Origin of the sequence: Burkholderia guangdongensis, assembly GCF_013403875.1 — a bacterium.
GTDB classification, from domain to species: domain Bacteria; phylum Pseudomonadota; class Gammaproteobacteria; order Burkholderiales; family Burkholderiaceae; genus Burkholderia; species Burkholderia guangdongensis.
The window spans coordinates 54,403-109,159 of record NZ_JACBNX010000012.1 but is presented as its reverse complement, the minus strand read 5'-3'; the positions used below and the strand labels follow the sequence as shown (position 1 = coordinate 109,159).

The following is a 54,757-nucleotide window of genomic DNA, read 5'->3' as shown; positions in this document are numbered from 1 at the left end:
GCGCTCGCGTCATGACGCTTCTTCGCCTGCGCGAGCTCGAGCTGCTGCGTCCGGTGCTTGCGGGCCGCGTCGGCCTTCGCGCGGGCGGCGTCGGCTTTCGTCTCCGCCTTGCCGCGCGCGGCGAGCTTCGTGCCGCCCTTCGCCGTCTCGGCCTTCGCAACCGCGGCCGGCGCGGCTGCGGCAGGTGCGGCTGCGGCAGGTGCGGCTGCGGCGGGCGCCGAGCCCGGCTCGTCGACCGCGCCGCTCGCGAGTGCGCGCGACAGGCGATTCTCGTCCGCGCCCGATGCGCCGGCGGCCTTCGCCGCGCTCTCGTCGTTGACGATCGTCGCCGGTTGCGGCGCGGACGCCGCGGACGCCGCATTCTGCGCGACCTGCACGGCACCTCCGCTCACGGCGCCGGCCTTCGCGGCCGGCTGCGCGGACGCGGCGGCGACCGCCGCCGGATGCTCGTCCGCCTGCTGTTGCCACTGCCACACGCCCCAGCCGCCGGCGGCGACCGCGACGAGCGCGATCACGGCCGCAAGCGGCGCCTTCGACCGGCGCGGCGCTTCCGCGGGTGGCGTTACGCGCCCTTCGAGATTGGCGAGAATTCGCGCGGGTTGCGCACCGCCTGCCTGCTGTTTGACGTCGGACAACAGGCTTGGCGGAGTTTTCGAATTTGAATTTTCCGGCGCACTCATTCAGCTCTCATTGAATCCTGGTTTAATTCGCCGCGATAATATAGCCCGGCCCGCGAGCAGGCCTGATTCTAAGAGTAAGCATTGCAAAACACAATCGATTCCATATTCCGAGGTTTTCCTTGATTGCCGTTGCACTCGTCGCCTATTTCGCCGTCGCGGTCGCGGCAGCCGCGATGCTGCTATTACCGGGCGTGCGCGCAACGGTAATGGAGTCCGCCGCCCGGTTTCACGGCCGCCTTACGCGCCGCGCATCGAATCGCGCCGCGCGCACGCGCAGTCAGATTGTTAAATCGGCAACATTTTCCAGAAATGCGATAAGCGACGCGCAAGATTTACTGATCAGGCGACGCTTGCTGATTATGGTCTCCGCGGGTATTCTTGCGACGCCTCCATTGGTCGCGATTGCATTGCGCGGCAGGCAATTATTTCAATACGACGACACGGCCCGCGTGCCTGACGAGAAAATCGCCGCCCTGCTGCAGGGCGAGCAGCTCGTGCCGCCCGCGCCGCTGCCGCCGGAAGTCTTTGCCACCCGGGAAGTCGAGCAGGTGCGGCCCGCGCTGAAGGACGCGAGCCGCGACTGGAATCTGCTCGATCCGGATTTCCGCACGCGCCTGCTGCTCGTCTACAAGATCATGCATGAGCAGTACGGTTATGACATGGCGCTTCTGGAAGGTTATCGAAGCCCGGAACGGCAAAACCGTCTCGCGCAAATGGGCGGCAGCGTCACCAATGCGGCGGCGTTCCAGAGCTACCACCAATACGGGCTGGCGGCCGACAACGCGTTTTTGCGCGACGGCAAGCTGGTCATTAGCGAAAAAGATCCTTGGGCCATGCGGGGTTATCAGCTGTACGGGCAAGTCGCGGAACAGGTCGGGCTGACCTGGGGCGGCCGCTGGAAATTGAGAGACCTCGGTCACGTCGAATATCACAAACCCGGTTTCAAACTGGGACGTGGCGCAACCCCGACGGCCGAACAGTAAATAATGCAATGAGGGCGGCATGGGACTGACGAATATCCCGGCAGAAAACGACATCGGCAACGCATTCCGGCGCGGCGTATCCCCGCCGGGCGCTTTCACGCCGCGCGCATTTTCGGCCGGCCGGGCGCGTTTTAAATCTCACGACAGCCTTTCATTATTGCCATTGCGCGCGCCGCATTCGACGTCGCGGGCGCATTGATGCGCTCGCCGCTTTTCACCCGCTTGACGGCTCGACTGACCGCACGCCGACACATCGCGGCGTCACGCTTGCCGCTCGACGCGCACGCGCCGCTCCAACGACATCGCACCGGAACCTGACCGTCCTATGCAACGCCTCCTCAACGTGCTGACCCAGCCCCGCACGCTCTCGATCGTCGGGATCGTCGCGCTCGCGGCGATCCTCTTCATCGCGGCCGATGCGCTGCAGTTACCGTTCATCTGGGCCGTCGTCGCGTTCGCGGCGGTCCTCGTGCTGTGGCTCGGCGCCGCGCTGCTGCGGCGCTGGCACGTGAAGCGCGCGAACCGCCAGCTCGGCGAGGTGCTCGAGGAGCAGGCCGAGACCGGCAAGGTCGCGCCGGCCGCCGTGGCCGCCACTGTGCCCGCCGGCTCGACGAAGTCCGCCGACCTCGACCAGCTCCGCACGCGGCTCACCGATGCGGTGAAGACGATCAAGACGTCGAAGATCGGCCAGGTATCCGGCGGCTCCGCGCTGTACGAGCTGCCGTGGTACATCGTGATCGGCAACCCGGCGGCCGGCAAGAGCAGCGCGGTGCTCAATTCCGGCCTGCAGTTCCCGTTCGCGGAAAAGAACAACGCGGTGGTGCACGGGATCGGCGGCACGCGCAACTGCGACTGGTTCTTCACGACCGAGGGGATTCTGCTCGACACCGCCGGCCGCTACTCGGTGCACGAGGAGGACCGCTCCGAATGGCTCGGCTTCCTCGGCCTGCTGAAGCGCTACCGTCCGAAGGCGCCGATCAACGGGATCGTCGTGATCGCGAGCATCGCCGAGCTGACCGGCAACCGCCCCGAGTTCGCGATCAATCTCGCGAAGAACCTGCGCCAGCGCGTGCAGGAGCTCACCGAAAAGCTCGAGGTGTTCGCGCCCGTCTACGTGATGTTCACGAAGGCCGACCTGATCACCGGCTTCACCGAATTCTTCAGCAGCAGCGACAAGCACGAATACGACCGCGTGTGGGGCGCGACGCTGCCGTACGAGCCCGACGAGAAGCGCGACGTCGTCGCGCTGTTCGACGAGCGCTTCGAGGAGCTCTACGAAGGCCTGAAGGAAATCAGCGTCGCGCAGCTTTCGCTGTCGCGCGGCAACCTGCTGTCGCCGGGGCAGCTCAGCTTCCCGCTCGAGTTCTCGACGATCAAGCCCACGCTGCGCGCGTTCCTCGCGACGCTGTTCGAGACCAACCCGTTCCAGCACAAGCCGATCTTCCGCGGCTTCTACTTCACGAGCGCGCTGCAGGAAGGCGAGACGAACAGCACGGCCGCGCAGCGCATCGCGCACCGCTTCGGGCTGAACGCGAACGATCTGCCGAAGCCGGCGAGCACGTTCTCGAAGAACGGCTTCTTCCTGCGCGACCTGTTCTCGAAGGTGATCTTCGCGGATCGCCAGACCGTGCGCCAGTTCGCGAGCCCGACGAAGACGCGGCTGCGCTACGCGACGTTCTTCGGCTTCGTCGCCGCGCTCGCGCTCGCGCTCGGCGGCTGGACCTGGTCGACGATCGGCAACCAGCAGCTCGTGTCGAACGTGCAGGCCGACCTCGACAACATCACGCGCCTCGAGCAGAACCGCAACGATCTGCAGTCGCGGCTGCAGGCGATGGACATCCTGGAAGACCGCATCGAGCAGCTCGAGCAGTTCCGGCGCGACAAGCCGCTGTCCGTGTCGCTCGGGCTCTACCAGGGCAACCGCCTCGAGCAGCATCTGCTGACCGAGTACTACAACGGCGTGCGCCAGATCATGCTGGCCCCGGTCGCGGACAACCTCGCGTCGTTCCTGAAGGACGTGAACGCGCATCCGGACCAGCTCGCGCCGATGACGCACGCGCCCGAATCCGGCGCCGTGCAAGCGGGCGCCGCGCAGGCCGACGCCGCGCAGGCGGGCACGATCCCGGTCTCGACGAACGCCGCGCCGGGCGCGGCCGGCACGGTGGCCACGGCGGGCTCGCCGATCGCGGCGGCCGCCGCCGCGGCGCCGCAGGGCGGGCTCTACAGCGACGCGTCGCCGACCAACGTCCAGGATGCATACAACGCGCTGAAGACCTACCTGATGCTGTCCGACAAGCGACATGTCGAGCAGGCGCACCTGACCGACCAGATCGCGCGCTTCTGGCGTGGCTGGCTCGAGACGAATCGCGGCAACATGCCGCGCGACGAGATGATCAAGAGCGCCGAGCGGATGATCACGTTCTATCTGTCGCGCGTGTCGGACAACGACTGGCCGATGATCGACGCGAACCTCGCGCTCGTCGACCAGACCCGCGAGAACCTGCGCCACGTCGTGCGCGGGATGCCGGCGCGCCAGCGCGTCTATGAAGAGATCAAGGCGCGCGCGTCGACGCGCTTCGCGCCGATGACGGTCGCGCGCATCGTCGGCGACGGCAACGCGAGCCTGATCGCCGGCAGCTACGCGATTCCGGGCACGTTCACGCGCGACGCGTGGTTCCAGTACGTGCAGCCCGCGATCCGCGATGCCGCGACGAAGGAGCTGCAGGCGAAGGACTGGGTGCTGAACACGTCGACGCAGGACGACCTGACGCTCGAGGGCAGCCCCGAGCAGATCCAGAAGACGCTCGTCGCGATGTACAAGACCGACTACGCGCAGCACTGGCAGAAGTTCATGCAGGGCATCACCGTGCAAGGCTTCACGAGCTTCGGGCAGGCGGTCGACGGGATGAACCGCCTCGGCGATCCGCAGGATTCGCCGATCCGCAAAGTGCTCGAGACCGCGTACGACCAGACGTCGTGGGACAACCCGTCGCTCGCGAGCCAGACGCTGCAGAAGGCGCAGTCGGGGATCGTGAGCTGGGTCAAGGGCTGGTTCTCGCGCTCGCCGGCGGGCCAGGCCGCGAACATCGACATCAACGGCAATCCGGCGCCCGACGCGCCGATGGGCCCGATCGGCCAGGAGTTCGTCGGCCTCGCGCGGATCGTGTCGAAGCACGACGGCGGATCGCTGCTCAACGGCTACATGGATTCGCTGTCGAAGGTCCGCACGCGCTTCAACACGATCAAGAACCAGGGCGATCCGGGCCCCGGCGCGCGCCAGCTGATGCAGCAGACGCTCGACGGCAACGGCTCCGAGCTCGCCGATTCGCTCAAGTTCGTCGACGAGCAGATGCTGACCGGCCTCACCGATTCGCAACGCAAGGCGCTGCGCCCGCTGCTCGTGCGGCCGCTGATGCAGGCGTTCGCAGTCGTGATCCAGCCGGCGAGCGCCGAGGTGAACAAGGTGTGGAACGCGCAGGTCTACCAGCCGTTCCAGACGTCGCTCGCGAACAAGTATCCGTTCTCGCAGAGCGCGAAGGTCGAGGCCGGCGCGAGCGAGATCGCGCAGACGTTCGGCCCGGACGGCTCGATCGCGAAGTTCGTCGGCACGACGCTCGGGCCGCTCGCGGTGCGCCGCGGCGACACGCTGTCGGCCCGCACGTGGGGCGACATGGGCCTCGCGCTGACGCCGGACTTCACCGGCAGCTTCGGCCGCTGGGTCGCGCCGCTGTCGGGCGGCGCGGCGGCGGGCAGCGCGGGCGGCGGTGCGTCCGAGCCGCAGACCGTGTTCCAGATCCTGCCGCAGCCGAGCACCGGCACGACCGAGTACACGATCGCGATCGACGGCCAGCAACTGCGCTACCGCAACACGCCGCCGCAGTGGGCGAACTTCGTGTGGCCGAACCCGCAGGGCGCGCCGGGCGCGACGCTGACGGCGACGACCTTCGACGGCCGCACGCTCCAGCTCGTCAACGAGCCGGGCCGCTACGGCCTCGAGAAGCTGATCAACTCGGCGAAGCGCACGCGCCGCCCGGACGGCACGTTCGACCTGACGTGGACGCAGGGCAGCGTGAACGTGTCGGTGACGATGCGCATCGTCAGCACGTCGCAGCCGACGACCGCGAGCGGCAACGCGCCGCAGCAGCAGGGTCTGCTCGGGACGACGCTGCCGTCGTCGGTCGCCGACGTGAGCGCGGGCGCGGCGGCGGTCAACGCAACCGCCGCCCAGCCGGGCGCGGCCGCCGTCGCGGCCAACACCGCATCGAACGCACAGGGGATGCAATGACGCAAACGGTTCAGGCGCAAATCGCCTACTTCGGCAAGATTCCGTCGCGCGGCGACTTCGTGAAGAGCGCGCACAACCCGCAGCTACTGCAGACGCTCGACCGCTGGATCGCGCAGGCGCTCGAGCTGCTCGCCGAGGATCCGCGCTGGAAGATCGTCTACGAGGACGCGCGGCCAATGCACTTCGCGTTCCTCGGCTCGCGCAGCCGGCTCGCGATCGCCGGCCACATGGTGGCGAGCCGCGACGTGTCGCAGCGGCGCTTCCCGTTCCTCGCGGCGACCGCGCTCGAAGTCGAGCGCCCGCTCGCGTTCCTCGCGCGCAGCCCGCTCGCGTTCGCGCGGCTGTGGGGGCGCGTCGCCACGCAGATGCCGCCGCTGCTCGGCGAGACCGAGCCGCCCGGCGCGCTGCAGGCGCTCGGCGACACGCAGGTGCCGATCGACATCGGCGGCCCCGGCAACTCGCACGACGGCACGTTCGCCGATTTCGTCGAGCACCAGTCGCTGTACGGCCTCGAGCAGATGCTGCTCGCGAGCGGACATCCGGTGCGGCTCAAGGGCGCGATGCTCGCGCTCGGCTCGCTGCTGCGCCCGGTGATGCAGAGCGGCTCGTCGCACATCGAGCGCGGCCTCACGCTGCCGCTGCCGGTCGACCCGTTCTATCGCAGCCTCGTCGCCGCGTTCTGGCTCGAGCTGATCGCGCCGTTCGTCGCGCAGGCCGATTTCGAGCTCGCGATCTTCATCGGCGCGATCGCCGAACGCGAGCGGCTCATCATCGGCTTCAACGGCGCGTCGGCGAAGACGCTCCTGAGCGTCGTCGATCCGCAGACCTACGCCGCTCACAACATCGACATCGACGATCCGGAGTGGATCGACGCACATGCGCAAAACGATCATGGGATCAGCAAGCTCGTCAGCTACCTCGACCAACCGCAACTGTCGCTGCGCGTCGCGATCGACGCGTTCCGCGAAGCGTTCATCGGAGGCTGAGGCGATGCGTCGGGATTCGGATTTCGTGCGCCGGGCGGTGGCGGCCGCGCTCTTTGCCGCCGGCGTCGCCGCGTGCGGCGCGAGCTTTGCGGACAACGGCGGCGGCGCGACGGTGATGCCGGTCGACAACGGCGGCGCGACGATGCGCGCGGCGGCGCTGCCGGCTTCGGTCGGCACGTCGGCCGCGCCGGGTGCCGCCGTGCAGGGCACCGCGCGCGCCGCCGCGACGGACGTGCCGGCGCCCGCGAACGCGACGCCGGGACAGGTCGTCGCCGGCGGCAAGGTGCCCGACGAGGCGACCAAGGCCGCGGTGCTGCAGAAGCTGCGCGACACGTACGGCGCGACGAACGTGGTCGACCAGATCGAGGTCGGCGACGTCGCGACGCCGCCGAACTGGAGCACGAACGTGCAGAAGCTGATCGGGCCTTCGCTGAAGCAGATCAGCAAGGGGCAGTTGAAGATCGACGGCACGCAGATCGACATGAAGGGCGAAGTCGGCAACGAAGCGCAGCGTCAGCAGATCGCGAGCGACATGGCGAATGCGCTGAACCCGACCTATACGATTCGCAATGGGCTGCGGGTGTCGGCTTCGGAACAGGGGCTGCTCGACCAGACGCTCGCGAATCGCACGATCGAGTTCGAGACCGGGAGCGCGACGCTGGCGCCGCAGGGGAAGCTGATTCTCGATCAGATGGCGGCCGTGCTCGTGAAGATGCCGAACCGGACCGTCGACATCATCGGGCATACCGACAACTCGGGGAACCGGGCGTCGAACATCGCACTGAGCCAGGCGCGCGCGGATGCGGTGAAGGGGTATCTCGTGACGAAGGGGATCACGCCGCAGCAGATGACCACGACGGGCGTCGGGCCGGATCAGCCGATCGCGTCGAACGATACGACGGATGGCAGAGCGAGGAATCGGAGGATCGAGTTTCGGGTGGGGCAGTGAGGGGGCTTTACCGCGATCCCTGTCGCTTTCTTGAGCATCACGTTGCCCTGATTTAGACCTCGATATACGACACCGACTGCGACGCCACGAGTTTCGGTGGCGGTGAGCACTGGCAGATGCAAAGATCGTCGCTCAATGCGGCCTCGCGCCCATCGGGGCCGGTGCTCGAAATCCGGGCGCCGGCGCATTGGATCTTGCCCGTCGTTTTGCAGACTGGGCACCACACCGGGTCATGCTCGTACGCCTGCTCGCTGGCCCCGATGTGGTCGCTGCGATCACCGGCCCGCACGAGGCCGCCGGCTGTCGTCGTGTCACCCTTCACGATGTCATAGCGTCGCATGTCGTCCTCGCTTACACCGCGCCCGGCCGCAAGCGCAGGCTGTTCAGCAGCGTATCCCACGTTTGCAGCGCGCCCGCTTCATCGACGGGCGATGTTGCCTCCTCGGGCTTCAAATCGGGACTGCTCGCGCCGAGCACCATTTGAATGGCTGTATGTGGCTTCGCCAATGTGCTTGGGTCGCCCGGCGCGAGCAGATAGAAGCGATACGACGTGATCTCGCCTTCTTTCAGTGCGAACAGCACTTCCTCGGCGTCCATCCCGGCCACCGTGCGCTTGCCCTGCCGCAATATGCGGTAGCTGCCGCTCGACACTCGGTCCAGTTGCGCGCGCAGCTCGGGCAAGGTCTTGGTCAGCGGTGCTTTCTGGTCCGCGTCGACCGCATCGCGCATGTGGATCACCAGCAGCGCCGGCCGACCCGGCATCAGCGCAAAGGACTGACTAACCTCCTCGGTAGAAGTTGACGAGCCAGTGGCAATTCCTCCGTCGAAGCAGAATCCCGATTCGGTCGGCACCGACCAGTTGTCGCGTGCTTTGATCCGGCGATAGATGCCGTTATAAATATCTTCGACCTGACCAATTGCCGCCGATCCAATGCCGCCAGTTGTATGGAAGAGAGTATTGTTTTCGTAAATATATCCTTCCGTATCAAATGGTAATTTGACAGTTTTTGCCACGCCACTCTGATACACAAGGACTCTTGAGGTTTTTGTCGGGGAAAACGCTTTCTCAAGCCAAGCATGCCCCGTTTTTTCTTCCAAATTTACAGGATTAAAACGTTGTTTGGTACGATATTCTTTTTCCAGTCCATCAACCTTCGCTTGATAGACGGCAGGCGGTACGTTGTACTGTGTCTCCAGCTTCTCCCCTTGGAATTCATATCGCTGATTCGTGATTTCGCTCGCCGCAGGTCGATCGAACACGAAGCGGCCAATACACCACGGGCGCGACTTGGACAACAAAGGGTTCGTCATGGTAGGTTCCCCGGAAAACGTTATCGAACAAGCACCCACGCCTGCCACTAGAAACAGCAATCGGCCAATTCGTGTCAGCATTTCGGCTCCGGTGCATCCTGTGCAATTTGCACGATACTGTAGAGTAACGCCCAGCGTACCCATGGATGGTTATAGCTTTCCTGATGCACGTAGCCTCCTTGGTCAAACACCATTTGCACGCCTGGGGCTGCACCGCCATTGGCGCCACGCGCGGGCGCTTCGGCCGACCAGACTGGCACGGTGCTATCGCCTGGCACAATACCGTTCTTGTCAGGATCGGGGGCATCGCTACCAGGCGGTAGTATTGGCGTTTTCTGAACCTCGAATTCGATGCTAGTGTTGCGCGCGTCCAAGTGCACGCGCAGCGTCCCAGTATGCGTATCACCGTGCTTGTCGCTCAAAAACCGCGCGGCGCGCAGTTCTTCCTCCGTTACGTCCGCTGGCACGTTCCCCTTCCAGACTACCGTGCCCCACGCCAAAAGATCAGCCAGCTTCTTGCCTTTCTCGATCGTCGGTTTGCCGTGGCTGTCGCCCGACGTGGTTATCCCTCTGGGTTTCAAATCCCTACCCCCATAGGCAATATATGTTTTATCATGGTATGTATTTTTTATTTTACTTTGATTAAATACCACATTCTTCATTGTTTCCGCAAAATTATCAAACACCGTCTTCTTTCGCGGCATTTTATCCAGGCGATCCTTCACAATTCCGGCCGGATCGAGCAACGAAGCCGACTGCTCGGGTACTAACCCATACCACTTCGGATTAATATAAAGTTCGTTGTATACATCGCCTTGCTGCGGCAACTTCAGAACCGGTTGACCATTGAGCCGCGCAAAGATCCACCATGCCTCGCCGTTGTGGTAATCCGGCATCGGCAGCAATTCCAGCGTCCCCGGCGCATTCGCCGCTACCGCCACGAACTCACCCGCATCTCTCCCGAGCAGGGCTCCATTGACGAAACCGTTCAACCCGCCCTCGCTACCGCCGCCGGTACGGAACCGCTTCGCCGCGATCGGCGCGCCCGTGGCCGGCAAGACGTTATGAAACACCCCGTGCAATAGACCCGCTGCCCCGTGCATCGCGATCGCCATGCGCGCGACCAATCCACCCATCGAGTGCGTAAGGATGATCGCCTTGCCGCTATCGTTCTCCGCGATGATCTCCTTGATCCCCATCAATCGCATCGACTTGCCGGTTTTCTTATCCTCGAAATCCGCGCCCTCGATCACTTGTTGCGCCGACTTTTCATTCGATTGAAGCCAGTTGTATCCGATCGCATACACCCTGTACTGGTATTTCATGAAGTGCTGGAATACCTCCGAATCTTTCGTGAACGCCTGCCCCCGGCCTTGCGCACCAGCGTCGATCGCCCCATAGTCGGACGGCTCGGTGCCCAACACCGGCTTGAGCGTCCACTTCACGCCGTCGGGATCGGATTCGATCCACTTCCCCTTGGGCTCCCCCAGGTGCATCGGCTCGTTCAGTTGCTCCTGCAACCATGCCAGAACGGGTTGGTAGCTCGACCGGTACACAGAGCCCCAGCCCCGCCGACGCGCTTCCGCCTCGTCGACGTACTGGTCTTTCGTGGCGTCCTTGTCATGCTTGCCGGCACTGACCGGCCCGAAAGGCGTCACCACAGCCACTGTTGGGTCGAACTGCTTTTCTCGCGTGGACGCTCCCTTAAACCACATGCCAAGCAGCGTTGGCAGTGCACCCAGATCCCCCAACATGCCGTCCGTGTTCGGCGCGAAAAACATCTCGTCACCGGTTTCCGTATTCACCAACGGCGAACCCATCACTCCAGGTAAAAAAATGACCGGAATGATCGGACGCACGTCGCACAACAGTTCCTTGCGCCGCGTGTCGCTCGCCGGCGTCAACGTGAATGTCCCATAGGACGATCCGTCCGCATGCGTGCGTCCGGTCTGCCGTACGACCGCCTGTTCGGCATCGTCATCGAACGGTGAACTGCTTTGATGATCCGTCTGGTTATCACTCATCGTGGCTCGTGCAATGTCTGTGGATCGGTCAAGATGGTTCACGTCGATGCGTCGCCCGCGTTCGAACCCGGCCGCAACGCGCGCAGCATCACCGCCTCAACGTCCTCGCTCTTCTGCTCGGCCACGTGGCCCAACTCATTCGTCATCCCTTTAAGGCGAGTACCATCGGCGCGCACCACCTCATACGGATGGTTCTTCAGCACCTCGCCCGTGATGCGATCGCGCAGCACGTACGGGTCGTTGAATTTCGCCTGCGGCAGGCTGTTCATGTGCTGAGCAACCGAACCAGGCCCCTGACGACTGAACGATGCCGACCGGATCGTCCGCGGGCCTTGCGTGCCATCCTCAATGCCTGCTGCGACCCATCTCGTGTACGAACCGCCGGCCTTGACGATGATTTCATCGGCGTCGAGCACAATGCGCTTGGCCTTCACGGTGGCCGTTTTCCCCGCATGAATGGCCACATCACCGGTATTGGCCGATATTTTGATCGGGCCTTTCGCCGTGACGAAGAACGCACCGAGCTTCTGCGCGAAAAAGCTGACCTTCTCCGCCGCTGCCACGAACAATGATTTGCCGGTCGCGATGTGGGTGTGCTCGTGACTGACGATATTCGCGTGTCCGTCAGCCACGATATGTGCCGAACGGTCTGCGACCAGCGCAACGTCTTTCGGCGTCGAAACCAGAATGTTCGGTTGTGCGAATCCATTCGCACTGCCCGTACCACCACCCGCCGTCACGCCACCCGACGTTTCGCCCGATACCGGATGCCGGATGTCCGTTGATAGCCCATCTAGCGCGTCCTGCCCGGCTTGCAGCGATTCCGCCTGCGCCGTCGTGCTCGCACTCGACAACGACTCGACCAGCATCCCCGCCTGCTGCAATCTCGATCTCGCCTCGTCCACGCACATCTGCTCGTCGTCGCAGGCTTTCGGATGCGTGCTGATCGAAAGACCCTTGCCGGCACGCATTGCGCCGTATTCGTCCGCGTGCAACGTGAAGCCGGCGCCGAGATACCGGCCACGCGTGTTTCCGTTCTGTCGGATCAGATAACCCAGCGCGAGCGATGAATAGCATTTGCCGGTATAGCTGACGATACGCGTGCCGCCCTGATTCGTTGCGTCGTCGTGCACGAATGCATTGAATGCACCGGTCTTGCCGAAGCCGTTCGACTTGAAGCCCGATTGCAGCGCATTCGAATGGAACGGGGGCGGCGTCGTGCCTCCGTTGATGCGCCCTGCAATGAACGGCTTATCGCAATCCCCATTCCAGTAATCGACGACGACCCAATCCCCGGCCCTTGGCACATGGACTGAGCCATAGCCGTTACCCGTGTCGGACTGGAACGACGACAACCACGGTGAAGAATTGAATGCGCCGGACGGATTCTTGCGATCCCATGCGAACTGCACCCTCACCTGATTTCGCTCGTTCGTCCACGCTTGCGCGCCGTTCGGGGTCACAACGAGCGCATGCTCGGCTGACATCATCGGTTTCGGATGCTCGAACGGGCTGCGGTATTCCACCGTCGCGGACTGCGCCTCCACCTCCAGCACAAAATATCCGGCCGTACCATCTGCCGCATGCCCCGGCGTCTTGAATCGCTCGCGATGAATCGCCTGTTGCTCGGCAAGCGTCGCACGAAGGCTGTGCGGAAACTCGACCGTCTGCCGACCGATCGGCACGTTGTTCTCGATGAACCAGCGCGCCTCGACTGCGAGGAATTCCCGGTTTTTTGAATCGGTATCCGGATGGCGGGGATGATTGTTCAGCACGAACCTCAATCCCGCATCGAGCCACCGCACGCCGCCCACCCCGAAATGCCGGTTGGCCTGGGCGTCCCATGCCTGCACCCGGCGAATCGCGCGGGCCGCGCCGCTGTCCGAGTTCGGGTAGCCATAAGCAGTCGATTCGTACACCGTCATCGGTACGCCTGGAATACCTTGCTCGATCCTCTGCCGCCGATACGGTATCCAATAGGTGGTCGATTCAAGTGTGCTCTCGGCCGGGTGATCGTAGTAACCAGGACGCTTGTAATCAAAAGCGCGCGACATATAGCGCATGCTTTGCATCGTCTGCACGGTGGCCCAATGGGCCATCCCGTCCGGCTCGTCAGCGCCGTTCGCCCGCACATATTCAACCGGTTTCGCTTCCGGCAGCGAGGCCACCCGATCGACGATGACAAGCGTCGTCTGCGACGCTTCTCCATCGCCGGTATTCTCGTGAACCCAGTAAAAATACCAACCCTCGGCCTCGGCCAGGCGATTCACGAAGTGCAGATCGGATTCGCTCTGCCTGCGCCATGAGTGCGTCTCCGGTTCGGACGACAGAACGAAACGATACTGCCCGCGCAGTTGCGGATACCGGTTGAATATGTCGGAGACGATCTCGCATGATGTTTTCTCGAGCCAGCCTTCCTCGTTGTTCGTCTTGTCGAGAAAGACCAGCGCCGACGAAAATTCAATCTGGTACGTCGATAAACTGCCATCCCCGCCAAGGTAGGCAACCCGATGCACAAACCCGTGGATCGGGCCGTAGACCGGGATACCGAACGGAGCGGTAATCTGCTGAATCCAGAGCGAGACCGGCTGGTGCATCAGTGACAGCAGCGCCGTGTCGTCACATAGCGATGCAGCATCGATGGTCCACGTATAGTTGCGGCCGATTCGGGCCGAACCTCGCGCGCGCAGCGGAACCAATGCATTTTTTCCGAGTGGCGTGTCCAGCATCAACAGCCGATCATGCTGCAACAGCCCCCGTTGGATCGACTCATACAAATCTCGATATTTCAGTTCCCCGAATGATGGAGGGCTGAGTACCATTTTCGTTGTCCTATCTCTCAGGTTCGACCACCCAAGAGAAATCGACACGAAGGATGGTCAGCACGCTACGCCACGGCCGCGTTTGATCGAACGATTCTAGCGGCGCGCGCGACGGGCCGACTGATAAAAGTCAAAGCTTGTTCGTGATCCGAAATAGACCTAGCGGCACGGCGCACTCGGTCCCGCAAAATCAGACGTGCAGATACCCAAACGGCAGATTGCGCCCAAGCTCGCGATGGGGGATGGTTACACAACACGAACCCCTCAATGCAGCCCGCACATCAGGAGGAAATGCGCGAGGTAAACGAAGCGCGGGCCGCAGGTGTTAGAGCACCCACGGCCCGCTGACCACAACCAACTCTCCAGAGGAGTTAGTCATGGCTGACGCCAATCATAAGACACAACATCCCTTCCCGGATAGATTCGTGACCGTCCGGGAGTCTCAACGATATCGTCCCTACTGGGATACCCAGTTCCGCAAATACGCGCCGCCGAAGTATTACCCATGGATAAAGCTCTCGGGACGTTGGATCGAGCATGCCGGATTCGAACCGTGGCGAAAGGTCAAAATCACGGTCGAGTACGGCAGGCTGACGATCACCCCTAGTTAAACGACCGGAGGGCTGCTAACGCAGCCCTATGCCGAACCGGCGCACGCGATGCGTTCAAAGACATTCTCGGGCGACGGAGTACAGAGGTGGTGGCATGAGTAATAGCAGGACGCCTTCTACAACTGCGGCGGCGAGCAGTTGATTGTACGGCTGTCGGCCGACCTGACCGCCCAGTTCGGGCGCGGCTTCAGCGCGGACAACCTCGAGAACATGCGGCGTTTTTTTCTTCGCCTATCAGCGGCCCGAGATTTCCGAGACGCCGTCTCGAAAATCGGGTAGCGAGCTGTCCGCCGAGAAATTGGATTGCCCACCAAGGTCATGGCAGCCAACTACCGAACCGTGCTGCCCGATGCCGAGTTGTTGCAAAAAGAGCGCCAGAGAACGCGGCGGATGCTGGAGTCTCGTGTAGCGATGCGTCCCAAGGCTCGCCAACGATAGCAGTGCGCCCCCCGGCGTTCCGCCGTCAGGCGCACAGGCAGGCCCCTGACAGGCCCCTAGACCCTCGTGCCCGGAGGTCAGCGGCCCGTGCGCCGAGGCCAAATCCTCGCGCACGAAGGCCGTAAACTCGTACGCCGGGATCAAACACTCGCGCACGAAGATCAGAGACTCGCGCGCCGAGATCGAACCCTCATTCAGACGGAGGTCCAAGGCTCGCGCACTGAGGTCAATCCTCGCGCATGAAGGCCGGAGACCCATCTGCCGAGGTCGGAGGCCCGTGCGTCGAGGTCAAACCCTCGTGCACACGGAGGTCGGAGGCCCGTGCTCGACAGTCAACCCGCGCGATTGAAGGTCGGAGGCCCGCGCGCTGAAGTCAAATCCTCGCGATCGGCACTCTGAGGCCCGAATGCGGCGCTCAAACCGCCGTGCGCGGCGCTCCGAGGCCCGAGTTCGGCAGTCAAACCCTCGCGCACCGCGCTCAGCGGCACGAGCACCGAGCGCAAATCTCGGCGCCCCGCCGTCCGGGCTGCACGCGCCGGCCGCTCACTCCCCCTTCACCCCCAGCAACTCCCGCAGATGCGCGAGCGACCCGTCGTCCTTCACGACGCTCTCGAGCCACAGATGCAGCGGCATATCCGCCCACTCGGCCGCCTTATCGGCGAGATACGCAACCGGGCTATGCGGCTCCGTCTGCCGGAAATACTTCGCGACGGCCCTCAACTGCTCGACGGCCTGCGCACGGCCGTGAATCCCGGCGATCGCCACCGGTCGCGCACCGGCTTGCATCTGCATCGGCGTGTTCTCCGAATGAAGCGGTGTCGTGAAGCTCGGCTCGGCTCGCTCCGGCACGCCGTCCTGCATCGCCTTCGCCTGCGGCACCGCATCGCTATACCCCTGCTCGCGCGCAAACCGCTCCGCGAGCCCATACACATCGCGATACGTATCCCGCGCCTGCCTGAAGCTCGGCGCCGCATCCCCCGCCCGCCGCTCGAGCTCCTGCTCGAACGCCTCTAGCGCCGCTTCGAACGCCTTCAAATCGGCAAGCAACGCCGCATAAAACGCCACCGGCGTCATCCGCTTCGACGCATCGATCTGCTCGACCGACGGCTTGCCGCGCGTAATGTCGTCCGCATGCTCCGGATCGCGCCGCACCGCCTGCGCGACGTGTTGCGCGACATCCCAGTCGACCATGCTGAACGCGTTCGACGCGCCGTCGGTCAGCGGCACCGCGCGCAGCAGTTCGGCGGTACGCCCCGCGAGCCACGCGACGTTGCCGAGCCGGTACTCCGCGTCGTCGCCGTCCGACAGCGGATGCACGGTGTCCCAGAATTCGCGGCACAGCCCTTCGAGCAGCGCGTAGCCCTGCGTCAGCCCCTTCACGCCCTCCTCGATCCCGAGCGCCTCGGTCAGCCACACCGCGAGCCGCAGATCCTTCGTCTGCGTGCGCAGCAGTTCAGTCGACCGGTCGACGACGAAGCCCCAGTCGGCCTCCTTGATCTCGGTCACCCATTCGCCCTGGTCGAGCGACGGGTCGTCGAAACGGCGCGCATGTTGAATCGCGTCGAAGTCGGACGAAAACAGCAGGTCGTCGCCGCACGGCGACGTGTCGCTGACCGGCGTCAGCAACTCGGTGAGATTGATCGGCATGGCTCAGGTCATCCAGTGATGCTTCAATGCTTCGTCACGCGCCGCACATCGCGGCGCTCATTCAATCGTGTACTCGAATTCGCCCGCGTCGTCGGCGCGCACCGCGATCCGCGCGATCGCGCCGCCTTCCGCGATCCGGCCGAGCACGTGCGTCGCGATCTCCGGCAGCAGCGTGCCGTTCAGGATGTGATCGACGTTGCGCGCGCCCGAATCGACTTCCGTGCAGCGCGCGAGCACCGCGTCGACGAGCGACTCGTCCCATTCGAACGCCGCGCGATGATTCGTCTCGATCCGGCTGCGAATGCGTTCCAGCTTCAGCTCGATGATCTCGGCGAGCACGTCGTCGGAGATCGGGTAGTACGGCACGACCTTCATCCGGCCGAGAAACGCCGGCTTGAACGTCTTGTACAGTTGCGGTCGCAACGTTTCAGCGAGCGCGTCCGGATCGGGCAGCTCGTCGGCGGTCTTGTTCAGGCACGCCTGCATCACCGCCGACGATCCGACGTTCGACGTCAGGATGATCAGCGTATTGCGGAAGTCGATCTCGCGGCCTTCGGCGTCGTCCATCGCGCCCTTGTCGAACACCTGGAAGAACATCTCGAGCACGTCCGGGTGTGCCTTCTCGACCTCGTCGAGCAGCACGACCGAATACGGATTGCGGCGCACCGCCTCGGTCAGCACGCCGCCCTCGCCGTAGCCGACATAACCCGGCGGCGAACCTTTCAGCCCCGACACGCTGTGCGCTTCCTGGTACTCGCTCATGTTGATCGTGACCATCTTGCGTTCGCCGCCGTACAGGATGTCGGCGAGTGCGAGCGCGGTCTCGGTCTTGCCGACACCCGACGGCCCGACGAACATGAACACGCCGCGCGGCTTGTTCGGATCCTCGAGGTTCGCGGTTGCGGTGCGCACGCGCTGCGCGATCGCTTCGAGCGCGTGATCCTGGCCGATCACGCGCGCGGCGAGCAGCGGCTGCAGGTTCATCACGGTGTCGATTTCGTCCTTCACCATCCGGCCGAGCGGAATGCCGGTCCACGACGCGACGATCTCCGCGACCACGTGCGCGTCGACCTGCAGCGGCACCATCGGCTCCGCGCCCTGCAGCGCGTGCAACGCGGCGATGCGTTCCGCGAGCTTGTCGCGCGTCGCCGGCACGTCGACCGGGGCGCCGTCCGTCGCAGGCGCAGGCGAATGTGATGACGAAGACGCGCGCGCCGCATCGAGCACCGCGCGCAGTTCCGTGATCTCGGCGACGATCGCCCGCTCGCCGTCGTAGCGCGCCTCGTCGGCCGCGAGCAGCGTGCTCGCCGCCTCCCGTTCGGCACGCAGTTCGCCGAGCCTTCCGGCAAGCCGCTCGTCGGGCGACGCGCCGCTCGCGACCTCGCGCTCGAGCGATGCGATCTCCGCGTCGATCCGCTCGATTCGCTTCGTCGTATCGTCGATCGCGGCGGGCGTCGCGCTCTGCGCGAGCGCGACCTTCGCGCACGCGGTGTCGAGCACGCTGATCGCCTTATCCGGCAGCTGGCGGCCACTGATGTAGCGATGCGACAGGCGCACCGCCTCGGTGATCGCGTCGTCGAGAATCCGCACGTTGAAGTGCTGCTCCATCAGCCCGGCCATCCCGCGCAGCATCGCGGCCGCGAGCGGCTCGCTCGGCTCCTCGATCTTCACGACCTGGAAGCGCCGCGCGAGCGCCGCGTCCTTCTCGAAATACTTCTTGTATTCGCTCCACGTGGTCGCCGCGATCGTGCGCAGCTCGCCGCGCGCGAGCGCCGGCTTCAGCAGGTTCGCCGCGTCGTTCTGGCCGGCCTGCCCGCCCGCGCCGATGATCGTGTGCGCCTCGTCGATGAACAGGATGATCGGATGCGGGCTCTTCTTCACCTCGTCGATCACGCTCTTCAGCCGGTTCTCGAATTCGCCCTTCACGCTCGCGCCGGCCTGCAGCAGCCCCATGTCGAGCACGTGCAGCGCGACACCGCGCAATGGCGGCGGCACGTCGTCGGCCGCGATGCGCAGCGCGAGCCCTTCGACGACCGCCGTCTTCCCGACGCCCGCCTCGCCGGTCATGATCGGATTGTTCTGGCGGCGCCGCATCAGGATGTCGATCGCCTGGCGGATCTCCGCGTCGCGGCCGATCACCGGGTCGATCCTGCCGTCGCGCGCGCGCTGCGTGAGGTTCGTCGTGTACGTATCGAGCGCGGGCGTCTTCGACGGCCCCGCCGGCCGCGCGACGCCGGCCGCCGACACGTCGGCCCCCTCGGCCCCACCTGCCCCGTCGGCCGCCTCCGTCTGCCGCGGCTCCACTTCGGCGGACCCGCTGGTCAGCTCGTCGAACTTGTGCTTCAGGTCGGTCACCCGCACGTCGGCGAACTGCGCGGACATCCGCTGCGCGAACTGCGCGAGATCGGGCGCGCTCAGCAACGCGAGCAGCAGATGCCCGGAACGCATGCGGCCGAGCTGCGAATCGAGCGACGCGATCAGCCACGCCTGCTCGAACAGCGCGATCAGATGCACGGAGAACACCGGCGTGCGCGTATTGCCGGTCTTCAGCCGCGTGAGCTCGCGTTCGAGATCCGCGCGCAGCGTATGCACGTCGATGCGGCTCGCGCGCAGCGCGAGCGTCAGATCGGAAGCCGGCTCGTCGAGCAGCGCGAGAAACAGATGCTCCAGATCGACCTCGTAGTGACCGCGCGACAGGCACGCGCTCGCCGCGCGCTCGGTCGCCTGCCGGCACAGCGGATTCAGTTTGGTGATCAGGGTCTTCAGGGGCGTGCTCATGGAAGCGGTCTCAGGTTCGTTTATGTCTGTCGTTGTCAGTGAATCACGTGCAGCTCGTAGCGCGCGTCGTCGCGGTTGCGTTCGGCGTCGCGCGTGCACAGGAACGCGTCCCAGCCGAGACGCGAGCCCGCGCCGAGCACACTCGCGCCGACTTCCTCGTGGCGCAGCACGAGCGTGACCTCGTATTCGAGCGTGACGCCGGCGAGCAGCGTCAGCATCCGTTCGAGCGCGAGCGCCTGCGCGCCGCCGGGCAGGAACGCCTCGTAGTCGCGCTTCGACAGCGGCCCGATGACGAGCCGCGCGCGCATGTCGCGCTGCCACACGCGCTCGCCGACGAGCGCCGCGCCGCCGAGCGTCGCGTTGACTTCGCCGAGCACGGTGAGCTGATCGGGCGGCACGTCGTACCACTTGCCGATGAACTGATCGACGCGCACCGGCGCGCGAAAGTAGTCGGACAGCGTGCGCTGCAGATACGCGGCCGACATCGGCCGGTGCCGCGCGGCGAGCGCGTAGCCGGCGACGGCCTCGTCCAGCAGGCCGCCCGGCCCCGCCTGCAGGCTGTCGCGCACGTCGTCGCTCGCGATGCCCGCGATCGAGAGCAACAGTGGCAGATAGCGCTCGTCGCGATCGAGCTCGTAGTGCAACGGCAGCCGGTACTTCTTCCACGCCGAGTAGAACAGCGCGGTCGCGCGGTTCGAGAACACGTCGAAGAACGCGCGCGCCGCGCGATCGCGCTTCAGGTACTCGCGCGCGACGATCTGCTCGGTGTAATGCAGCGGCAGCGCGCCCTGCCCGCCGAGCAGCCCGAAGAACGCGGGCGTCAGCTCGACGCGGCCGAGCTCGCCGGATACGAGCGCCGCGTCGCGCGCGCCGGCGTCCTTCAGCGCGCCGCCGGCTGCGTCGAACGAATCCGCGCGCTCGATCTCGCTCGCCGGAAAGCCGAGCGACAGCGTGTTGCGAAAGCCGATCCGCTGCGCGACGACGTCGCCCTGGCGCCACGCGCCGGGCGCGTCGGTGGCCTGCCGCGCGAACCAGCCCTCGAGCACGCGCACCGCCTGAAAGAACTCGAAGCGATGCGGCTCGTCGAGCAGCTGGCCGACTACGCCAGGATCGATTCGCCGGTGCGGGGTTTGCATCGGATGATCTCCTCGCCGGTCCGCTTCGACACGACGACCAGTTGGACAAAGCTGTTCAGGTGCACGTACAGCCCGAAGAAATGGTCGAGCACGCGCACGAACGACGCGAGGCTCGAGCCGACGAAATGCTCCTCGTCGATCGTCACGCGCACCTCGATGCCGCGCACGAACGTCGCGAACGGCTTGCCGGGCAGCCACTGCACCGCGCCGCGCTGCTCGATGCCGACGAGCCCGTCGATCTGGCGCATCGACACCGCGGTGCGGCGCAGGTCGTACAGCGTGAGCATCTCCTTGAGCGGCGCGAGCCCGTGATCGACGAGCGACACATGATTGAGCGCGAGATGCGACACGAGCCGCCAGTGCGCCGAGCGGCCGCGCTCGAAGCGCGCGCTGGGCGTCGGCCGGCGCAGCATCGACACCGAGCCGCTATCCTTCGCGCCGCCTTGCTGGAACAGATCGCCGCCCTCGAGCCCGAACGCGAGCAGCGCGGGCAGATCGCGGTTCGTGCAGGTCAGGTCGAGGCTCAGCGTGTCGGTCTGCGGCGAGCTCGGCTCGAAGTCGATGTCGACGATCGAGATCTCGGTCTCGTAGCCGGGGCTGCGCTGCGCGACCTGCTCGTTGCGGCGCGCGAACCAGTAGTGGCCGACGCGCGCGGCCTCGCCGTGATGCAGCGAATAGAACGGCCGGAACTCGATCACGCTCTCTTCGTGTGCCTCCTGCCGCACGAGCTTCACCGAATCGATCGAGTACACGTCATACGCGAACGCGCGCCGCGACTCGGCGATCACCGGATACGACACCGCGCGATGCGTGATGCGGATCGGCTCGCCGTGCTGGCGGAACAGGTTCACGATCGGCGTGCAGAACAGGCGGAAGTGGCTCGCGCTCAGCAGCTCGAGCAGGCGCGCGACGTGCGAATCGCCGCGCACGTCCCGCAGCACCAGATGCAGCGTCGCACGCCGGCAGCGGCCGGCCGCGCGCGCGATCGCCGCGAGATCGAAGTCGACGAAGTCGAACTTGTCCGGGAACGCGAAGTATTCGGTCAGCAGCCGGTACGCGGGGTGCGACTTCGCCGGATAGTCGATCAGCGCGTCGGCCTCGTCGTAACCGGCCTGCGCGATCGGCGGCTTGCGCAGCGCGGCCCAGCGGCCGTTGCGCTCGGGCTCGACGTACGCGCCGAGCACGTTCACGAACAGGCAGTCGATCAGCGCGGCGACGAACGACTGCTCGCCATGCAGATGCGCGCGCAACGGCGACGCCTGCAGCGCACCGAGATCGAGCTGCGGCGCGAGCGATTCGAACGTGATCGAGATCACGCCGGTCGCGTTCGGCGGCAGCACGGTCGCGCTCGGCGCGAGCGCGACGGGCGTGTAGCGCGCCTCCGAGATGCGGATCGGCGCGAGCGTCACGTCATACGCGGTGCGGAACCGGCACTCGGTGCCGCGGATCGGGCGGGTCGTCAGCCCGGTGCCGCGCGGCACGACGACGGCGCCCGTCTGCTGCCCCGGGGGCCCAAGCGCGAACTGCGCGATCGAGCACGACGGAAACGGCCGCAGATAGTGCGGATACAGTACCTCGAGCAACGCTTCGGTGAATTCGGGGTAGTCGTCGTCGAGCTTCTTGTTGATCCGCGCGCCGAGCAGCGCGAACGACTCGATCATCCGCTCGACGTGCGGATCCTCGCAATGCTCGCCGGACAGCGCGAGGCGCGCGGCGATCTTCGGATAGCGTTCGGCGAAGTCCCGCGAATAGCGCCGCAGAAACGACAACTCGCGCTCGTAATACGGCAGCAGCTCTTCCATCGATGAACCCCGAACTTTTTCCTTAATTGCCGGACGCGCGCCCGCGCGGGGCGTGAAGACACCGCGCGTTACGACGCCTTCGCGCCCCGGGCGCGCGTGACCGAATACTGCAGCGTCGACGGCTGCAGCATCGCGTCGAAACTGACCGGCTCCTCGGCCGGATGCACGACGAGCAGCGCCTGGATCGCGAAATAAAGCGCGTTGGTCGACTGTTCGTTGAGCTCGAACTTCACCTGCACCTGCTGCAGGCGCGGCTCGTGACGCGCGATCGCCTGCTGGATCGACTTGCAGATGAACGTGCGGTCGTAGTGACTCACGAGGCTCAAACCCGCGAAATCGTTGAGCCCGTAGGTCAGCACCGAACTCTGGCACTCGGGCAGCGCCGCGAGATCGTCGTCGTTGAACGCGATGCGCGTGTTGAGGATCGCCTCGACGTCGCGGGCGACCGTGCTCTTCAGCTCGTCGAGCGACAGCTGCCGCATCGCGGCCGAAGCCGGCTGGTGCGGTTCATCGTCGTACAGCTTGTCGAGAAAACTCGGTTCGAAGCGTTTCATCAGGCAGCGCAATACAATGCGCACAGCAAAGCGCAAAGCAAAAACGGCAACGGGACGCCGCGCGCCCCGTTGCCGCAGTCGACGTCAGACCGCGTAGGTCTTGTCGTTCTTCGTCAGGCTCCAGGCGCCCTGCGTGTTGCCGCCCTGGTTGCCGCCGATCTTCTGCTGCGTCTGCTTCCACTGCACGGCCGCATACTTCAGCGAGAACGTTTCGGTCGGCAGGCCTTCCTGCTGCACGCTCGGCGTGACGCTCGAGATGATCACGTACTTGAGCTTGACCTCGAGGTACTTCACGCGCTTGCCTTCGCCGTCCGCGCGCATGAAATCGATCGTCACTTCGTCGAACGTCGTGCCGCCCGACGCGTGCTGGTACAGCAGCGGGCTCGACGAATCGATCTCCTTCGTGAACACCATGTCGCCGTGCTCGCAGCGCTCCGACGTATGGCCGCCGGCCGTCGACGCGGTCGCCGAACGCGGCTGGATGATCGAGTGATCCCAGGATTTCAGTTCGATCCATCCGGCGTGGTCCTTGTCAGCGGACTCGCCTTTGATGGCGGGATTACCGAACTTCAGATACATGTCTAGCATGGCCCTTCTACTCCCCAAAGAGGTGGTTTTAACGTCCTACCCAGGCGGCCCGCCCGGGCGATCTCACTTCGCTTATGAATTTGCCGGTTTGGGCAGATCAGCGACAAGGCGCAAAGAAATCGAGAGTTCGTCGAGCTGGAAGTGCGGCCGCAGGAACGCGACCGAACGATACGAGCCCGGCTTGCCCGGAATCTCTGCCACTTGCACGGAGGCCTCGCGCAGCGGGAATTGCGCCTTCTGTTCCTGCGTCGCGTTGTCGTCGAGCAGTACGTATTGCGAAATCCACCGGTTGAGGAACGACTCGACGTTCTGCGCGGATGCGAAGCTGCCGATCTTGTCGCGCATCATCGCCTTCAGGTAGTGCGCAACGCGCGACACCGAGAAGATGTACTGCAGCTGGGCGGACAGAACGGCGTTCGCGTTCGCGCTGTCGGTGCTGTATTTCTTCGGCTTCTGCACCGATTGCGCGGCAAAGAACGCGGCGTAGTCGGAATTCTTGCAATGAACGAGCGGGATGAAGCCGAGATCGCTCAGCTCCTTCTCGCGGCGGTCGGTGATCGCGATCTCGGTCGGGCACTTGAGCGCGATTTCGCCGTCGTCGGTCTTGAACGTGTGGGTCGGCAGATCCTCGACGAGCCCGCCGCCCTCGACGCCGCGGATCGCCGCGCACCAGCCGTAGTCGTCGAACGCGGCCGTCAGCCGCGCGGCGAACGCCCACGACGCGTTGCACCACAGGTACTTGTCGTGATCGGTGCCGTCGACGTCCTCGACGAAGTTGAAGTTCTCGGCGGTCTGGCCGTCCTTCGGATTGAACGGCAGGCGGCCGAGGAAGCGCGGCAGCGTGAGGCCGACGTAGCGCGAATCCTCGGAATCGCGGAACGACTTCCACTTCGCGTATTCGACCGTGTCGAACACCTTGCCGAGATCGCGCGGGCGGCCGAGATCGGCGAACGATTCGAGGCCGAGCAGCTCCGGCGACGCCGACGCGATGAACGGCGCGTGCGCGGCCGCCGCGACGTGCGACATCTGCTCGATGAAATACAGGTCTTCCGGCTGGCGCGAGATCTCGTAATCGCCGATCAGCGTGCCGAACGGCGCGCCGCCGAACGTGCCGAACTCTTCTTCGTAGACCTTCTTGAACAGCGCGCTCTGGTCGAACTCGGTCGCGGCCTTGAAGTCGCGCACGAGATCGCGCTTCGGCGCGTGAAGCGCCTTGATCTTGATCGTCTGGCCGGTGTTGCTTTCCTTGACCAGATAGTCGAGGCCGCGCCACGTGCTTTCGAGGCGCTGGAACTCGGGCGCGTGCATCACCGCGGAAAGCTGGTCGGAGATCAGCCGGTCGAGCTCCGCGACGCGCGCGTCGATCGTCGCCGACAGGTTGTCCGATACGATCACCGTGCCGTCGAGCACCTGATGCACGAGCTCGCCGATCAGGTCCTTCGCGCGCGCATGCTCGGATTCGGATTTCGCGACCTTGCTCTTCTCGACGATATCGTCGAGCAGTGTTGTGCCGTCGGCGTATTCCGCGCCGCTCGTCTGGGCCGAAGCCGTTTGCTGGTTCATTTCAGTACCCCGTCCTCATTCGCCCGCTCATTCGCTCTCTCATTCGCCATCTTTATCGCCGCCGGTGCCCTTCGCGAGCGCTTGCAGCTGCTGCGTGTTCTTCAGCACTTCAGAGAGCAGATCCTCGAGCTTGTCGTTGCCGGCGAGCTTGTTGCGCAGGTCGGCGAGCTTCGAGCGCGCCTCGAGCAGGCGCTTCAGCGGCTCGACCTGCTCGACGACGTCGTCCGGACTGAAATCCGACAGCGCGCGGAACTTCAGGTCGACCGCGAACTTGCCGCCTTCGCCGCTCAGCCGGTTTTCCACCTGGAACGCGGCGCGCGGCTCGATCGCCTTCATCACGTCGTCGAAGTTGTCGCGGTCGATGTTCACGAACTTGCGGTCGCGCAGCTTCGGCTGCTCGACCTCGGACTGGCCGGCCAGATCGCCGACGACGCCGACGACGAACGGCAGCTCCTTGATCTCGATCGCGTCGCCCTTCTCGACCTCGTAGGTCAGCTGCACGCGCGGCGGCCGCACTTTCTGCAAGCGTTTCTGAATGCTTTCCTTCTTCGCCATTTGCGGCTCCCGTGTTCGGTAAGTGGTACGCCCGCGCTCAGCGCAGTGCGCTGAACGGATCGCCGCTCTTCGCGGGCGCCGTCGCCGGCGCGGTCGCGGCCGGCGACGGATTCGCGGCCGCCGGCGTGGCGGCGGCGTTCGCGGTCGTTTCGGTCTGCACCTTCGCGTGACGCACGATGCGGCGGCGGCGCACGACCGGCTTCTGCTGCTCCGGCGGGAACAGCGCGGCCTCGCCGAGCGTGTCGCGCAGCTGCTTCGCGAGCGCCTGCGCGTCCGACTTCGCGTCGCCCGCGAGCGACGCGTCCTGGCGCAACTCGCCGAGCGACTGGGTCGCGATGCGCAGCCCCGACACCGCGAGCACGCTCTTCGCGGCGCGGTCCGTCTGGTCGCGCTGCAGCGCTTCCTGCGCGGCGACGATCGCCTGGCCGTAGTGGTTCTGCGCGAACTGGATCTGCGCGATGCGCGACCACGGCTCCTCGCGCGTCGGGTCCGCCTTCGCGAGCGACTGATAAAGACCGATCGCCTTGTCCTGATCGCCCGACTTCGCAACGGCGTCCGCATCGGCCAGCGATTTGTTGAACGCGTCGGCGGTCGGCGGCACGTTGTTCTGTGTCGCACAGCCGGCGATCACGCCGCAAGCCAACACTACCCCAGAAAATTTTGCGAAGAGACGGTCTTTCATCGTTTTATCACCGGCGCGTGAGCGTGAGTTTTAAATCTCGTTAGGTTTCAGGTTCTTTTGCTTTGCGGGATGCGCGCGGGTATAGTACCGATCAATTTTTCATAATTCAATCTTTGCGTGTCGAGTAAATCCTTTTAAATTGGAGCGCCACGCTCAAAAAGCCCTGTTCGGAAAAAATGAAACGGCGTTTCACCTATTTTTGAATTGGCAATATTTACTTATTTGGCGCATTGCAATCCGATCTTCAGGAAAATTTTTCCTGATTCAGATGGGTGCGCACGCAATCAATCGATGCGCGAGCCGCCGCCGGCGATCGCGCGATGGAAGGACCGTTGACATCGGGAGCACGAGGCGGCAAGCCGGACACACCATGAATTCGTATCTGATTCGCTACACGCTACCGCTCGCCGCGTGCGCACTGCTGGCCGGCTGCGCGGCCGGCGTGCCGCTGCTCGGCAGCGCCGCCACCGCCGTCATGCAGGCGGCCGGGATCGGCAAGCCCGACCTGCCCGATTCGCAGAAGCCGCCGCGCGACATCGGCATCACGCTGTACGCCGCGCAGAACCTGAACGCCGCGAACGACAATCGTCCGCTCGCGCTCGTCGTGCGCCTCTACGCGCTGAAGGATCCGACGTCGTTCCAGCAAGCGCCGTTCGACAGCTTCACCGATCCGGACAAGGAAAAGGCCGCGCTCGGTGCCGATCTGCTGAGCGTGCGTGAAGTCACGCTGATTCCGGGCCAGCGCTATGCCGCGACCGAAAAGGTTTCGCGCGAGGCGCAGGCATTCGGCATCGTCGCGCTATTTCGCGATCCCGCGATTCAGCGCTGGAAATTGACGTTCGATCCGGCGAAGTCGGAGAAATCCGGCATAATCATCGGCCTGCACAATTGCGCGATGACGGTCACGAACGGCAGCGTGATCGCGCCTCAACAGGGAATGCCGTCGCAGCCGCTCAATATGCTGTCGGCCGTGACCTGCGGCTGAATGCCGCCGGATGTAAGCGTGACGTATGAATGTCAATTAACAGGATTTAACATTTGACGATTTAATTCGGGCGCGAGCGTATCGAATACCGCGCGATTACCGCGCATCGAATCTTTCGCACTGGATCTTTATTAACCGGGTTTGACATGAGTTATTCGGCCAAGGTGCTGTGGGGGGAAGGCCTGTTCCTCCGGCCGCAACACTTCCAGCGGCAGGACGCGTACCACGAGGCGCGCCTGTTCGAATCGATCCAGGCGATCCAGCCTTACAACTGGGGCGTGCGTTCGGTGCGCTTCGACCGCGACGCGCTCGGCAGCAACGTGCTGCGCGCGAGCGAGCTGTCGCTCGTGTTCCCGGACGGCGCGCTGTACGCGGCGCCGCAGGCCGACGCGCTGCCGCCGCCGGTCGCGCTCGACACGCTGCCCGAGGGGATCAACGAATTCGTGTTCTATCTGGCGCTGCATCCGCTGCGCGAGAACGGCACCAACTACAGCGACGATCCGGCCGCCGGCTTCATGACGCGCTTCGTCAGCGAGCAGACGAGTATCGGCGACCACTTCACCGATGCGGCCGAGGCCGACATCACGTTCCTGAAGACGCAGGTGAAGCTGATCTCGAACAACGAGCCGCGCGACCAGCTGCTGTCGGTGCCGCTCGTGCGCGTGCGGCGCACCGCGACGTCGGGCTTCGAGATCGACGACAGCTTCGTGCCGCCGTGCCTCGCGATCGAGGCGTCGCCGATCCTGCACCAGCGGCTGCGCCAGCTGATCGACGCGCTGCAGGCGAAGGTCAACGCGCTGTACGGCTTTCACCGCGAGCCGTCGAAGAACATCATCGAGTTCCGCTCGGGCGACATCGCGTCGTTCTGGCTGCTGCACACCGCGAACGCCGCGTTCGCCGCGCTCGCGCACCTGCACCAGCACGCGGCGCTGCATCCGGAGCGGCTGTTCCAGGAGCTGCTGCGCCTCGCGGGCCAGCTGATGACGTTCTCGAAGAACTATGCGCTCGCCGATCTGCCGGTCTACCGGCACGAGGATCCGGGCCCCGCGTTCGCGCAGCTCGACACGATGCTGCGCGAGCTGCTCGACACCGTGATCTCGACGCGCTACTTCGCGATCACGCTCGACGAGGTGCGTCCGTCGTTCCATCTGGGCCGGCTCGACTCGGGCAAGATCGACGACAAGACCGCGTTCTACCTCGCGGTGTCGGCGGACATGCCGAGCGTCGAGCTCGTCGACGCCGTGCCCGCGCGCTTCAAGGTCGGCGCGCCGGACGACGTCGACAAGCTCGTGCTGTCGGCAATGCCGGGCGTGCGGCTCACGTACACGCCGCAGGTGCCGCCCGCGATTCCGGTGCGCCCGGGCGCGTGCTACTTCGCGCTCGATTCGCGCGGCGCGCTGTATGAGCGCATGCTGCAGGCCCAGTCCGCGATGATCTACGCGCCGACTGGCATCAACGATCTGAAATTCGAACTGATCGCGGTCACCTCATGAACTACGCGCCCTCTCTGCTCGGCGGCAGCACGCCGCCGCCCTCCATGCAAACCGCGGCGTCGACCGATAGCGCGTTCCAGGCGCGTTCGCTGCTCGATCTGCTGTACGACGGCTTCTTCATGCTGTTCCTGCTGAAGAACGGGCGCGAGCCGGACAGCGCGCAGGAGTTCAGCACGCGGATTCAGGAATTCCTCGGCGAATTCGAGCGCGGCGCGAAGCGGCTGAACATCGCGGCCGAAGACGTGTATGCGGCGAAGTTCGCGTTCTGCGCGGCCGTCGACGAACTCGTGCTGTCGTCGCAGTTCAAGATCCGCGCGGACTGGGAGCGCCGGCCGCTGCAGCTCGTGCTGTTCGGCGAGCAGCTCGCGGGCGAGAAGTTCTTCCAGTCTCTCGAGGACTGCCGCGCGCAGGGCGCCGCGCGGCTGCAATCGCTCGAGGTGTTCCATATGTGCCTGCTGCTCGGCTTTCGCGGCAAGTATCTGCTCGAGGGGCCGGAGAAGCTCGCCTACCTGACCGCGCGCCTCGGCGACGAAATCGCGCACATGAAGGGCAAGCGCGCGCCGTTCGCGCCGCACTGGCCGCTGCCGGACCAGATCGCGCATCGGCTGAAGCGCGAGGTGCCGGTGTGGGCGATCGGCGCGGTGTTCGGGCTCGTCGCACTGCTCGCGTTCCTCGGGCTCAATTCGTATCTGAAGAACCATACGCTGCAGGCGCTGGCGCCTTATTCGCAGATCATCAAGGTCGGGCCGGAATCGGCAAATCTGACGATTTCGTTGCCGTGAGCGTGGGTCGCCGGCTGGACGGTCATGCGTGAGGACGAAGTCGGCGATGATGATGCGGACATGCCGGGGGGCAGCACGGTCATGCTCGGGTGCGGGCTGTTCGTCGTCGGGTTGCCGTGCTGGTGGGTCGTCGCCAGCATGCTCGACTCGCTCAGGGCGCACCCGATCATCCCAGCGGTGTGGCCGCGGTATGTCGGTGTGATCGGGTTATTCATTCCGCTGCTGTTCGGAATGGCGTGGAAGTACGACGCGAATCGGGCGCGGCATATTCCGTGGCTGGTGGTGGGATGGGTGGCTGGTGGGATTCTGGTCGGGCTGCTCGCGAAATGCGCGTTGATTATCGTTCCGCCTGCCGGGTGAATGCATTCGATACTTCGCACTCCAGATGAGTAGTCGGTGGATCTCGTGGGGGTTGCATGGATCAACCAATAGGCAAATACAACGTCAGCGTTGCATTGGCTGTGCGCCGGAAGCCGAATCCTTCGTAGAACGCTGCCACTGCCGCATCCTTGGCATCCACGACTAGCACGCGCCCCCCCATAGTTTGCCGCACGGACATGGCTAGATTGACCGCATGGCCCAGTAACAACTGACCGTAACCCCTACCCTTTTCGGTTTGCGACACAGCCAATCGCCCTACCCGTATCGCGGGCACGGGGTATGCGGGTAGGCGCTTGCGGTCTTCCTCACGCAGTTCGCCCAGATGAACCTGCGCAGCAGACAGCGAACAATAGCCGAGGATTCGCGCGGGCAATGCGTCGTCGATCAAAACATGGGTGGTAGCAATACCATCGCGTTGATGCTGCCCGGCCCGGTGGTGAAGGTAGTCGTCCAGCGCGGCAACGCCGCAGGCGAAGCCGCCGCGGTCATGATTGCGACCATCAAGGACAGTGAAGACAAGCGCCATGCGTTAGCGCTGCGCCAGACGGGCAGCGGCATCCATCGCCTTTTTGAGGCGATCATTGGGACGAAACGGCTCGTCCAGTGCGGCGAGAAAGCGGCGCGACTCCTCTTCCGATAGCGTGACGACAGCATCAGCCGCGATGGTTGTATCGGCCTCGCGCAGCACGGCATCGCGCACGAAGGCAGACACCGCCATTCCGCGCAGCGCAGCGGCTTTGGCGATACGATCCTTGTCACGGGATTCAAGGCGAAGATCAAGGCGAGCGGTAGCGGTCGTCATGGCAGGCTCCTTTGTGTACGGAATTATACCGTACAAACCTGCGAGGCGTGTGTGAACTGACCAGTGATTTCCACGCGGCCGAGGATCACTATCTGAGCGATTGCGAGCAGACTGGACGCAAGCCGCAAAAGCCGGCGTCGGGAAAACTGATGTTGCGCATCGATCCGGACGTACATGCGCGCGTTGGCATCGCCGCCGCGATGTCCGGTGAAAGCGTCAACCAGTGGTCGGAAGAAGTATTGGGGGGCGCTGCTCGCGAAGTCCCGGAGCACGCCACACACGCATGACAATCATTCAGCGCTGCGACCGGCATCTGGAAACGCGAAGGGGTTACGCAAACTTCACGTAACCCCTTGTCAGATATGGTGCCGGCTGCAGGACTCGAACCCGCCACCTGATGATTACAAATCAACTGCTCTACCAGATGAGCTAAGCCGGCGTAAGCCCGAAATTCTACCTCATTTCACGATCTTGAGGCGAGGCCGACCACCCTTCGAGCCGTCTCCATCGCCATCGGACGTCGGCGGCTCGTCCGCGCCTTCCGACGGCTCCTCGTTCGCACCGCTGTCACTCACCGGCACATCGCCATCATCCGCCGCGCGCTCCACCGGCAGATCCTCGTCGATCATGCCCGCATCACCGCCCGCCTCCGCCGCCTCGACCTGGAACGCCATCCCCTGCCCGTTCTCGCGCGCATAAATCGCAAGAACGTTCGCCACCGGAATCTCGATCTTGTGCGCCTGCCCGGAAAACCGCGCGGTGAACTCAATCCACTCGTTGCCCATCTGCAACTGGCTCGTCGCATCGAAGCTCACATTGAGCACGATCTCGCCATTGCGGACGAACTGGCGCGGCACGCGCGTCGAATTGTCGACCCTCACCGCGATGTGCGGGGTGTAGCCGTTGTCGGTGCACCACTCGTAAAGCGCGCGCAGCAGATACGGCTTCGTTGAAATCTCTTGCATCACGATCCTCGAACCGGAGCGGCGCGCGGCCACCCGCGCCGCCGCTCCGTCATGCCATTAACGACGCATGACCTTTTCGGACGGCGTCAGTGCTTCGATATATGCCGGGCGGCTGAAGATCCGCTCCGCGTACTTCATCAGCGGCGCCGCGTTCTTCGACAGCTCGATCCCGTAGTGATCGAGACGCCACAGCAGCGGCGCGATCGCGACGTCGAGCATCGAGAACTCCTCGCCGAGCATGTACTTGTTCTTCACGAAAATCGGCGCGAGCTGCGTCAGGCGATCGCGGATCGCCAGGCGCGCCTTCTCGTGATTCTTCTCCGCCGCCTTGCCCTTCTCGTTCTCGAGCGTGCTCACGTGCACGAACAGCTCCTTCTCGAAATTGAGCAGGAACAGGCGCGCGCGCGCGCGCTGCACCGGGTCGGCCGGCATCAGCTGCGGATGCGGAAAGCGCTCGTCAATGTACTCGTTGATGATGTTCGACTCGTACAGGATCAGATCCCGCTCGACGAGAATCGGCACCTGACCGTACGGATTCATCACCGCGATGTCTTCCGGCTTGTTGAACAGGTCGACGTCGCGAATCTCGAAGTCCATGCCCTTCTCGAACAGCACCAGCCGGCAACGCTGGGAGAACGGGCAGGTCGTGCCGGAATACAGAACCATCATAATTTGCATTTCCTCAAAAAAACCGAGGGCCGGCGCGTGGAAGAACCGTTCCACGGGCTCTTCGTTGCGCCGACCCCACGCCGGTCACGGCGTGTTTACTTGATATCTTTCCAGTAAGCGGCGTTCAGCCGCCATGCGAGGAAAGTCAGGAAGCCGAGAAACACCAGCACCCAGACGCCGACGCGCTTGCGCGTCTGCTGGGCGGGCTCGGACATCCAGGTCATGTAAGCGACCAGATCGGCTACCGCAGCATCATAATCCACCGGTGACAGCGTCCCCGGCGTGAGCTGCTTGAAGCCGACGAGCTGGTGCGTCTTCTCGCCCGTCTCCTCGTTCACCGCATCCTCGTATACGGGCGCGCGCTGCCCCTGCAGTTGCCACAGCACGTGCGGCATGCCGACGTTCGCGAATACCGCGTTGTTCCAGCCGGTCGGCCGCGTATCGTCGCGGTAGAAGCTTCGCAGATACGTATACAGCCAGTCGCGGCCGCGCGCGCGCTCCTCGACGGACAGATCGGGCGGTGCCGCGCCAAGCCAGCTCTTCGCGTCGTCGGGCCGCATCGCGATCGTCATCGTGCTGCCGACCTTGTCGGTCGTGAACAGGAGATTCTGCTCGATCTCCTTCTGGGAAATGCCCAGATCCGTCAGACGGTTGTAGCGCATCAGGCTCGCGCTATGGCAGTTCAGGCAATAGTTTACAAACAATTGCGCGCCGTGCTGAAGCGAAACGAGATTTTCCGTGTTATCGGGCGCGCGGTCGAGCGGAAATTCGCCCTCCGCGGCCTGTGCCGGCGCAACCAGCAGCGCGCAGGCGGTCGCACCGATCAGCGCGAGCGTCGAAAGCAATTTCTTCATGTCGTTCTCTCCTCGCTCACGTTAATGGGGCTTGAAGCGCACGCGCTCCGGCGGCTGCTTGAACGTGCCAAGCGGTGTCCAGACCGGCATGCCGAGGAAGAAAGCGAAATAGATCAGCGCGCACACCTGCGCGATCAAGGTCCTCCCCGGCGAAGGCGACTGCGTGCCGAGGAATCCGAGGGTCAGGAACGTGACGACGAAGATCCCGTAGAACACCTTGTGGAACAGCGGCCGGTAGCGGATCGACTTCACCGGGCTGCGGTCGAGCCACGGCAGGAAGAACAGCGAGACGACCGCCGAGCCCATCACGACCACGCCCCAGAACTTCGATTCCGTCAGGTACATGAACACGACCATCGCGACCGACAGCACCGGCAGCCCGAGCTTCCACTTGCCGCGCGCGCGCACGAGCGCGAGCAGGCCGAGCAGCAGGATCACGACCATCAGCACGATCTTGAACGGGTCGGTCGTCGCGCGCAGCATCGCGTAGAACGCGGTGAAGTACCAGACCGGCGCGATCTCGGGCGGCGTCTGCAGCGGGTTCGCCGGCACGAAGTTGTTCGCCTCGAGGAAGTAGCCGCCCATCTCCGGCGCGAAAAACACGATCGCCGCGAAAATCATCAGGAACACGCAGACGCCGAGGAAATCGTGCACCGAGTAGTACGGATGGAACGGGATGCCGTCGAGCGGAATGCCGTTCTCGTCCTTCTTCGCCTTGATCTCGATGCCGTCCGGGTTGTTCGAGCCCACTTCGTGCAGCGCGACCAGGTGCGCGACGACGAGCCCGACCAGCACGAGCGGAATCGCGATCACGTGGAACGCGAAGAAGCGGTTCAGCGTGACGTCGGACACCACGTAATCGCCGCGAATCCACAGCGACAGGTCCGGACCGACGAACGGGATCGCCGAGAACAGGTTCACGATCACCTGCGCGCCCCAGAACGACATCTGGCCCCACGGCAGCAGATAGCCCATGAACGCCTCGGCCATCAGGCACAGGAAGATCGCGCAGCCGAAGATCCACACGAGCTCGCGCGGCTTGCGGTACGAGCCGTACATGAGCCCGCGGAACATGTGCAGGTAGACGACGACGAAGAACATCGACGCGCCCGTCGAATGCAGGTAGCGGATCAGCCAACCCCACGGCACGTCGCGCATGATGTACTCGACCGACGAGAACGCGAGCGTCGCGTCGGGCTTGTAGTTCATCGTCAGGAAGATGCCGGTGACGATCTGGTTCACGAGCACGAGCAGCGCGAGCGAACCGAAGAAATACCAGAAGTTGAAGTTCTTCGGCGCGTAGTACTCGGTGACGTGCTTCTTCATCGTCACGGTCCACGGGAACCGTGCGTCGATCCAGCCGGTGAGGCCGGTCGTCGTGACTTCGTTATGGTCCGTCGCCATTTACGCTTCTCCTTTCTCGTCCTTGCCGATCACGATCGTCGTCGCCGACGTGAACATGTATGGCGGAACATCGAGGTTCTGCGGAGCGGGCTTGTTCTTGAAGACCCGGCCGGACAGATCGTAGGTCGAGCCGTGGCATGGACACAGAAAGCCGCCGGGCCAGTCGTCCGGCAGGTTCGGCTGAGGACCCGGCGTGAAGCGCTGCGACGGCGTGCACCCGAGGTGCGTGCAGACGGCCATCACGACGAGGATGTGCTTGTGCTCGGCGCGCGAGCGGTACTCGTTCGCGCAGTAGGCCGGCACCGGCATCGAATACGGATGCTCGGAAGTCGGATCGGCGACCTCCTGGTCGGCCTTGACGACGTCGGCGAGCATGTCGTCCGTGCGGTTCAGGATCCACACGGGCTTGCCGCGCCACGCGACGGTCATCATTTCGCCGGACTTCAGGCCGCCGATGTCGACCTCGATCGGCGCGCCAGCCGCCTTCGCCCTCGCAGACGGCGCGAGCGACGCCGCGAAGGGTATGACAGTGGCGACACCTCCGACGCCACTTGCTACGGATGTCGCAATCAGCCAGGTACGGCGGCCGCTGTCGACGCGTTTCTCTTCCTTGTCTCGCATCACACGCCCCACTTCCAAGTTGAATATTCCGTCACGACTTTCAAGTCCGCCGCTAGTTTGCGCGAATGGAGTCGCTATTTACAAGGCCCGGATACGAAAATCCCTTCGAAGTGGTTGATAGTCAAGGGTTTCCCCGCACCGCCCGAATCACGCGCCAAAACGGTTTGTAAGCGTTCGCTGCATTGATCGATTTCGATGCGGTGCCGCAAATCCCGCGCTCAGACCGGATTGTGAATATCGATAAACAGGTGTTCGATACCGAATTGTTCGGATAAATGGGTGCCGAGCGCCTGGATACCGTAGCGCTCGGTCGCATGGTGCCCCGCCGCAACGAACGCGACGCCGCTCTCCGCGGCCGCGTGCGTGACCGGCTCGGACACCTCGCCGGTCAGGAACACGTCGGCGCCGGCGTCGATCGCCGCGTCGAAGTAGCTCTGCGCGGCGCCGGTGCACCACGCGATGCGCCGCACCTGCTGCTCCGGATCGCCGAGCACCAGCGGCGCGCGGCTGAGCGTGTGCTCGACCTTCGCGACGAAGTGCTCGAGCGTGACCGGCATCTGCAGCGTCGCCATCCAGCCGAGGTCGAGCTCGCCGAAGTGCGCTTCGCCGATCAGCCCGAGCCGGTCGCCGAGCTGCGCGTTGTTGCCGAGTTCCGGATGCGCGTCGAGCGGCAGATGGAACGCGAACAGGTTCAGGTCGTTCGCGAGCAGCAGCTTCAGCCGCCGGTGCTTGCGGCCGGTGATCTGCGGCGCCTCGTTGCGCCAGAAGTAGCCGTGATGGACGAGCACCGCGTCCGCGCCCCAGTCGAGCGCCGCCTCGAGCAGCGCGACGGAAGCCGTGACGCCGGTCGCGATCTTCTCGATCTTCCGCCGCCCCTCGACCTGCAGACCATTCGGGCAGTAGTCCTTGAAGCGGGCAGTGTCGAGGGTATTGTTCAAGTACAATTCAAGTTCGATCCGATCCATATAAACCTCTCGTCGATTCAGATGCTTAGACGCTTCTGGCTGTTCTTCGCACAGGCGGTCACGGTGCTGCTGGCGCTGATGTTCATCGTCGTGACGCTGAAGCCGCAATGGCTGCAACGCCAGGGGCAACTCGGCAAGCAGCTGTCGGCGCCGATCGTCGCGCTGCGCGAGGTTGCGCCCGGAATCGGCGGCGCGCCGGCGCAGACGTCGTACGCGGACGCCGCGCAGAAAGCGATGCCGGCCGTCGTGAACGTGTTCTCGAGCAAGGACGGCTCGCTGCCGCCCGATCCGCGCGCGAAGGATCCGCTGTTCCGCTACTTCTTCGGCGATCACGCGCACAAGCAGCAGGAAGAGCCCGCCGCGAACCTCGGCTCGGGCGTCATCGTGAGCCCGGAAGGTTACATTCTAACGAACCAGCACGTCGTCGACGGCGCGGACCAGATCGAGGTCGCGCTCGCCGACGGCCGCACCGCGACCGCGAAAGTGATCGGCAGCGATCCGGAGACGGACCTCGCGGTGCTGAAGATCAACCTCGACAACCTGCCGACGATCACGCTCGGCCGCTCGGACCAGGCGCGCATCGGCGACGTCGTGCTCGCGATCGGCAACCCGTTCGGCGTCGGCCAGACGGTGACGATGGGGATCATCAGCGCGCTCGGCCGCAATCACCTCGGCATCAACACGTTCGAGAACTTCATCCAGACCGATGCGCCGATCAACCCGGGCAACTCGGGCGGCGCCCTCGTCGACGTGAACGGCAACCTGCTCGGGATCAACACCGCGATCTACTCGCGCTCGGGCGGCTCGCTCGGCATCGGCTTCGCGATTCCGGTGTCGACCGCGCGCAATGTGCTCGAAAGCATCATCACGACCGGCTCGGTCACGCGCGGCTGGATCGGCGTCGAGCCGCAGGACGTCACGCCGGAGATCGCGGAATCGTTCGGGCTGCAGCAGAAGTCGGGCGCGATCGTCGCCGGCGTGCTGCAGGGCGGCCCGGCCGACAAGGCGGGGATCAGGCCGGGCGACATCCTCGTGTCGGTCAACGGCGAGGAGATCACCGACACGACGAAGCTCTTGAACGTCGTCGCGCAGATCAAGCCGGGCACGCCGACGAAGGTGCACGTCGTGCGCAAGGGCAAGGAGTTCGACGTGAACGTCGTGATCGGCAAGCGCCCGCCGCCGCCGAAGCAGGCGGCGACCGATCAGCAGGACAACGAGGAAGAGTGACGCGGCGGATCAGCCCGCCGTCTCACTCTTCTCACCCTTCTCACCCTTCTCACCGTTCTCGCTCTCGTCGGCCGCCGGCTTCGGCACGAACAGCCGCGCGGCGATCACCCCGGCCTCGTAGAGCACGATCAGCGGCAGTGCGAGCATCAGTTGCGAGAACACGTCCGGCGGCGTGACCACCGCCGACACGACGAACGCGCCGACGATCACGTACGGCCGGATCTCCTTCAGCTTCTGGATCGTCAGCACCCCCATCCGCACCAGCAGCACCACCACGATCGGCACCTCGAACGTCACCCCGAACGCGATGAACATCCCCAGCACGAAACTCAGGTAATTGTCGATATCGGTCGACATCTCCGCGCCCAGCGGCGCGTTGTAGTGCGCCATCACCCGGAAGATCGTCGGGAACACGAGGAAGTACGCGAACGCCATCCCGCACATGAACAGCACGTAGCTGCTGCCGACCAGCGGCGCGATCAGCTTCTTCTCGTGCTGATACAGCCCTGGCGCGACGAACGCCCAGATCTGGTACAGCACGATCGGCAGCGCGATCACGAGCGCGACGAGCATCGTCACCTTCATCGGCACGAAGAACGATCCCGTGACGTCGGTGACGATCATCTTCCCGCCCTTCGGCAGGTTCTGCATCAGCGGCCGCGCGAGCAGTCGGAAGATGTCGGGCGCCCAGTACACGAGCCCGAGGAACACGACGATCACCGACAGCCCCGCGCGGATGATCCGGTCGCGCAGCTCGACGAGATGGGAGATGAAGGTTTCTTCCGGGCCTTCGTCCGGTTTGTGCTGGGGGTCGCTCACGCCGGCCCTCGGTTGATCAGAAGAAGCGCACGGGACGGCGCAGGCTCGCGGGCTGATGGCGCGCGACGCGCGCGGCGCCCGATTGCACGTGTGTGCGGTGCGTGGTTGCTCGCTTGTACCAGGCCGGCATCGCCGCCTGTTTCACGCGCCAGTTGCGCCGCTTCGGCGCCGGCGCGCGGCTGACGTGCCACAGCGACCCGCCGGACGCCGCACCACCCGCGCCCGCCGCGCCCGCCAGTTCAGCGGCGGCCGCGTCGGTCGCGCCGACGGCCGAGCCGAATGCCGAGTTCAGCTCGCTTTCGTGCTGACGCAGATTCTCGTGAATCGTGCTCTCGACGTTGCGCGCGGCCGCCTCGAAGTCGCTTTTCATCGTGCGCAGCGCGTCGAGCTCGATCTCGCGCGAGACCTCGGCCTTCACGTCGTTGATGTAGCGCTGCGCGCGGCCGAACAGCGCGCCCGCCGTGCGTGCGACGCGCGGCAGGCGCTCGGGGCCGAGCACGACCAGCGCGACCACGCTGATCAGCGCCATCTTCGAAAGACCGAGATCGAGCATCGGAAGCGTCCGTCAGCGTGCGGTCGTTACGACTTCTGCGAGTCGGAGCGCGTCGTCTCCTTCGCGTCGACGTCGACCGTGCCCGAGCGCGGGAGCTGCTGCGGATCGGACGGCGCGTCGCCGTCGCGCATCCCTTCCTTGAAGCCCTTCACCGCGCTGCCCAGATCGCTGCCGATATTGCGCAGCTTCTTCGTGCCGAACACCAGCGCGACGATCAGCAGCACGATCAGCCAGTGCCAAATACTCAGTCCACCCATGATCCACCTCTCCTCAACCTCGCCGCTCGCGGCGCAAACCGCCGGCGCCACGCCGGCATTCGAATGAAAGCGAAAACCCGGGTCAGCCCATCCGCTGCCACGGACGCGGGCCGGCCAGAATGTGCGCGTGCAGGTGATAGACCTCCTGCCCACCGCCCGGCCCCGTGTTGATCACGGTCCTGAAGCCGGTATCGCCGCCCCGGTAAGCGACGCCGAGCTGCTCGGCGAGCCGCGCGACGAGGACGAGCATTCTACCAAGCAGCGGCGCGTCGTCCGCGCTCGCCGCCGACAGCGTCGGCAGGTGCTTGCGCGGAATCACGAGCACGTGCGTCTCGGCCGCCGGGCGGATGTCGCGGAACGCGACGAACTCGTCGTCCTCGTGCACCTTCGTGCTCGGAATCTCGCCCGCCGCGATCTTGCAGAACAGGCAATTCGGATCGTGACTCATGATGCTCCTGAAACGCCCGCGCCGCCGGTCAGAACCACGCTTGCGGATCGAGCGTCTTGTTGTCGTTCAAAAACAGCCATCCCTTGATGATACGGTACAGCGCCCACACGCAGGTCGCCCCCAACAGCGGAAAGCCGACGCCGGCGAACACGATCGGGTACCCGATCGAAAGCGCGGGTGCGAACGTGAACGTCAAGCCGGCCGCGTACATGAGCGCGATACCCACCACGTACCCGATCAGCGTCCGCCAGAACGTGCGGATCTGCCACTCGACATGGTCCGCATACGGCGTGCCGGCCACGTCGTCGCGCTTCACGTAGTCGATGATGAGCGCAACGAGGCTGGTGATGCCGCCCGTCAGCCAATGCACCGCGTACAGCGCATAGAGGATGTGGGTCAGCGTGCGCAGTCCGTTCAGACGCTCGTCATCGGACGGGTTCCGGTAGGCGGGCGGCGGGAGCTGACTTGGCGTTTCAGTCATGATGCTACCTCCGTTCGATGACAATTTTCACCGAGCTGGTGCGCTACCGCCGCTATGGCGCGTCAGCCGCCGTTTTCCTCGCGCTCGCGGCGCTTGCGCATCGCCTTCTCCTCGATCCCCGACAACCCCTCGCGGCGCTCGAGTTCGGCGATTACGTCGGACGGGCTCAGATCGAAATGGGACAGCATCACGAGGCAGTGGAACCACAGGTCCGCGACCTCGCCGACGAGCGAGCTCGGCGCGCCGCCCTGGCGCACGTCCTTCGCGGCGAGCACGACTTCCGTCGCTTCCTCGCCGATCTTCTTCAGCACCGCGTCGTCGCCCTTGTGAAACAGGCGCGACACGTACGAGGTTTCGGGGTCGCCGCCCTTGCGGCCGTCGATCACGGCCGACAGGCGCAGCAGCGTATCTTCGATCGATTGCGTCATTTGTAGATGTGTTCGGGATCTTTCAGCACCGGCTCGACCGCGACCCATTCGCCGTCGCCGACGGTGCCCTCGAATTTCTGGAAGAAGCACGAATGCCGGCCGGTGTGGCACGCGATGCCCGACACCTGCTCGACCTTCAGCAGCACGACGTCCTCGTCGCAGTCGAGCCGCACCTCGTGCACGTGCTGCACGTGGCCCGACTCCTCGCCCTTGAACCACAGGCGCTGGCGCGAGCGCGAGAAATACACCGCACGCTTCAGCTCGATCGTCTTCACCAGTGCGTCGCGGTTCATCCACGCGAACATCAGCACGTCGTTCGTCGACGCCTCCTGCGCGATCACCGGCACGAGGCCGTTGTCGTCCCAGCGAACCTTGTCGAGCCACGCGGGCATCGACGTTGTCGTTTCCATGGTCATCTCAGCCTCCGCCGGGCCGCCCCAAGGAGGCTGAGCGCCCCCTCGGGGGGCAGCGAGCAACGCGAGCGTGGGGGTCGTTTCATCTCACAGCCTCACCGGAATGCCCTGGTCGGCCATGAAGCGCTTCGCCTCGCCGACCGTGTGCTCGCCGTAGTGGAAGATGCTCGCGGCCAGCACTGCATCGGCGCGGCCGTCCTTGATGCCGTCCGCAAGATGCTGCAGCGAGCCGACGCCGCCCGACGCGATCACCGGCACCGGCACCGCGTCGGACACGCCGCGCGTCAACGCGAGATCGAAGCCGGACTTCGTGCCGTCGCGGTCCATGCTCGTCAGCAGGATCTCGCCCGCGCCGAGCTCGGCCACCTTCCGCGCCCACTCGATCGCGTCGAGCCCGGTGCCCTTGCGGCCGCCGTGCGTGAACACTTCCCAGCGCGGCGGCTCGCCGTCCGCGGACACGCGCTTCGCATCGATCGCGACGACGATGCATTGCGAGCCGTATTTGTCCGCCGCGTCGCGCACGAGCTGCGGGTTCGCGACCGCGGACGAATTCATGCCGACCTTGTCCGCGCCGGCATTCAACAGGCGCCGGACGTCCTCGACCGCGCGCACACCGCCGCCGACCGTCAGCGGAATGAACACCTGCGACGCGACCGACTCGATGATCGGCAGAATCAGGTCGCGCTGGTCGGACGTCGCGGTGATGTCGAGGAACGTGAGTTCGTCGGCGCCCTGCTCGTCGTAGCGGCGGGCGATCTCGACCGGATCGCCGGCATCGCGCAGCTCGACGAAATTGACGCCCTTGACGACGCGCCCGGCGGTCACGTCGAGGCAGGGGATGATGCGTTTAGCTAGTGCCATGATGTTGGGCCAAATGCCCCGGTTGGAGCCGCCCGCGCGGGCGGCCTGGGCGAACGCACGCGAGCGGTTTCAGGCGTCGTCGAGTTCGCCGTTCAGTTCATCCGCGCGTTTCTGCGCGGCCGCGAAGTCGAGATCGCCCGAGTAGATCGCCCGGCCGCAGATCACGCCTTCGACGCCGTCCCCTTCCACCTCGCAGAGCTTCTCGATGTCGACGAGGTTCGACAGCCCGCCGCTCGCGATCACCGGAATGCCGACCGCCTGCGCCAGCTTCACGGTGGCTTCGATGTTGATGCCCTGCAGCATCCCGTCGCGACCGATGTCCGTGTAGACGATCGACTCGACGCCGTAGTCCTCGAACTTCCGCGCGAGATCGATCACTTCGTGGCCGGTCAGCTTGCTCCAGCCGTCGGTCGCGACCTTGCCGTCCTTCGCGTCGAGGCCGACGATGATGCTGCCCGCGAACGCGGTGCACGCATCCTGCAGGAAGCCCGGATCCTTCACCGCGGCGGTGCCGATGATCACGTACGACAGGCCCGCATCCAGATACTTCTCGATCGTCTCGAGGCTGCGGATGCCGCCGCCGAGCTGCACCGGAATCTCGTTGCCGACCTCGCCGAGAATCGCCTCGATCGCCTCGAGATTCTTCGGCTTGCCGGCGAACGCGCCGTTCAGATCGACGAGGTGGAGTCGTCGTGCACCGAGATCGACCCATTTGCGGGCCATCGCCGCGGGATCCTCGGAGAAAATCGTCGCCTGGTCCATATCGCCCTGTTTGAGGCGCACGCATTGACCGTCTTTAAGATCGATGGCCGGAATCAGCAGCATAGCAATCGGGTTCGTCAGGGAAAAAGAATGGAGGGAGACGCGCGCCGGCCAATCCGGCACCGCGCCGTCCCGCTAGTTTAGTACATCTCGTTCGGCGCAGATCGGCGCAAACCGGCGCGCCAGGCCCGTGCGGCGGGGCCCGCGCATCGCGTTCATGGTTTCCAGTGTACGAAGTTGCGGTACAGACGCAAACCAACCTCCGCGCTTTTCTCCGGGTGAAATTGGGTCGCGAAGAGATTGTCGCGCGCGACCGCCGACGTAAACGGCGCGCCGTACAGCGTCTCGCCGACCGTGTGCGCCGGATCGTCCGGCTGCACGTAGTAGCTGTGGACGAAGTAGAAGTATGCGTCGTCGGGCACGCCGTCCCACAGCGGGTGCGCCCGCGTGTGGCGCACGCGGTTCCAGCCCATCTGCGGCACCTTGAAGCGCGAGCCGTCGTCCTGCAGCTGGCCGTCGAGCGCGAAGCGCACGACCTTGCCCGGCAGCAGCCCGAGGCCCTTCGTGTCGCCCTCGGCGCTCCAGTCGAACAGCATCTGCTCGCCGACGCATACGCCGAGCAGCGGCTTCGTGCGCGACGCTTCGATCACCGCCTCCTGCAGCCCCGATTCGCCGAGGCAGCGCATGCAGTCCGGCATCGCGCCCTGGCCGGGCAGCACGACGCGGTCGGCCGCGCGGATCGCCGCCGGCGTATCGACGATCGCCACGTCGGCGGCCGGCTCGGCCTTCCTGAGCGCCTGCGCGACCGAGCGCAGGTTGCCCATCCCATAGTCAACAATCGCAATTTTCATTTCAGCCTCCGCCGGGCCGCCCCAAGGAGGCTGAACGCCCCCTCGGGGGGCAGCGAACAACGTGAGCGTGGGGGTAGTTTCATTTGAGTGCAGGCAGTAACGCCCTCAGTCCATTGACGATGAATTCCACCGCCAGCGCCGACAGCATCAGACCCATCAGCCGCGTGGCGATGTTGATGCCGGTGCGGCCGATCCATTTCGCGATCGGCTCCGCGAGCCGCATCGCGACGAAGCACAGCACGGCCAGAATCGCGCCGATCGCGACGAGGCCGGCCCGCTCGTACCAGTGCCGCGCGTTCGCCGCATAGACGATCGCGGTGCTGATCGAGCCGGGGCCCGTCAGCAGCGGAATCGCGAGCGGCACGACCGCGATGTTGCTCTTCATCTCCGCCTCGTCGCGCTCCTCCGGCGTCGAGCGCGTGTTGCCGGCCTGCGCGTTCAGCATGTTGATCGCCATCAGCAGCATGATGATCCCGCCGCCGACCTCGAGCGAGCCGACCGAAATCCCGAAGAAATCGATGATCTGCTGGCCGAGCAACGTCGTGATCGTCATCACGCAGAACACCGACACCGACGCGATCCGGATCGTGCGATGCCGCTCGGCCTCCGTCTGGTTCGCGGTAAGGCTGAGAAAAAACGGCACCGCGCCGACCGGGTTGATCAGCGCGAGCAGTGAAATGAACGATTTGAGCAGATCCATCGCAAGCCGGCGCGACGCGCCGAAGCGGTGAGCTTGGCGTTCGCGTCCTTTCCGTTCGTCAAAGGCTGCCCTTCGTCGACGGGATCTGCCCCGCCGCGCGTTCGTCGAGCTCCACCGCCATCCGCAGCGCGCGCCCGAACGCCTTGAACACCGTCTCGAGCTGATGGTGCGCGTTGATCCCGCGCAGGTTGTCGATGTGCAGCGTGACGCCCGCGTGATTCACGAAGCCGCGGAAGAATTCGATCGACAGGTCGACGTCGAACGTGCCGATCCGCGCGCGCGTGAACGGCACGTGGAATTCGAGGCCCGGCCGGCCGGAGAAATCGATCACGACGCGCGACAGCGCCTCGTCGAGCGGCACGTACGAGTGACCGTAGCGGCGGATGCCCTTCTTGTCGCCGACCGCCTTCGCGACCGCCTGACCGAGCGTGATGCCGACGTCCTCGACCGTATGGTGATCGTCGATGTGGGTATCGCCATGCGCTTCGACATCCAGATCGATCAGGCCGTGCCGTGCGATCTGGTCGAGCATGTGGTCCAGGAACGGCACGCCGGTCGCGAGCTTCTGCTGGCCGGTGCCGTCGAGGTCGAGCTTCACACGGATCTGCGTTTCGCTGGTATTGCGAACGACTTCCGCCACACGCATGGTGATTCCTTGAATGAGTCTGAAAAATGGGGGTTGATCTTTGCGCGCCGCTGCCGCCACCGTCGCCGCCGTCAGGGCCTCGCGGGCAGCGCGAGCTTCAGTGCGGCCAGCAGGCGGGCGTTTTCGTCGGGAGAACCGACGGTCAGCCGCACACATTCGGCGAGCAATGGGTGCATTTTACTCACGTTTTTGATCAGCACCCGCTCGGTGAGCAACGCATCGAACACCGCGGCGGCGTCCGGCACGCGCACGAGCAGGAAATTGCCGGCGCTCGGGAACACCGTCGCGCCCGGCAGCGCGGCCACCGCCTGCGCGAGCCGCGCGCGCTCCGCGCGCAGTTCGGCCGCCTGCGCGTCGAGCACGTCGAGGTGGTCGAGCAGAAAATCGGCGGTCGCCTGCGTGAGCACGTTGATGTTGTATGGCGGGCGCACCTTGTCGAACTCGGTCAGCCACGCGGGCAGCCCGACCAGATAACCGAGCCGGATGCCGGCCAGGCCGAGCTTCGACACCGTGCGCATCACGACGACGTTGTCGAACGCCGCCGCGCGCGGCACCCACGTGCGCTCGGCGAACGGCTGGTATGCCTCGTCGATCACGACGAGGCTCTGCCCCGCGGCTGCGACGATCCGTTCGATGCCGGCATCGTCGAACAGCGTGCCGGTCGGGTTGTTCGGGTACGCGAGATAGATCAGCGCGGGCCGATGTTCGGCGATAGCCGCGAGCATCGCGTCGACGTCGAGCGTCAGGTCCGCCGCGAGCGGCACGCCGACGAACTCGAGCTGCGCGAATTTCGCGGACATCTCGTACATCACGAAGCCCGGCACCGGCGCGAGCACCTTCGCGCCCGGCTTCGCGCACGCGACCGACATCATGCTGATGATCTCGTCCGAACCGTTGCCGAGCAGCACGTCGCAGGCGGGCGGCACGTGCATCGCCGCGCGCAGCTTGTCGATCAGCGCGGCCGGCCGCGGCGCCGGATAGCGGTTCAGCGCGACCTGCGCGAGCCGCTCGCCGAGCGCGGCCGCGAGCGGCGCCGGCAGCGAATACGGGTTCTCCATCGCGTCGAGCTTCACGAAGCCGGTCGCGTCCGGCACCGGATAGCTCGTCATCGCGAGCACATCGCGGCGGATGATGTCTTGTGGCGTGGTCATGGTCGCAAGCCGGCGTGCTTGGCGCCGGCATCAAGGTCGGCAGAGCGGCGGCACGCCGCCCTGCCCGTGGTCTCCTGCGGGGCGTCGAGCGTCAGCCGCCCTGTCTCATCCGGTACTCGGCGCTGCGCGCATGCGCCTGCAGCCCTTCGCCGTACGCGAGCTCCGACGCGATCTCGCCGAGCGTCTGCGCGCCTTCCGCGCTGACCTCGATCACGCTCGAGCGCTTCAGGAAGTCGTACACGCCGAGCGGCGACGAGAAGCGCGCGGTGCGCGACGTCGGCAGCACGTGGTTCGGGCCCGCGCAATAGTCGCCGAGGCTCTCGCTCGTGTAGCGGCCGAGGAAGATCGCGCCCGCGTGGCGGATCAGCTTGCCCCACTGCTGCGGCTCGAGCGCCGAGATTTCGAGGTGCTCGGGCGCGATCTCGTTCGCGATCTTGCACGCCTCCGCCATGTCGCGCACCTTCACGAGCGCGCCGCGGTTTTCGAGCGACGTGCGGATCACGTCCTTGCGCGGCATCGTCGGCAGCAACTCGTCGATCGCCTTCTCGACGCGCTCGATGAACGACGCGTCCGGGCACAGCAGGATCGACTGCGCGAGCTCGTCGTGCTCGGCCTGCGAGAACAGGTCCATCGCGACCCAGTTCGGATCGGTCGTGCCGTCGCACAGCACGAGGATCTCGGACGGCCCCGCGATCATGTCGATGCCGACCGTGCCGAACACGCGGCGCTTCGCGGACGCGACGTACGCGTTGCCCGGCCCGCAGATCTTGTCGACGGGCGGCACCGTCGCGGTGCCGTACGCGAGCGCGCCGACCGCCTGCGCGCCGCCGATCGTGAACACGCGATCGACGCCGCCCAGGAGCGCCGCGGCGAGCACGAGGTCGTTCTTCACGCCGTCCGGCGTCGGCACGACCATGATGATCTCGCCGACGCCGGCGACGCGCGCCGGAATCGCGTTCATCAGCACCGACGACGGATACGCGGCCTTGCCGCCCGGCACGTACAGGCCGACGCGGTCGAGCGGCGTGACCTTCTGGCCGAGCACCGTGCCGTCGGCCTCGGTGTACTGCCAGCTGTGGCTGCCGCATTCGATGCGCTGCTTCTCGTGATACGCGCGCACGCGCGCGGCCGCCGCCTCGAGCGCCGCGCGGCGCTTCGGCTCGAGCCCTTCGAGCGCGGCCTCCAGTTCGGACTGCGGCAGCTCGAGCGCGGCGACGCTCGTCGCGTCGAGCCGGTCGAAGCGGTTCGTGTAGTCGAGCACGGCGGCGTCGCCGCGCGCCTTCACGTCGGCGAGAATGTTCGCGACCGACTGCTCGATCGCTTCGTCTTCGCTCGCCTCGAACGCGAGCACCGCGCGCAGCGCGGCGCCGAAGCCTGCGCTCGTCGAATCGAGCTTGCGGATGGTGAGTGGCATGGCTGGGTCCGTTTCGGTGACGCTCACGCGCCGTTCGCGAGCGACGCGCGTTCGAACGCGTCGAGGAACGGCTTGAGCGCGGCGCGCTTCAACTTCAGCGCGGCCTGGTTCACGACGAGGCGCGACGAGATCTGCATGATCTCCTCGACCTCGACCAGATTGTTCGCCCTGAGCGTACTGCCCGAGCTGACGAGGTCGACGATCGCGTCGGCGAGGCCGACGAGCGGCGCGAGCTCCATCGAGCCGTACAGCTTGATCAGGTCGACGTGCACGCCCTTCGCGGCAAAGTGCTCGCGCGCGGTTTCCACGTATTTCGTCGCGACGCGCAGCCGCGCGCCCTGGCGCACCGCGTTCGCGTAGTCGAAGCCGGCCGGCACCGCGACCGACATCCGGCAGCGCGCGATCTGCAGGTCGATCGGCTGATAGAGGCCCGAGCCGCCGTGCTCGATCAGCACGTCCTTGCCGGCGACGCCGAAATCGGCCGCGCCGTATTCGACGTAGGTCGGCACGTCGGTCGCGCGCACGATGATCACGCGCAGGTTCGGGTCGGTCGTCGGCAGGATCAGCTTGCGCGACGATTCCGGATCCTCCGCGACCTGCACGCCGGCGGCGGCGAGCAGCGGCACGGTTTCCTCGAAAATGCGGCCCTTCGAAAGTGCGAGGGTCAGCGGCGCGTTCATGCGTGGCTCCCGGTGACGCGGCGCACGTTCGCGCCGACGGCGGTCAGTTTGGCTTCCATGCGGTCGTAGCCGCGATCCAGATGGTAGATGCGGTCGACGAGCGTTTCCCCGTCGGCGACGAGGCCGGCGATCACCAGGCTCGCGGACGCGCGCAGGTCGGTCGCCATCACCTTCGCGCCGGACAACTGCGGCACGCCGGTCACGAGCGCGGTGTTGCCGTCGATCGTGACGTTCGCGCCGAGCCGGTTCAGCTCCTGCACGTGCATGAAGCGGTTCTCGAAGATCGTCTCGATCACCTGGGACGTGCCGTCCGCGATCGCGTTCAGCGCCATGAACTGCGCCTGCATGTCGGTCGGGAACGCCGGGTATTCGGACGTGCGGATCGTCACCGCCGACGGCCGGCGGTCCATCTTCACGCGCAGCCACGACGGGCCTTCCTCGATCGTCACGCCCGCTTCGCGCAGCTTGTCGATCACCGCGTCGAGAATGTGCGGCCGCACGCCCGTCAGCGTCACGTCGCCGCCCGCGGCCGCGACCGCGCACAGGAACGTGCCGGCCTCGATCCGGTCCGAGATCACCGCGTGATGCGCGCCGTGCAGCGCGTCGACGCCCTGGATCACGAGCCGGTCGGTGCCGATCCCGTCGATCTTCGCACCCATCGCGACGAGCAGGTGCGCGAGGTCGCTGACCTCGGGCTCGCGCGCGGCGTTCTCGATGACGGTCTCGCCGTCGGCGAGCGTCGCGGCCATCAGCAGGTTCTCGGTGCCGGTCACGGTGATCATGTCGGTGACGATCCGCGCGCCCTTCAGCCGCTTCGCGCGCGCCTCGATGAAGCCGTGCTCGATGTTGATCTCGGCGCCCATCGCCTGCAGGCCCTTGATGTGCTGGTCGACCGGCCGCGCGCCGATCGCGCAGCCGCCCGGCAGCGACACCTTCGCCTCGCCGAAGCGCGCGACGAGCGGCCCCAGCACGAGGATCGACGCGCGCATCGTCTTCACGAGCTCGTACGGCGCGACGAGGTTGTCGACGCGCGACGCGTCGAGCTGCACGTGGCTGCCCGTCATCTCGCTCGTGACGCCCATCTGGTTCAGCACCTTCAGCGTCGTGCGGACGTCCTGCAGGTTCGGCACGTTGTCGAGGTGCACCGGCTGCGCGGACAGCAGGCTCGCGCACAGAATCGGCAGCGCCGCGTTCTTCGCGCCGGAGACCGCGATCTCGCCGGAAAGCCGGCGGCCGCCTTCGATCACGAGCTTGTCCATCCCATGTCCCTGCGTATCCCGATTGGCGGCCGGGTGTGCCGTGGCGACGCTTTCTACGGCGTCGCGCTCGTTGACGGTGACTTGCACTCAGTTTTTCCGGTTATGCGTTCTGCCATTCGGCGGGCGTCAGCGTCTTCATGCTGAGCGCGTGGATTTCCTGCTTCATGCGATCGCCGAGCGCCGCGTAGACGAGCTGATGCCGCTGGATCGGCCGCTTGCCCTCGAACGCCGGCGACACGATCGTCGCGAAAAAGTGCTGGCCGTCGCCTTCGACTTCCAGATGCGTGCAGGCGAGCCCGCCCGCGATGTATTGCTTGACCTGTTCGGGGGTCGGCAACATGGAATGCTCCTTCACAGTGCGCACGCGCCGCCCGGCGCGCGCGCGTCGTATTCAATGACGCAGCTTGTAGCCGGTCGACAGCAGCCGCATCGCGAACAGCGCGAGCAGCACGAAGAACCCGGCGACGATCGCGAGGCTCGCGAGCGGATCGATGTCGGACACGCCGAAGAACCCGTAGCGGAAGCCGTCGATCATGTAGAAGAACGGGTTGAGCCGCGACACCTCGCGCCACACCGGCGGCAGCGAATGCGTCGAATAGAACACACCGGACAGGAAGGTCAACGGCATGATCAGGAAGTTCTGAAACGCGGCGAGCTGGTCGAATTTTTCGGCCCAGATCCCGGCGATCAGCCCGAGCGTGCCGAGGATCGCGGAGCCGAGAATCGCGAACGCGACGATGTAGAGCGGCGCCGCGAAGCTCATCGGCACGAACCAGACCGTCACGACGAACACGCCCGTGCCGACCGCGAGCCCGCGCACGACCGACGCGAGCACGTACGCGCCGAACATGTCGAGATACGACAGCGGCGGCAGCAGCACGAACACGAGGTTGCCGGTGATCTTCGACTGGATCAGCGACGACGAGCTGTTCGCGAACGCGTTCTGCAGCACGCTCATCATCACGAGGCCCGGCACGAGGAAGCTCACGTACTCGACGCCCGGATAGACCTCGACGCGGCCGCGCAGCGCATGGCCGAAGATCGTCAGATACAGCAGCGCCGTGACGATGGGCGCGAGCACCGTCTGGAACGACACCTTCCAGAAGCGCAGGATTTCCTTGTAGAACAACGTGCGAAAACCGTTCATGCTAAGCCCTCGATCGCGCCGGCCCCGTTCATCACCTGGACGAACACGTCCTCGAGGTCGGCCTTGCGGACCTCGATCTCGTCGAATGCGCAGCCTTGCGCGCGGCACTGAGACAGAATCCGCTCGACGTCGTCGTAGCTCGTGAGGCGCAGCAGATGCTCGCCCGGCGCGCGGGCGGCCGGATCGCTCTCGAGCGCGCGCAACTCACCGGGCAGCGAGCCGTTCGCGAGACGCAGATAGAGCTGCAGCCCGGCGAAACGCTGCAGCAGCGCGCTGGTGCGGTCGAGCGCGACGACCTCGCCGCGGCGCAGCATCGCGATCCGGTCGCACAGCGACTCGGCTTCCTCGAGATAGTGCGTGGTCAGCACGATCGTGTGGCCTTCGCGGTTCAGCCGCGCGATGAATTTCCACAGCGTCTGGCGCAGCTCGACGTCGACGCCGGCGGTCGGCTCGTCGAGCACGATCACCGGCGGCCGGTGCACGAGCGCCTGTGCGACGAGCACGCGGCGCTTCATCCCGCCGGACAGCGCGCGCATGTTCGCGTCGGCCTTCTCGGTGAGATCGAGGTTCGCCATCACCTCGTCGATCCAGTCGTCGTTGCGGTGCAGCCCGAAATAGCCGGACTGGATCCGCAGCGTCTCGCGCACGGTGAAGAACGGATCGAACACGAGCTCCTGCGGGACGACGCCGAGCGCGCGCCGCGCGGCACGGAAGTCCTTGACGACATCGTGGCCGCGGACCGAGATCGAGCCTTCGTCGGCGCGGGCGAGGCCGGCGAGAATGCTGATGAGCGTGGTCTTGCCGGCGCCGTTCGGACCGAGCAGGCCGAAAAACTCGCCTTCGTCGATCGACAGGCTGACGCCCTTGAGCGCCTGAAGCGATTTGTAGCGCTTCTTGACGTGACGGATTTCTATGGCTGACATGACTGTGCCGGCGGCGCAACGGCCGCGGCGCCTATTCGGGCTGGAAGCGAAAGAAAAAAGGGGCCGATAGAAGGCCCGCAAAACGCTTGATTATACGGGCAAACCGGCAGCGCCTGCCTGCGCCCGGATGTGCGCGGCCGGCGACGGAGGCAGGGTCAGTGTCGGCCGTCGATCAGCGCGTCGACGCCGTATGCGTGCGCGAGACTCGCGAGCTTGGGCGGGAGATTGACGATGTCGAGGGTGGCGCCGCGCGCCTGCGCGGAGCGCTGCCAGGCGAGCAGCACCGCGAGCGCGGACGAGTCGAACTGCGCGAGCGCCGCGCAATCGACGGCGGTGTCGCCCGCCGCGATGCGCGAAAGGCCCGCCGCGAGCGCGGCCTTCGCGCTCGCGTGGGTCAGCGTGGTGCCAGCGTCGAAGTGGCTCACGACAGGCGACTCACGATGCCTGCTTGCCGGACGCAAGCTGCTGATTGCGCTGCGACAGGAACTGGATCAGGCCGTCCACGCCGCTTTGCTGGATCTTCTCGTTGAACTGCTGCTGATACGTCTGGATCAGCCACGCGCCGAGCACGTTCAGGTCATACACGCGCCAGCCCTGCGCCGTCTTGTACAGACGGTAGTCGATCTGCACCGGCTGACCGTTGTTCATCGCGACCGTGCGGACCACGACGTCGGTGTCGTCCGGGCTCGCGCGGAACGGCGGGTACTGGATCTGCTGGTCCGGCTTCAGTTGCGCGATCGCGCCCGAGTACGTGCGGATCAGCAGCTGCTTGAACTGCTCGACGATCTGCTGCTGCTGCTCGGGCGTCGCGGTGCGCCAGTTACGGCCCATCGCGAGCTGCGTCGTGCGGCGGAAATCGGCGTACGGCAGGATGTCCTTGTTGACGATCGTCGTGATACGGCCGATGTCGCCCTGCCGGATTGACTGGGTGCGCACTTCGTCGAGCACCTGCTGCGTCGCGGACTTGATCAGCGCCTGCGGATTCGACTGGTCGACCTGCGCGTAAGCGGCACCGCCGAACGAGAACAGCGCGGCGAAAACGGGGATCAGGAACAGTTTCTTCATAAGATATGGCCTGCGTGAAGGAGTCGATGCGTTTCTTGGAGCCGGTAGGTTACGCGCAAGTTCGCGTTCGCTACCGGCTGAATCGTTTCCGGCTGTAACGATTGTAAATTGGGGTCAGTGAATCTTGAAGCTCGGGAAGCTCGGGAAATGCGGCAGCCCGCTCGGCGCCGGCGGCACCACCTGCATCGGCGGCACGCTCGTCGCGCTCGCCGGATTCGGCGACGACGCGCCCTCGGCCGGCGCCGCCTGCGCCGACGACGCCGGAACCGGCGCCGACGCGGAGGCCGGTGCCGCCGCCGCCGCCGGTGCCGAGCCAGCCCCGGCAGCGGGCACCGCCGCCGTCGCGGATGCCGCGACCGGCGCCGCTGCGCCTGCCGCCGCCCCGGCCGAACCTTCGTCCGGCAGGTCGTACTTCGGCAGCGCTTCGGAACTGGAATCCGACACGCCGGCCTCGCCGCGCGCGTTGCTGATCAGCATCTGGCGGCGCTGCAGGTAAGCGTTGCGCACGAACGAATACTTGTCGATCGCGGCCGCCTCGAGCACGTCGCCGGCACCGAGCAGGTTCGCGCGCGCGTTCACGAGATTCAGGCCGTAGATGCCCCAGCTCAGGCTATCCGGCTTCACGTACGTGAGTGGATTGCCGACGTAGTCGACCGCGAGCCCGGCGCCGTCGCGCACCGTGCTCGGGCCGAGCAGCGGCAGCACCAGGTACGGCCCGGACGGCACGCCGTAGCGGCCCAGCGTGACCCCGAAATCGGCCGTGTGCTTCGGCAGATTCGCCTGCGACGCGACGTCGAACAGCCCGCCGACGCCGAACACCGTGTTGATCACGACGCGCATGATGTCGCTGACGCCGTCGGTGATCCGCAACTCGACGAGGTTGTTCGCGGCGATGTACACGTCGCCGATGTTCGAGAAGAAGTTCGTCACGCTGTCGCGCACCGGCTGCGGCACCACCCGCTGGTAGCCCTTCGCGACCGGCTTCAGCGCGTACGTGTCGACGGTGTCGTTGAACTTGTACATCGTCCGGTTGAAGCCTTCGAGCGGGTCGCCCGGGGTCGGCGTCTGCACGGTGGCGCAGCCGCTCAACGCGGCGGCCGCGCCGATCGCGATGGCCGTCTGTCTGATGCGCATCGTCTGCATGATCGTTCCCCTCTTCTGTCGTTCTTGCGGTTATTGCGATGCGGCAGACGCCGGAGCGGGCACCGCCGGCGCGCTGGCGGCCGGCTTCGCGCCGTTGCCGCCCGCGTCGGCCGCCTTGCTGTACAGGAACTGGCCGATCAGGTTCTCGAGCACGATCGCCGATTGCGTCATCGTAATCGTGTCGCCGGCTTTCAGCATCTCCGTGTCGCCGCCCGGATCGAGCCCGATATATTGCTCGCCGAGCAGGCCCGACGTCAGGATCTTCGCGGACGAATCCTTCGGAAACTGATATTGCTTGTCGAGATCGACGGTCACGAGCGCCTGATAGGTGTTCGTGTCGAAGCCGATCGAGCCGACGCGGCCGACCACGACGCCCGCGCTCTTCACCGCCGCGCGCGGCTTCAGCCCGCCGATGTTGTCGAATTTCATCTTCACCGGGTACGTCGCCTGAAACGACAGGGAACTCATGTTGCCGACCTTCAGCGCGAGGAACAGCACCGCGAGGAAGCCCACCACCACGAACAGGCCGACCCAGAAGTCGAGAGCAGTCTTTTTCATCGTCATCCCAAATTAGCTGCGCATCAGCTGAACATCAGCGCGGTCAGCAGGAAATCCAGCCCGAGCACGGCGAGCGACGCATACACGACCGTCTTGGTCGTCGCGCGCGACACGCCCTCCGGCGTCGGCTTCGCCTCGTAGCCCTGATACAGCGCGACGAACGTCACCGCGAATCCGAACACGACGCTCTTGATCACGCCGTTGCCGACGTCGCTCCACACGTCGACGCCGCCCTGCATCTGCGACCAGAACGCGCCCGGATCGACGCCGATCAGGATCACGCCGACGAAGTAGCCGCCCATCACGCCGACCGCGCTGAAGATCGCGGCCAACAGCGGCATCGTGATGATCCCGGCCCACATGCGCGGCGCGATCACCGTCTTCAGCGGATCGACGGCCATCATCTCGAGCGCGGTCAACTGCTCGCCCGCCTTCATCAGCCCGATCTCGGCGGTCAGCGACGTGCCCGCGCGACCCGCGAACAGCAGTGCGGTGACGACCGGCCCGAGCTCGCGCACGAGCGACAGCGCGACGAGCAGGCCCAGCGCCTGCTCGGAGCCGTAGCGGTTCAGCGTGTAGTAGCCCTGCAGCCCGAGCACGAAGCCGACGAACAGCCCCGACACCGCGATGATCACGAACGAATAGTTGCCGAGGAA

The 54,757-nt window shown here is 65.4% G+C and carries 58 protein-coding genes, 1 tRNA gene and 3 pseudogenes (2 of these 62 running past the window's edge); 14 read left to right on the top strand and 48 right to left on the bottom strand.

Translation table 11 applies throughout. The features are described from left to right. Positions 1–680 carry the 5' portion of a phage tail protein gene (locus HZI36_RS13395; protein ID WP_179403124.1) on the bottom strand. It extends 262 nt beyond the left edge of the window, so 680 of the gene's 942 nt are visible here — the first part of the coding sequence; its start codon is at positions 678–680; its stop codon lies off the left edge, out of view. Positions 681–799: 119 nt separating this feature from the next. On the opposite strand from HZI36_RS13395, the gene HZI36_RS13390 reads away from it, so the two are divergent. From HZI36_RS13390 to HZI36_RS13370, 5 genes are all read left to right on the top strand, one after another. Beyond that, the gene (locus HZI36_RS13390; RefSeq protein ID WP_179403123.1) at positions 800–1,663 is read left to right on the top strand and encodes a M15 family metallopeptidase; all 864 of its coding nucleotides are present in this window, start codon (positions 800–802) and stop codon (positions 1,661–1,663) included. 19 nt (positions 1,664–1,682) lie between these two features. Further along, entirely contained in the window at positions 1,683–1,862 is a 180-nt protein-coding gene (locus tag HZI36_RS13385; RefSeq protein WP_179403122.1) for a hypothetical protein, read from the top strand. Between the two features lie 126 nt (positions 1,863–1,988). Beyond that, positions 1,989–5,948, top strand: coding sequence for a type VI secretion system membrane subunit TssM (gene tssM, locus HZI36_RS13380; RefSeq protein WP_179403121.1), 3,960 nt, complete (start codon positions 1,989–1,991; stop codon positions 5,946–5,948). Continuing rightward, positions 5,945–6,934 carry a type VI secretion system-associated protein TagF gene (gene tagF, locus HZI36_RS13375; RefSeq protein WP_179403120.1) on the top strand — a complete coding sequence of 330 codons (990 nt, stop codon included), beginning with the start codon at positions 5,945–5,947 and terminating at the stop codon, positions 6,932–6,934. The genes tssM and tagF overlap by 4 nt, the downstream gene beginning before the upstream one ends. Before the next feature lie 4 nt (positions 6,935–6,938). After that, positions 6,939–7,883, top strand: a complete 945-nt coding sequence (locus HZI36_RS13370; RefSeq protein WP_179403119.1) for an OmpA family protein — start codon at positions 6,939–6,941, stop codon at positions 7,881–7,883. Positions 7,884–7,935: 52 nt separating this feature from the next. Here HZI36_RS13370 and HZI36_RS13365 read toward each other — a convergent pair whose 3' ends face one another. The 4 genes from HZI36_RS13365 to HZI36_RS13350 all read right to left on the bottom strand — a co-directional run bounded on the left by HZI36_RS13365 (position 7,936) and on the right by HZI36_RS13350 (position 14,040). Beyond that, entirely contained in the window at positions 7,936–8,223 is a 288-nt protein-coding gene (locus HZI36_RS13365) for a PAAR domain-containing protein (RefSeq protein ID WP_179403118.1), read from the bottom strand. A gap of 11 nt (positions 8,224–8,234) precedes the next feature. Further along, positions 8,235–9,194 (bottom strand): T6SS immunity protein Tli4 family protein, encoded by a 960-nt coding sequence (locus HZI36_RS13360; protein ID WP_179403117.1) that lies wholly within the window; start codon positions 9,192–9,194, stop codon positions 8,235–8,237. Positions 9,195–9,268: 74 nt separating this feature from the next. Then, positions 9,269–11,218, bottom strand: a complete 1,950-nt coding sequence (locus HZI36_RS13355; protein ID WP_179403116.1) for an alpha/beta hydrolase — start codon at positions 11,216–11,218, stop codon at positions 9,269–9,271. Between the two features lie 38 nt (positions 11,219–11,256). Continuing rightward, complete coding sequence (locus HZI36_RS13350) at positions 11,257–14,040, bottom strand: type VI secretion system Vgr family protein (RefSeq protein ID WP_179403115.1); 2,784 nt, start codon at positions 14,038–14,040, stop codon at positions 11,257–11,259. Positions 14,041–14,417: 377 nt separating this feature from the next. Between HZI36_RS13350 and HZI36_RS13345 the strand changes: the two genes are divergently transcribed. From HZI36_RS13345 to HZI36_RS27525, 3 genes and pseudogenes are all read left to right on the top strand, one after another. Then, positions 14,418–14,651: a SymE family type I addiction module toxin gene (locus HZI36_RS13345; protein WP_179403114.1), complete on the top strand. Its 234-nt coding sequence runs from the start codon at positions 14,418–14,420 to the stop codon at positions 14,649–14,651. A 138-nt stretch (positions 14,652–14,789) separates the two neighbouring features. After that, positions 14,790–14,930, top strand: a complete 141-nt coding sequence (locus tag HZI36_RS27005) for a DUF1016 N-terminal domain-containing protein (RefSeq protein WP_246327070.1) — start codon at positions 14,790–14,792, stop codon at positions 14,928–14,930. A 21-nt stretch (positions 14,931–14,951) separates the two neighbouring features. Further along, a pseudogene (locus tag HZI36_RS27525) lies at positions 14,952–15,089 on the top strand (DUF1016 domain-containing protein); the annotation flags it as partial. A 543-nt stretch (positions 15,090–15,632) separates the two neighbouring features. Here the strand turns inward: HZI36_RS27525 and tssA are convergent. The 9 genes from tssA to HZI36_RS13295 all read right to left on the bottom strand — a co-directional run bounded on the left by tssA (position 15,633) and on the right by HZI36_RS13295 (position 26,394). After that, positions 15,633–16,736 carry a type VI secretion system protein TssA gene (gene tssA, locus HZI36_RS13335; protein WP_179403113.1) on the bottom strand — a complete coding sequence of 368 codons (1,104 nt, stop codon included), beginning with the start codon at positions 16,734–16,736 and terminating at the stop codon, positions 15,633–15,635. Positions 16,737–16,793: 57 nt separating this feature from the next. Then, positions 16,794–19,514, bottom strand: a complete 2,721-nt coding sequence (gene tssH / locus HZI36_RS13330; protein WP_179403112.1) for a type VI secretion system ATPase TssH — start codon at positions 19,512–19,514, stop codon at positions 16,794–16,796. Between the two features lie 35 nt (positions 19,515–19,549). Continuing rightward, positions 19,550–20,650 carry a type VI secretion system baseplate subunit TssG gene (gene tssG / locus HZI36_RS13325; protein ID WP_179403111.1) on the bottom strand — a complete coding sequence of 367 codons (1,101 nt, stop codon included), beginning with the start codon at positions 20,648–20,650 and terminating at the stop codon, positions 19,550–19,552. Further along, the gene (gene tssF / locus HZI36_RS13320; protein ID WP_179403110.1) at positions 20,614–22,452 is read right to left on the bottom strand and encodes a type VI secretion system baseplate subunit TssF; all 1,839 of its coding nucleotides are present in this window, start codon (positions 22,450–22,452) and stop codon (positions 20,614–20,616) included. The genes tssG and tssF overlap by 37 nt, the downstream gene beginning before the upstream one ends. 68 nt (positions 22,453–22,520) lie before the next feature. Beyond that, positions 22,521–23,006: a type VI secretion system baseplate subunit TssE gene (gene tssE / locus HZI36_RS13315; RefSeq protein WP_179403109.1), complete on the bottom strand. Its 486-nt coding sequence runs from the start codon at positions 23,004–23,006 to the stop codon at positions 22,521–22,523. 84 nt (positions 23,007–23,090) lie between these two features. Then, the gene (locus tag HZI36_RS13310) at positions 23,091–23,594 is read right to left on the bottom strand and encodes an Hcp family type VI secretion system effector (RefSeq protein ID WP_179403108.1); all 504 of its coding nucleotides are present in this window, start codon (positions 23,592–23,594) and stop codon (positions 23,091–23,093) included. Between the two features lie 72 nt (positions 23,595–23,666). Beyond that, entirely contained in the window at positions 23,667–25,157 is a 1,491-nt protein-coding gene (gene tssC, locus HZI36_RS13305) for a type VI secretion system contractile sheath large subunit (protein WP_179403107.1), read from the bottom strand. Between the two features lie 39 nt (positions 25,158–25,196). Then, positions 25,197–25,712, bottom strand: a complete 516-nt coding sequence (tssB, locus tag HZI36_RS13300; RefSeq protein WP_179403106.1) for a type VI secretion system contractile sheath small subunit — start codon at positions 25,710–25,712, stop codon at positions 25,197–25,199. 37 nt (positions 25,713–25,749) lie between these two features. Beyond that, a complete protein-coding gene (locus HZI36_RS13295; RefSeq protein WP_179403105.1) occupies positions 25,750–26,394 on the bottom strand; it encodes a tetratricopeptide repeat protein in 645 nt (214 codons plus the stop codon). Positions 26,395–26,764: 370 nt separating this feature from the next. On the opposite strand from HZI36_RS13295, the gene tssJ reads away from it, so the two are divergent. The 4 genes from tssJ (at position 26,765) to HZI36_RS13275 (ending at position 30,014) form a co-directional block, all read left to right on the top strand. Next, entirely contained in the window at positions 26,765–27,379 is a 615-nt protein-coding gene (tssJ, locus tag HZI36_RS13290) for a type VI secretion system lipoprotein TssJ (protein ID WP_179403104.1), read from the top strand. 146 nt (positions 27,380–27,525) lie between these two features. Then, complete coding sequence (tssK, locus tag HZI36_RS13285) at positions 27,526–28,872, top strand: type VI secretion system baseplate subunit TssK (RefSeq protein ID WP_179403103.1); 1,347 nt, start codon at positions 27,526–27,528, stop codon at positions 28,870–28,872. Continuing rightward, positions 28,869–29,654 (top strand): type IVB secretion system protein IcmH/DotU, encoded by a 786-nt coding sequence (gene icmH / locus HZI36_RS13280; RefSeq protein WP_179403102.1) that lies wholly within the window; start codon positions 28,869–28,871, stop codon positions 29,652–29,654. The genes tssK and icmH overlap by 4 nt, the downstream gene beginning before the upstream one ends. A gap of 24 nt (positions 29,655–29,678) precedes the next feature. After that, complete coding sequence (locus tag HZI36_RS13275) at positions 29,679–30,014, top strand: hypothetical protein (protein ID WP_179403101.1); 336 nt, start codon at positions 29,679–29,681, stop codon at positions 30,012–30,014. Between the two features lie 61 nt (positions 30,015–30,075). Here the strand turns inward: HZI36_RS13275 and HZI36_RS13270 are convergent, their stop codons facing one another. Then, positions 30,076–30,561: a GNAT family N-acetyltransferase gene (locus HZI36_RS13270; RefSeq protein WP_179403100.1), complete on the bottom strand. Its 486-nt coding sequence runs from the start codon at positions 30,559–30,561 to the stop codon at positions 30,076–30,078. A 3-nt stretch (positions 30,562–30,564) separates the two neighbouring features. Beyond that, on the bottom strand, positions 30,565–30,837 hold the full coding sequence (locus HZI36_RS13265) for a type II toxin-antitoxin system TacA family antitoxin (RefSeq protein ID WP_179403099.1): 273 nt from the start codon (positions 30,835–30,837) through the stop codon (positions 30,565–30,567). 47 nt (positions 30,838–30,884) lie between these two features. Here HZI36_RS13265 and HZI36_RS13260 point away from each other — a divergent pair, with 47 nt between their 5' ends. After that, positions 30,885–31,124: a type II toxin-antitoxin system HicB family antitoxin gene (locus HZI36_RS13260; RefSeq protein WP_343050163.1), complete on the top strand. Its 240-nt coding sequence runs from the start codon at positions 30,885–30,887 to the stop codon at positions 31,122–31,124. Between the two features lie 76 nt (positions 31,125–31,200). Here the strand turns inward: HZI36_RS13260 and HZI36_RS13255 are convergent. The 7 genes from HZI36_RS13255 to HZI36_RS13225 form a co-directional block, all read right to left on the bottom strand. Next, positions 31,201–31,276 (bottom strand) — tRNA-Thr (locus HZI36_RS13255). Positions 31,277–31,295: 19 nt separating this feature from the next. Continuing rightward, complete coding sequence (locus HZI36_RS13250; protein WP_179403181.1) at positions 31,296–31,802, bottom strand: ClpXP protease specificity-enhancing factor; 507 nt, start codon at positions 31,800–31,802, stop codon at positions 31,296–31,298. 57 nt (positions 31,803–31,859) lie between these two features. Then, on the bottom strand, positions 31,860–32,471 hold the full coding sequence (locus HZI36_RS13245; protein ID WP_012734444.1) for a glutathione S-transferase N-terminal domain-containing protein: 612 nt from the start codon (positions 32,469–32,471) through the stop codon (positions 31,860–31,862). Between the two features lie 95 nt (positions 32,472–32,566). Next, positions 32,567–33,325, bottom strand: a complete 759-nt coding sequence (locus HZI36_RS13240) for a cytochrome c1 (protein ID WP_179403097.1) — start codon at positions 33,323–33,325, stop codon at positions 32,567–32,569. Between the two features lie 21 nt (positions 33,326–33,346). Beyond that, on the bottom strand, positions 33,347–34,729 hold the full coding sequence (locus HZI36_RS13235) for a cytochrome b (RefSeq protein WP_179403096.1): 1,383 nt from the start codon (positions 34,727–34,729) through the stop codon (positions 33,347–33,349). After that, on the bottom strand, positions 34,730–35,350 hold the full coding sequence (petA, locus tag HZI36_RS13230) for a ubiquinol-cytochrome c reductase iron-sulfur subunit (protein ID WP_179403095.1): 621 nt from the start codon (positions 35,348–35,350) through the stop codon (positions 34,730–34,732). A 218-nt stretch (positions 35,351–35,568) separates the two neighbouring features. Continuing rightward, positions 35,569–36,315, bottom strand: coding sequence for a Nif3-like dinuclear metal center hexameric protein (locus HZI36_RS13225; RefSeq protein ID WP_179403094.1), 747 nt, complete (start codon positions 36,313–36,315; stop codon positions 35,569–35,571). 21 nt (positions 36,316–36,336) lie between these two features. Here HZI36_RS13225 and HZI36_RS13220 point away from each other — a divergent pair, with 21 nt between their 5' ends. Next, a complete protein-coding gene (locus HZI36_RS13220) occupies positions 36,337–37,542 on the top strand; it encodes a S1C family serine protease (RefSeq protein ID WP_179403093.1) in 1,206 nt (401 codons plus the stop codon). Positions 37,543–37,551: 9 nt separating this feature from the next. On the opposite strand, the gene tatC is transcribed toward HZI36_RS13220, so the two are convergent. The 25 genes and pseudogenes from tatC to mlaE form a co-directional block, all read right to left on the bottom strand. After that, positions 37,552–38,361 carry a twin-arginine translocase subunit TatC gene (gene tatC, locus HZI36_RS13215; protein ID WP_179403092.1) on the bottom strand — a complete coding sequence of 270 codons (810 nt, stop codon included), beginning with the start codon at positions 38,359–38,361 and terminating at the stop codon, positions 37,552–37,554. 16 nt (positions 38,362–38,377) lie between these two features. Beyond that, positions 38,378–38,536 (bottom strand): annotated as a pseudogene (tatB, locus tag HZI36_RS27520) (Sec-independent protein translocase protein TatB); the annotation flags it as partial. Between the two features lie 68 nt (positions 38,537–38,604). After that, positions 38,605–38,914, bottom strand: a pseudogene (tatB, locus tag HZI36_RS27515) (Sec-independent protein translocase protein TatB); the annotation flags it as partial. Between the two features lie 26 nt (positions 38,915–38,940). Further along, positions 38,941–39,171, bottom strand: a complete 231-nt coding sequence (gene tatA, locus HZI36_RS13205) for a Sec-independent protein translocase subunit TatA (protein WP_179403090.1) — start codon at positions 39,169–39,171, stop codon at positions 38,941–38,943. A gap of 82 nt (positions 39,172–39,253) precedes the next feature. Next, the gene (locus HZI36_RS13200) at positions 39,254–39,619 is read right to left on the bottom strand and encodes a histidine triad nucleotide-binding protein (protein ID WP_179403089.1); all 366 of its coding nucleotides are present in this window, start codon (positions 39,617–39,619) and stop codon (positions 39,254–39,256) included. A 28-nt stretch (positions 39,620–39,647) separates the two neighbouring features. After that, a complete protein-coding gene (locus HZI36_RS13195) occupies positions 39,648–40,100 on the bottom strand; it encodes a DUF4870 family protein (protein WP_179403088.1) in 453 nt (150 codons plus the stop codon). A 62-nt stretch (positions 40,101–40,162) separates the two neighbouring features. Then, positions 40,163–40,528, bottom strand: coding sequence for a phosphoribosyl-ATP diphosphatase (locus HZI36_RS13190; protein WP_179403087.1), 366 nt, complete (start codon positions 40,526–40,528; stop codon positions 40,163–40,165). Beyond that, the gene (gene hisI / locus HZI36_RS13185; protein ID WP_179403086.1) at positions 40,525–40,938 is read right to left on the bottom strand and encodes a phosphoribosyl-AMP cyclohydrolase; all 414 of its coding nucleotides are present in this window, start codon (positions 40,936–40,938) and stop codon (positions 40,525–40,527) included. The genes HZI36_RS13190 and hisI overlap by 4 nt, the downstream gene beginning before the upstream one ends. A 90-nt stretch (positions 40,939–41,028) precedes the next feature. Then, positions 41,029–41,802, bottom strand: a complete 774-nt coding sequence (hisF, locus tag HZI36_RS13180) for an imidazole glycerol phosphate synthase subunit HisF (protein WP_179403085.1) — start codon at positions 41,800–41,802, stop codon at positions 41,029–41,031. A 69-nt stretch (positions 41,803–41,871) separates the two neighbouring features. After that, a complete protein-coding gene (gene hisA / locus HZI36_RS13175; protein ID WP_179403084.1) occupies positions 41,872–42,627 on the bottom strand; it encodes a 1-(5-phosphoribosyl)-5-[(5-phosphoribosylamino)methylideneamino]imidazole-4-carboxamide isomerase in 756 nt (251 codons plus the stop codon). A gap of 152 nt (positions 42,628–42,779) precedes the next feature. Continuing rightward, the gene (gene hisH / locus HZI36_RS13170) at positions 42,780–43,388 is read right to left on the bottom strand and encodes an imidazole glycerol phosphate synthase subunit HisH (RefSeq protein ID WP_246327073.1); all 609 of its coding nucleotides are present in this window, start codon (positions 43,386–43,388) and stop codon (positions 42,780–42,782) included. A gap of 106 nt (positions 43,389–43,494) precedes the next feature. After that, on the bottom strand, positions 43,495–44,115 hold the full coding sequence (locus HZI36_RS13165) for a MarC family protein (RefSeq protein ID WP_179403082.1): 621 nt from the start codon (positions 44,113–44,115) through the stop codon (positions 43,495–43,497). A gap of 58 nt (positions 44,116–44,173) precedes the next feature. Beyond that, positions 44,174–44,761 (bottom strand): imidazoleglycerol-phosphate dehydratase HisB, encoded by a 588-nt coding sequence (hisB, locus tag HZI36_RS13160; RefSeq protein WP_179403081.1) that lies wholly within the window; start codon positions 44,759–44,761, stop codon positions 44,174–44,176. A gap of 71 nt (positions 44,762–44,832) precedes the next feature. Next, positions 44,833–45,912 (bottom strand): histidinol-phosphate transaminase, encoded by a 1,080-nt coding sequence (hisC, locus tag HZI36_RS13155; RefSeq protein WP_179403080.1) that lies wholly within the window; start codon positions 45,910–45,912, stop codon positions 44,833–44,835. A gap of 91 nt (positions 45,913–46,003) precedes the next feature. After that, positions 46,004–47,326 (bottom strand): histidinol dehydrogenase, encoded by a 1,323-nt coding sequence (gene hisD, locus HZI36_RS13150; protein ID WP_179403079.1) that lies wholly within the window; start codon positions 47,324–47,326, stop codon positions 46,004–46,006. Positions 47,327–47,349: 23 nt separating this feature from the next. Beyond that, positions 47,350–48,006 (bottom strand): ATP phosphoribosyltransferase, encoded by a 657-nt coding sequence (hisG, locus tag HZI36_RS13145; RefSeq protein WP_179403078.1) that lies wholly within the window; start codon positions 48,004–48,006, stop codon positions 47,350–47,352. Then, positions 48,003–49,265 (bottom strand): UDP-N-acetylglucosamine 1-carboxyvinyltransferase, encoded by a 1,263-nt coding sequence (murA, locus tag HZI36_RS13140; RefSeq protein ID WP_218883891.1) that lies wholly within the window; start codon positions 49,263–49,265, stop codon positions 48,003–48,005. Before murA ends, hisG begins: the two co-directional genes overlap by 4 nt. A 100-nt stretch (positions 49,266–49,365) precedes the next feature. Next, positions 49,366–49,605, bottom strand: a complete 240-nt coding sequence (locus HZI36_RS13135) for a BolA family protein (protein WP_006406983.1) — start codon at positions 49,603–49,605, stop codon at positions 49,366–49,368. Positions 49,606–49,656: 51 nt separating this feature from the next. Continuing rightward, the gene (locus tag HZI36_RS13130) at positions 49,657–50,412 is read right to left on the bottom strand and encodes an ABC transporter permease (RefSeq protein WP_179403076.1); all 756 of its coding nucleotides are present in this window, start codon (positions 50,410–50,412) and stop codon (positions 49,657–49,659) included. After that, positions 50,409–51,335 carry an ABC transporter ATP-binding protein gene (locus HZI36_RS13125; RefSeq protein ID WP_179403075.1) on the bottom strand — a complete coding sequence of 309 codons (927 nt, stop codon included), beginning with the start codon at positions 51,333–51,335 and terminating at the stop codon, positions 50,409–50,411. Before HZI36_RS13125 ends, HZI36_RS13130 begins: the two co-directional genes overlap by 4 nt. A 155-nt stretch (positions 51,336–51,490) precedes the next feature. Further along, entirely contained in the window at positions 51,491–51,760 is a 270-nt protein-coding gene (locus HZI36_RS13120; protein WP_179403074.1) for an STAS domain-containing protein, read from the bottom strand. Between the two features lie 10 nt (positions 51,761–51,770). Further along, positions 51,771–52,400 (bottom strand): MlaC/ttg2D family ABC transporter substrate-binding protein, encoded by a 630-nt coding sequence (locus tag HZI36_RS13115; protein ID WP_179403073.1) that lies wholly within the window; start codon positions 52,398–52,400, stop codon positions 51,771–51,773. 114 nt (positions 52,401–52,514) lie between these two features. After that, positions 52,515–53,543: an MlaA family lipoprotein gene (locus HZI36_RS13110; RefSeq protein WP_179403072.1), complete on the bottom strand. Its 1,029-nt coding sequence runs from the start codon at positions 53,541–53,543 to the stop codon at positions 52,515–52,517. 30 nt (positions 53,544–53,573) lie between these two features. Further along, positions 53,574–54,107 (bottom strand): outer membrane lipid asymmetry maintenance protein MlaD, encoded by a 534-nt coding sequence (mlaD, locus tag HZI36_RS13105; protein ID WP_179403071.1) that lies wholly within the window; start codon positions 54,105–54,107, stop codon positions 53,574–53,576. 17 nt (positions 54,108–54,124) lie between these two features. Continuing rightward, positions 54,125–54,757 carry the 3' portion of a lipid asymmetry maintenance ABC transporter permease subunit MlaE gene (gene mlaE, locus HZI36_RS13100; protein ID WP_179403070.1) on the bottom strand. The gene runs 135 nt beyond the window's last position, so the window shows 633 of its 768 coding nt (coding positions 136–768); the start codon falls outside the window, past its right edge — the gene reads right to left on this strand; its stop codon occupies positions 54,125–54,127.

Bases quoted from the DNA above. Each gene is read 5' to 3' on its own strand.
- HZI36_RS13245 (WP_012734444.1), bottom strand. From the start codon at position 32,471: ATGATGGTTCTGTATTCCGGCACGACCTGCCCGTTCTCCCAGCGTTGC.
- HZI36_RS13165 (WP_179403082.1), bottom strand. From the start codon at position 44,115: ATGGATCTGCTCAAATCGTTCATTTCACTGCTCGCGCTGATCAACCCG.
- tssF (WP_179403110.1), bottom strand. From the start codon at position 22,452: ATGGAAGAGCTGCTGCCGTATTACGAGCGCGAGTTGTCGTTTCTGCGG.
- HZI36_RS13275 (WP_179403101.1), top strand. From the start codon at position 29,679: ATGCGTGAGGACGAAGTCGGCGATGATGATGCGGACATGCCGGGGGGC.
- HZI36_RS13360 (WP_179403117.1), bottom strand. From the start codon at position 9,194: ATGACGAACCCTTTGTTGTCCAAGTCGCGCCCGTGGTGTATTGGCCGC.
- HZI36_RS13240 (WP_179403097.1), bottom strand. From the start codon at position 33,325: ATGAAGAAATTGCTTTCGACGCTCGCGCTGATCGGTGCGACCGCCTGC.
- hisF (WP_179403085.1), bottom strand. From the start codon at position 41,802: ATGGCACTAGCTAAACGCATCATCCCCTGCCTCGACGTGACCGCCGGG.
- HZI36_RS13385 (WP_179403122.1), top strand. From the start codon at position 1,683: ATGGGACTGACGAATATCCCGGCAGAAAACGACATCGGCAACGCATTC.
- HZI36_RS13370 (WP_179403119.1), top strand. From the start codon at position 6,939: ATGCGTCGGGATTCGGATTTCGTGCGCCGGGCGGTGGCGGCCGCGCTC.
- HZI36_RS13115 (WP_179403073.1), bottom strand. From the start codon at position 52,400: ATGAAGAAACTGTTCCTGATCCCCGTTTTCGCCGCGCTGTTCTCGTTC.
- tssC (WP_179403107.1), bottom strand. From the start codon at position 25,157: ATGAACCAGCAAACGGCTTCGGCCCAGACGAGCGGCGCGGAATACGCC.
- tatA (WP_179403090.1), bottom strand. From the start codon at position 39,171: ATGGGTGGACTGAGTATTTGGCACTGGCTGATCGTGCTGCTGATCGTC.
- tagF (WP_179403120.1), top strand. From the start codon at position 5,945: ATGACGCAAACGGTTCAGGCGCAAATCGCCTACTTCGGCAAGATTCCG.
- HZI36_RS13365 (WP_179403118.1), bottom strand. From the start codon at position 8,223: ATGCGACGCTATGACATCGTGAAGGGTGACACGACGACAGCCGGCGGC.
- tssJ (WP_179403104.1), top strand. From the start codon at position 26,765: ATGAATTCGTATCTGATTCGCTACACGCTACCGCTCGCCGCGTGCGCA.
- HZI36_RS13190 (WP_179403087.1), bottom strand. From the start codon at position 40,528: ATGACGCAATCGATCGAAGATACGCTGCTGCGCCTGTCGGCCGTGATC.
- hisI (WP_179403086.1), bottom strand. From the start codon at position 40,938: ATGGAAACGACAACGTCGATGCCCGCGTGGCTCGACAAGGTTCGCTGG.
- HZI36_RS13250 (WP_179403181.1), bottom strand. From the start codon at position 31,802: ATGCAAGAGATTTCAACGAAGCCGTATCTGCTGCGCGCGCTTTACGAG.
- tssA (WP_179403113.1), bottom strand. From the start codon at position 16,736: ATGCCGATCAATCTCACCGAGTTGCTGACGCCGGTCAGCGACACGTCG.
- HZI36_RS13355 (WP_179403116.1), bottom strand. From the start codon at position 11,218: ATGAGTGATAACCAGACGGATCATCAAAGCAGTTCACCGTTCGATGAC.
- HZI36_RS13225 (WP_179403094.1), bottom strand. From the start codon at position 36,315: ATGGATCGGATCGAACTTGAATTGTACTTGAACAATACCCTCGACACT.
- HZI36_RS13195 (WP_179403088.1), bottom strand. From the start codon at position 40,100: ATGACTGAAACGCCAAGTCAGCTCCCGCCGCCCGCCTACCGGAACCCG.
- tssG (WP_179403111.1), bottom strand. From the start codon at position 20,650: ATGCAAACCCCGCACCGGCGAATCGATCCTGGCGTAGTCGGCCAGCTG.
- HZI36_RS13130 (WP_179403076.1), bottom strand. From the start codon at position 50,412: ATGAACGGTTTTCGCACGTTGTTCTACAAGGAAATCCTGCGCTTCTGG.
- icmH (WP_179403102.1), top strand. From the start codon at position 28,869: ATGAACTACGCGCCCTCTCTGCTCGGCGGCAGCACGCCGCCGCCCTCC.
- hisD (WP_179403079.1), bottom strand. From the start codon at position 47,326: ATGCCACTCACCATCCGCAAGCTCGATTCGACGAGCGCAGGCTTCGGC.
- HZI36_RS13310 (WP_179403108.1), bottom strand. From the start codon at position 23,594: ATGCTAGACATGTATCTGAAGTTCGGTAATCCCGCCATCAAAGGCGAG.
- hisG (WP_179403078.1), bottom strand. From the start codon at position 48,006: ATGAACGCGCCGCTGACCCTCGCACTTTCGAAGGGCCGCATTTTCGAG.
- tssB (WP_179403106.1), bottom strand. From the start codon at position 25,712: ATGGCGAAGAAGGAAAGCATTCAGAAACGCTTGCAGAAAGTGCGGCCG.
- HZI36_RS13270 (WP_179403100.1), bottom strand. From the start codon at position 30,561: ATGGCGCTTGTCTTCACTGTCCTTGATGGTCGCAATCATGACCGCGGC.
- mlaD (WP_179403071.1), bottom strand. From the start codon at position 54,107: ATGACGATGAAAAAGACTGCTCTCGACTTCTGGGTCGGCCTGTTCGTG.
- HZI36_RS13110 (WP_179403072.1), bottom strand. From the start codon at position 53,543: ATGCAGACGATGCGCATCAGACAGACGGCCATCGCGATCGGCGCGGCC.
- HZI36_RS13235 (WP_179403096.1), bottom strand. From the start codon at position 34,729: ATGGCGACGGACCATAACGAAGTCACGACGACCGGCCTCACCGGCTGG.
- murA (WP_218883891.1), bottom strand. From the start codon at position 49,265: ATGGACAAGCTCGTGATCGAAGGCGGCCGCCGGCTTTCCGGCGAGATC.
- HZI36_RS13265 (WP_179403099.1), bottom strand. From the start codon at position 30,837: ATGACGACCGCTACCGCTCGCCTTGATCTTCGCCTTGAATCCCGTGAC.
- tssE (WP_179403109.1), bottom strand. From the start codon at position 23,006: ATGAAACGCTTCGAACCGAGTTTTCTCGACAAGCTGTACGACGATGAA.
- petA (WP_179403095.1), bottom strand. From the start codon at position 35,350: ATGCGAGACAAGGAAGAGAAACGCGTCGACAGCGGCCGCCGTACCTGG.
- hisC (WP_179403080.1), bottom strand. From the start codon at position 45,912: ATGACCACGCCACAAGACATCATCCGCCGCGATGTGCTCGCGATGACG.
- tssM (WP_179403121.1), top strand. From the start codon at position 1,989: ATGCAACGCCTCCTCAACGTGCTGACCCAGCCCCGCACGCTCTCGATC.
- tssK (WP_179403103.1), top strand. From the start codon at position 27,526: ATGAGTTATTCGGCCAAGGTGCTGTGGGGGGAAGGCCTGTTCCTCCGG.
- HZI36_RS13295 (WP_179403105.1), bottom strand. From the start codon at position 26,394: ATGAAAGACCGTCTCTTCGCAAAATTTTCTGGGGTAGTGTTGGCTTGC.
- hisB (WP_179403081.1), bottom strand. From the start codon at position 44,761: ATGCGTGTGGCGGAAGTCGTTCGCAATACCAGCGAAACGCAGATCCGT.
- HZI36_RS13135 (WP_006406983.1), bottom strand. From the start codon at position 49,605: ATGTTGCCGACCCCCGAACAGGTCAAGCAATACATCGCGGGCGGGCTC.
- HZI36_RS13345 (WP_179403114.1), top strand. From the start codon at position 14,418: ATGGCTGACGCCAATCATAAGACACAACATCCCTTCCCGGATAGATTC.
- hisH (WP_246327073.1), bottom strand. From the start codon at position 43,388: ATGGGCAACCTGCGCTCGGTCGCGCAGGCGCTCAGGAAGGCCGAGCCG.
- HZI36_RS13125 (WP_179403075.1), bottom strand. From the start codon at position 51,335: ATGTCAGCCATAGAAATCCGTCACGTCAAGAAGCGCTACAAATCGCTT.
- HZI36_RS13200 (WP_179403089.1), bottom strand. From the start codon at position 39,619: ATGAGTCACGATCCGAATTGCCTGTTCTGCAAGATCGCGGCGGGCGAG.
- HZI36_RS13350 (WP_179403115.1), bottom strand. From the start codon at position 14,040: ATGGTACTCAGCCCTCCATCATTCGGGGAACTGAAATATCGAGATTTG.
- tssH (WP_179403112.1), bottom strand. From the start codon at position 19,514: ATGAGCACGCCCCTGAAGACCCTGATCACCAAACTGAATCCGCTGTGC.
- hisA (WP_179403084.1), bottom strand. From the start codon at position 42,627: ATGCTGCTGATTCCGGCCATCGATCTTAAAGACGGTCAATGCGTGCGC.
- HZI36_RS13220 (WP_179403093.1), top strand. From the start codon at position 36,337: ATGCTTAGACGCTTCTGGCTGTTCTTCGCACAGGCGGTCACGGTGCTG.